This window comes from Streptococcus infantis ATCC 700779, assembly GCF_000187465.1.
GTDB classification, from domain to species: domain Bacteria; phylum Bacillota; class Bacilli; order Lactobacillales; family Streptococcaceae; genus Streptococcus; species Streptococcus infantis.
Map to the genome: position 1 here is coordinate 1,543,938 of NZ_GL732439.1, position 56,461 is coordinate 1,600,398.

The 56,461-nt window shown below is 40.7% G+C and carries 58 protein-coding genes, 2 pseudogenes and 1 riboswitch (1 of these 61 running past the window's edge); of the genes and pseudogenes, 46 read left to right on the forward strand and 14 right to left on the reverse strand.

Annotated features, from left to right (window positions below; translation table 11 throughout):
- From HMPREF9423_RS09990 to HMPREF9423_RS10010, 5 genes are all read left to right on the forward strand, one after another.
- Window positions 1–482, forward strand: a 482-nt coding sequence (locus HMPREF9423_RS09990) for a hypothetical protein (protein WP_006149200.1), incomplete at its 5' end; no start/stop codon positions are given.
- Window positions 483–592: 110 nt separating this feature from the next.
- Window positions 593–1,297 (forward strand): hypothetical protein, encoded by a 705-nt coding sequence (locus HMPREF9423_RS09995; RefSeq protein ID WP_006149201.1) that lies wholly within the window; start codon window positions 593–595, stop codon window positions 1,295–1,297.
- Window positions 1,284–2,507, forward strand: a complete 1,224-nt coding sequence (locus HMPREF9423_RS10000) for a Tle-like phospholipase domain-containing protein (RefSeq protein WP_006149202.1) — start codon at window positions 1,284–1,286, stop codon at window positions 2,505–2,507. Before HMPREF9423_RS09995 ends, HMPREF9423_RS10000 begins: the two co-directional genes overlap by 14 nt.
- Window positions 2,500–2,904: a hypothetical protein gene (locus HMPREF9423_RS10005; protein WP_006149203.1), complete on the forward strand. Its 405-nt coding sequence runs from the start codon at window positions 2,500–2,502 to the stop codon at window positions 2,902–2,904. Before HMPREF9423_RS10000 ends, HMPREF9423_RS10005 begins: the two co-directional genes overlap by 8 nt.
- A gap of 9 nt (window positions 2,905–2,913) precedes the next feature.
- Window positions 2,914–3,303, forward strand: a complete 390-nt coding sequence (locus HMPREF9423_RS10010) for a hypothetical protein (protein ID WP_006149204.1) — start codon at window positions 2,914–2,916, stop codon at window positions 3,301–3,303.
- Between the two features lie 116 nt (window positions 3,304–3,419).
- Here the strand turns inward: HMPREF9423_RS10010 and HMPREF9423_RS10015 are convergent, their stop codons facing one another.
- Together HMPREF9423_RS10015 and tyrS are read right to left on the reverse strand one after the other, a co-directional pair.
- The gene (locus HMPREF9423_RS10015) at window positions 3,420–4,268 is read right to left on the reverse strand and encodes a putative RNA methyltransferase (RefSeq protein ID WP_006149205.1); all 849 of its coding nucleotides are present in this window, start codon (window positions 4,266–4,268) and stop codon (window positions 3,420–3,422) included.
- Window positions 4,269–4,321: 53 nt separating this feature from the next.
- A complete protein-coding gene (gene tyrS / locus HMPREF9423_RS10020; RefSeq protein ID WP_006149206.1) occupies window positions 4,322–5,578 on the reverse strand; it encodes a tyrosine--tRNA ligase in 1,257 nt (418 codons plus the stop codon).
- 289 nt (window positions 5,579–5,867) lie between these two features.
- Here tyrS and mutL point away from each other — a divergent pair, with 289 nt between their 5' ends.
- The 4 genes from mutL to HMPREF9423_RS10040 all read left to right on the forward strand — a co-directional run bounded on the left by mutL (window position 5,868) and on the right by HMPREF9423_RS10040 (window position 9,779).
- Entirely contained in the window at window positions 5,868–7,817 is a 1,950-nt protein-coding gene (mutL, locus tag HMPREF9423_RS10025; RefSeq protein WP_006149207.1) for a DNA mismatch repair endonuclease MutL, read from the forward strand.
- Window positions 7,818–7,938: 121 nt separating this feature from the next.
- Window positions 7,939–8,532: a Holliday junction branch migration protein RuvA gene (gene ruvA / locus HMPREF9423_RS10030; RefSeq protein WP_006149208.1), complete on the forward strand. Its 594-nt coding sequence runs from the start codon at window positions 7,939–7,941 to the stop codon at window positions 8,530–8,532.
- Between the two features lie 9 nt (window positions 8,533–8,541).
- Window positions 8,542–9,105 carry a DNA-3-methyladenine glycosylase I gene (locus HMPREF9423_RS10035; RefSeq protein ID WP_006149209.1) on the forward strand — a complete coding sequence of 188 codons (564 nt, stop codon included), beginning with the start codon at window positions 8,542–8,544 and terminating at the stop codon, window positions 9,103–9,105.
- Window positions 9,102–9,779: a CPBP family intramembrane glutamic endopeptidase gene (locus HMPREF9423_RS10040; protein ID WP_006149210.1), complete on the forward strand. Its 678-nt coding sequence runs from the start codon at window positions 9,102–9,104 to the stop codon at window positions 9,777–9,779. The genes HMPREF9423_RS10035 and HMPREF9423_RS10040 overlap by 4 nt, the downstream gene beginning before the upstream one ends.
- A gap of 63 nt (window positions 9,780–9,842) precedes the next feature.
- On the opposite strand, the gene HMPREF9423_RS10045 is transcribed toward HMPREF9423_RS10040, so the two are convergent.
- The 3 genes from HMPREF9423_RS10045 to HMPREF9423_RS10055 form a co-directional block, all read right to left on the reverse strand.
- Entirely contained in the window at window positions 9,843–10,106 is a 264-nt protein-coding gene (locus HMPREF9423_RS10045) for a SemiSWEET family transporter (protein WP_006149211.1), read from the reverse strand.
- Window positions 10,107–10,306: 200 nt separating this feature from the next.
- Window positions 10,307–10,981 carry a DUF1129 domain-containing protein gene (locus HMPREF9423_RS10050; RefSeq protein WP_006155798.1) on the reverse strand — a complete coding sequence of 225 codons (675 nt, stop codon included), beginning with the start codon at window positions 10,979–10,981 and terminating at the stop codon, window positions 10,307–10,309.
- 11 nt (window positions 10,982–10,992) lie between these two features.
- Window positions 10,993–11,937, reverse strand: coding sequence for a magnesium transporter CorA family protein (locus HMPREF9423_RS10055; RefSeq protein WP_006149213.1), 945 nt, complete (start codon window positions 11,935–11,937; stop codon window positions 10,993–10,995).
- A gap of 142 nt (window positions 11,938–12,079) precedes the next feature.
- Here HMPREF9423_RS10055 and uvrA point away from each other — a divergent pair, with 142 nt between their 5' ends.
- From uvrA to HMPREF9423_RS10105, 10 genes are all read left to right on the forward strand, one after another.
- The gene (uvrA, locus tag HMPREF9423_RS10060) at window positions 12,080–14,911 is read left to right on the forward strand and encodes an excinuclease ABC subunit UvrA (protein WP_006155796.1); all 2,832 of its coding nucleotides are present in this window, start codon (window positions 12,080–12,082) and stop codon (window positions 14,909–14,911) included.
- The gene (locus tag HMPREF9423_RS10065) at window positions 14,904–15,965 is read left to right on the forward strand and encodes a M24 family metallopeptidase (protein ID WP_006149215.1); all 1,062 of its coding nucleotides are present in this window, start codon (window positions 14,904–14,906) and stop codon (window positions 15,963–15,965) included. The genes uvrA and HMPREF9423_RS10065 overlap by 8 nt, the downstream gene beginning before the upstream one ends.
- A 52-nt stretch (window positions 15,966–16,017) precedes the next feature.
- Window positions 16,018–16,171: riboswitch (M-box (ykoK) riboswitch) on the forward strand.
- A gap of 298 nt (window positions 16,172–16,469) precedes the next feature.
- The gene (gene mgtA / locus HMPREF9423_RS10070; protein WP_006149216.1) at window positions 16,470–19,130 is read left to right on the forward strand and encodes a magnesium-translocating P-type ATPase; all 2,661 of its coding nucleotides are present in this window, start codon (window positions 16,470–16,472) and stop codon (window positions 19,128–19,130) included.
- 135 nt (window positions 19,131–19,265) lie between these two features.
- Complete coding sequence (gene spx, locus HMPREF9423_RS10075; RefSeq protein ID WP_000591164.1) at window positions 19,266–19,664, forward strand: transcriptional regulator Spx; 399 nt, start codon at window positions 19,266–19,268, stop codon at window positions 19,662–19,664.
- 60 nt (window positions 19,665–19,724) lie between these two features.
- Window positions 19,725–20,297 carry an SP0191 family lipoprotein gene (locus HMPREF9423_RS10080; RefSeq protein WP_006149217.1) on the forward strand — a complete coding sequence of 191 codons (573 nt, stop codon included), beginning with the start codon at window positions 19,725–19,727 and terminating at the stop codon, window positions 20,295–20,297.
- A 97-nt stretch (window positions 20,298–20,394) separates the two neighbouring features.
- Entirely contained in the window at window positions 20,395–20,661 is a 267-nt protein-coding gene (locus HMPREF9423_RS10085; RefSeq protein ID WP_004250500.1) for an IreB family regulatory phosphoprotein, read from the forward strand.
- A gap of 3 nt (window positions 20,662–20,664) precedes the next feature.
- Window positions 20,665–21,084, forward strand: a complete 420-nt coding sequence (gene ruvX, locus HMPREF9423_RS10090) for a Holliday junction resolvase RuvX (protein ID WP_006152930.1) — start codon at window positions 20,665–20,667, stop codon at window positions 21,082–21,084.
- 15 nt (window positions 21,085–21,099) lie between these two features.
- Window positions 21,100–21,405, forward strand: coding sequence for a DUF1292 domain-containing protein (locus HMPREF9423_RS10095; protein ID WP_000017624.1), 306 nt, complete (start codon window positions 21,100–21,102; stop codon window positions 21,403–21,405).
- Between the two features lie 213 nt (window positions 21,406–21,618).
- Window positions 21,619–22,869, forward strand: a complete 1,251-nt coding sequence (locus HMPREF9423_RS10100; RefSeq protein ID WP_006149220.1) for a bifunctional folylpolyglutamate synthase/dihydrofolate synthase — start codon at window positions 21,619–21,621, stop codon at window positions 22,867–22,869.
- 86 nt (window positions 22,870–22,955) lie between these two features.
- Window positions 22,956–23,381 (forward strand): SP_0198 family lipoprotein, encoded by a 426-nt coding sequence (locus HMPREF9423_RS10105; protein WP_006149221.1) that lies wholly within the window; start codon window positions 22,956–22,958, stop codon window positions 23,379–23,381.
- A gap of 136 nt (window positions 23,382–23,517) precedes the next feature.
- On the opposite strand, the gene HMPREF9423_RS10110 is transcribed toward HMPREF9423_RS10105, so the two are convergent.
- Entirely contained in the window at window positions 23,518–24,330 is an 813-nt protein-coding gene (locus HMPREF9423_RS10110; RefSeq protein WP_006149222.1) for a Cof-type HAD-IIB family hydrolase, read from the reverse strand.
- A gap of 196 nt (window positions 24,331–24,526) precedes the next feature.
- Between HMPREF9423_RS10110 and HMPREF9423_RS10115 the strand changes: the two genes are divergently transcribed.
- The 6 genes from HMPREF9423_RS10115 (at window position 24,527) to recA (ending at window position 30,582) form a co-directional block, all read left to right on the forward strand.
- Entirely contained in the window at window positions 24,527–25,948 is a 1,422-nt protein-coding gene (locus HMPREF9423_RS10115) for an NCS2 family permease (protein WP_006149223.1), read from the forward strand.
- Window positions 25,949–26,037: 89 nt separating this feature from the next.
- Window positions 26,038–26,481, forward strand: a complete 444-nt coding sequence (gene tsaE / locus HMPREF9423_RS10120; protein WP_006155794.1) for a tRNA (adenosine(37)-N6)-threonylcarbamoyltransferase complex ATPase subunit type 1 TsaE — start codon at window positions 26,038–26,040, stop codon at window positions 26,479–26,481.
- Entirely contained in the window at window positions 26,471–26,992 is a 522-nt protein-coding gene (locus tag HMPREF9423_RS10125; protein WP_006149225.1) for a GNAT family N-acetyltransferase, read from the forward strand. Before tsaE ends, HMPREF9423_RS10125 begins: the two co-directional genes overlap by 11 nt.
- A gap of 4 nt (window positions 26,993–26,996) precedes the next feature.
- On the forward strand, window positions 26,997–28,046 hold the full coding sequence (gene lytR, locus HMPREF9423_RS10130) for a glycopolymer--peptidoglycan transferase LytR (protein WP_006149226.1): 1,050 nt from the start codon (window positions 26,997–26,999) through the stop codon (window positions 28,044–28,046).
- A 76-nt stretch (window positions 28,047–28,122) separates the two neighbouring features.
- Complete coding sequence (locus HMPREF9423_RS10135; protein ID WP_006149227.1) at window positions 28,123–29,379, forward strand: competence/damage-inducible protein A; 1,257 nt, start codon at window positions 28,123–28,125, stop codon at window positions 29,377–29,379.
- A 54-nt stretch (window positions 29,380–29,433) separates the two neighbouring features.
- Complete coding sequence (gene recA / locus HMPREF9423_RS10140; RefSeq protein WP_006149228.1) at window positions 29,434–30,582, forward strand: recombinase RecA; 1,149 nt, start codon at window positions 29,434–29,436, stop codon at window positions 30,580–30,582.
- 44 nt (window positions 30,583–30,626) lie between these two features.
- Here recA and HMPREF9423_RS10145 read toward each other — a convergent pair whose 3' ends face one another.
- Window positions 30,627–31,181 carry a GNAT family N-acetyltransferase gene (locus HMPREF9423_RS10145; RefSeq protein ID WP_006149229.1) on the reverse strand — a complete coding sequence of 185 codons (555 nt, stop codon included), beginning with the start codon at window positions 31,179–31,181 and terminating at the stop codon, window positions 30,627–30,629.
- Between the two features lie 108 nt (window positions 31,182–31,289).
- On the opposite strand from HMPREF9423_RS10145, the gene HMPREF9423_RS10150 reads away from it, so the two are divergent.
- Window positions 31,290–32,660: an MATE family efflux transporter gene (locus HMPREF9423_RS10150; protein WP_006149230.1), complete on the forward strand. Its 1,371-nt coding sequence runs from the start codon at window positions 31,290–31,292 to the stop codon at window positions 32,658–32,660.
- A gap of 97 nt (window positions 32,661–32,757) precedes the next feature.
- Entirely contained in the window at window positions 32,758–33,474 is a 717-nt protein-coding gene (locus HMPREF9423_RS10155; RefSeq protein ID WP_006149231.1) for a YebC/PmpR family DNA-binding transcriptional regulator, read from the forward strand.
- Window positions 33,475–33,518: 44 nt separating this feature from the next.
- Here HMPREF9423_RS10155 and HMPREF9423_RS10160 read toward each other — a convergent pair whose 3' ends face one another.
- Window positions 33,519–34,202, reverse strand: coding sequence for a CD20-like domain-containing protein (locus HMPREF9423_RS10160; protein WP_006149232.1), 684 nt, complete (start codon window positions 34,200–34,202; stop codon window positions 33,519–33,521).
- Window positions 34,203–34,381: 179 nt separating this feature from the next.
- Between HMPREF9423_RS10160 and HMPREF9423_RS10165 the strand changes: the two are divergent.
- The 16 genes and pseudogenes from HMPREF9423_RS10165 to HMPREF9423_RS10235 all read left to right on the forward strand — a co-directional run.
- Window positions 34,382–34,570: pseudogene (locus tag HMPREF9423_RS10165) on the forward strand (ABC transporter ATP-binding protein); the annotation flags it as partial.
- A pseudogene (locus HMPREF9423_RS12455) lies at window positions 34,563–34,712 on the forward strand (hypothetical protein); the annotation flags it as partial. The pseudogenes HMPREF9423_RS10165 and HMPREF9423_RS12455, both read left to right, overlap by 8 nt.
- 112 nt (window positions 34,713–34,824) lie before the next feature.
- On the forward strand, window positions 34,825–35,328 hold the full coding sequence (locus HMPREF9423_RS10175) for a phosphatase PAP2 family protein (protein WP_006155787.1): 504 nt from the start codon (window positions 34,825–34,827) through the stop codon (window positions 35,326–35,328).
- Window positions 35,329–35,446: 118 nt separating this feature from the next.
- On the forward strand, window positions 35,447–35,893 hold the full coding sequence (locus tag HMPREF9423_RS10180) for a LytTR family DNA-binding domain-containing protein (protein WP_006155797.1): 447 nt from the start codon (window positions 35,447–35,449) through the stop codon (window positions 35,891–35,893).
- A 4-nt stretch (window positions 35,894–35,897) separates the two neighbouring features.
- Window positions 35,898–36,572 carry a LiaF transmembrane domain-containing protein gene (locus HMPREF9423_RS10185; RefSeq protein WP_006149237.1) on the forward strand — a complete coding sequence of 225 codons (675 nt, stop codon included), beginning with the start codon at window positions 35,898–35,900 and terminating at the stop codon, window positions 36,570–36,572.
- Between the two features lie 106 nt (window positions 36,573–36,678).
- Entirely contained in the window at window positions 36,679–36,867 is a 189-nt protein-coding gene (gene rpmB / locus HMPREF9423_RS10190; RefSeq protein WP_006149238.1) for a 50S ribosomal protein L28, read from the forward strand.
- Window positions 36,868–37,019: 152 nt separating this feature from the next.
- A complete protein-coding gene (locus HMPREF9423_RS0102240) occupies window positions 37,020–37,385 on the forward strand; it encodes an Asp23/Gls24 family envelope stress response protein (protein WP_000216443.1) in 366 nt (121 codons plus the stop codon).
- A 2-nt stretch (window positions 37,386–37,387) separates the two neighbouring features.
- Window positions 37,388–39,052, forward strand: a complete 1,665-nt coding sequence (locus HMPREF9423_RS10195) for a DAK2 domain-containing protein (protein WP_006149240.1) — start codon at window positions 37,388–37,390, stop codon at window positions 39,050–39,052.
- A 125-nt stretch (window positions 39,053–39,177) separates the two neighbouring features.
- Entirely contained in the window at window positions 39,178–39,384 is a 207-nt protein-coding gene (locus HMPREF9423_RS10200) for a hypothetical protein (protein WP_025170070.1), read from the forward strand.
- Window positions 39,381–39,572 (forward strand): hypothetical protein, encoded by a 192-nt coding sequence (locus HMPREF9423_RS10205; RefSeq protein ID WP_006149242.1) that lies wholly within the window; start codon window positions 39,381–39,383, stop codon window positions 39,570–39,572. The genes HMPREF9423_RS10200 and HMPREF9423_RS10205 overlap by 4 nt, the downstream gene beginning before the upstream one ends.
- Window positions 39,569–39,763: a hypothetical protein gene (locus tag HMPREF9423_RS10210; protein WP_006149243.1), complete on the forward strand. Its 195-nt coding sequence runs from the start codon at window positions 39,569–39,571 to the stop codon at window positions 39,761–39,763. Before HMPREF9423_RS10205 ends, HMPREF9423_RS10210 begins: the two co-directional genes overlap by 4 nt.
- Window positions 39,750–40,634: an ABC transporter ATP-binding protein gene (locus HMPREF9423_RS10215; protein ID WP_006149244.1), complete on the forward strand. Its 885-nt coding sequence runs from the start codon at window positions 39,750–39,752 to the stop codon at window positions 40,632–40,634. The genes HMPREF9423_RS10210 and HMPREF9423_RS10215 overlap by 14 nt, the downstream gene beginning before the upstream one ends.
- 1 nt (window position 40,635) lies before the next feature.
- Window positions 40,636–41,373: an ABC transporter permease gene (locus HMPREF9423_RS10220; RefSeq protein ID WP_006155789.1), complete on the forward strand. Its 738-nt coding sequence runs from the start codon at window positions 40,636–40,638 to the stop codon at window positions 41,371–41,373.
- Window positions 41,373–42,470: a sensor histidine kinase gene (locus HMPREF9423_RS10225; RefSeq protein ID WP_006149246.1), complete on the forward strand. Its 1,098-nt coding sequence runs from the start codon at window positions 41,373–41,375 to the stop codon at window positions 42,468–42,470. Before HMPREF9423_RS10220 ends, HMPREF9423_RS10225 begins: the two co-directional genes overlap by 1 nt.
- A complete protein-coding gene (locus HMPREF9423_RS10230) occupies window positions 42,471–43,070 on the forward strand; it encodes a response regulator transcription factor (RefSeq protein ID WP_006149247.1) in 600 nt (199 codons plus the stop codon).
- Between the two features lie 32 nt (window positions 43,071–43,102).
- The gene (locus tag HMPREF9423_RS10235; RefSeq protein ID WP_006149248.1) at window positions 43,103–43,495 is read left to right on the forward strand and encodes a (deoxy)nucleoside triphosphate pyrophosphohydrolase; all 393 of its coding nucleotides are present in this window, start codon (window positions 43,103–43,105) and stop codon (window positions 43,493–43,495) included.
- Window positions 43,496–43,507: 12 nt separating this feature from the next.
- Here HMPREF9423_RS10235 and HMPREF9423_RS10240 read toward each other — a convergent pair whose 3' ends face one another.
- The 6 genes from HMPREF9423_RS10240 to HMPREF9423_RS10265 all read right to left on the reverse strand — a co-directional run bounded on the left by HMPREF9423_RS10240 (window position 43,508) and on the right by HMPREF9423_RS10265 (window position 53,992).
- Window positions 43,508–46,372 carry a DEAD/DEAH box helicase gene (locus HMPREF9423_RS10240; protein ID WP_006155800.1) on the reverse strand — a complete coding sequence of 955 codons (2,865 nt, stop codon included), beginning with the start codon at window positions 46,370–46,372 and terminating at the stop codon, window positions 43,508–43,510.
- Window positions 46,373–46,447: 75 nt separating this feature from the next.
- Complete coding sequence (locus HMPREF9423_RS10245; RefSeq protein ID WP_006149250.1) at window positions 46,448–49,099, reverse strand: valine--tRNA ligase; 2,652 nt, start codon at window positions 49,097–49,099, stop codon at window positions 46,448–46,450.
- Window positions 49,100–49,112: 13 nt separating this feature from the next.
- Window positions 49,113–52,130, reverse strand: coding sequence for a DEAD/DEAH box helicase (locus HMPREF9423_RS10250; protein WP_006155799.1), 3,018 nt, complete (start codon window positions 52,128–52,130; stop codon window positions 49,113–49,115).
- 46 nt (window positions 52,131–52,176) lie between these two features.
- Entirely contained in the window at window positions 52,177–52,737 is a 561-nt protein-coding gene (locus tag HMPREF9423_RS10255) for a GNAT family N-acetyltransferase (protein ID WP_006149252.1), read from the reverse strand.
- Window positions 52,715–53,302 (reverse strand): flavin reductase family protein, encoded by a 588-nt coding sequence (locus HMPREF9423_RS10260; protein ID WP_006149253.1) that lies wholly within the window; start codon window positions 53,300–53,302, stop codon window positions 52,715–52,717. Before HMPREF9423_RS10260 ends, HMPREF9423_RS10255 begins: the two co-directional genes overlap by 23 nt.
- Window positions 53,303–53,596: 294 nt before the next feature.
- A complete protein-coding gene (locus HMPREF9423_RS10265) occupies window positions 53,597–53,992 on the reverse strand; it encodes a helix-hairpin-helix domain-containing protein (protein ID WP_006149254.1) in 396 nt (131 codons plus the stop codon).
- 213 nt (window positions 53,993–54,205) lie between these two features.
- On the opposite strand from HMPREF9423_RS10265, the gene HMPREF9423_RS10270 reads away from it, so the two are divergent.
- The 3 genes in view from HMPREF9423_RS10270 to rseP are tightly spaced (at most 21 nt apart) and all read left to right on the forward strand, a layout consistent with a single transcriptional unit that may run on beyond the window.
- Window positions 54,206–54,958: an isoprenyl transferase gene (locus HMPREF9423_RS10270; RefSeq protein ID WP_006149255.1), complete on the forward strand. Its 753-nt coding sequence runs from the start codon at window positions 54,206–54,208 to the stop codon at window positions 54,956–54,958.
- Between the two features lie 7 nt (window positions 54,959–54,965).
- Window positions 54,966–55,769 carry a phosphatidate cytidylyltransferase gene (locus HMPREF9423_RS10275; protein ID WP_006149256.1) on the forward strand — a complete coding sequence of 268 codons (804 nt, stop codon included), beginning with the start codon at window positions 54,966–54,968 and terminating at the stop codon, window positions 55,767–55,769.
- Between the two features lie 21 nt (window positions 55,770–55,790).
- Window positions 55,791–56,461 carry the 5' portion of an RIP metalloprotease RseP gene (gene rseP / locus HMPREF9423_RS10280; RefSeq protein WP_006149257.1) on the forward strand. 586 nt of this gene lie beyond the right edge of the window, so only the first 671 of its 1,257 coding nucleotides appear in the window; its start codon is at window positions 55,791–55,793; its stop codon lies off the right edge, out of view.

Here is a 56,461-nt window from a genome sequence, read left to right on the forward strand (position 1 = left end):
AACTAGTTTTAAATGGCATTTCTGAGACCAAAGAAATAAAAGGAGAAATTATCAAAGAAAGCTCATTCGAGAATTCAGATGGGAAAATTGAAGAAGAAACATTATATAAAGGAAATGTCTACTACAAAGATGGCAGTCTTCATTTATCGGAAGGAAATTCTTCTAAAAATAAAGAAAAGGGTGATTTAAAACACTCACGACTTTTAATGCAGGAATTTTCTATTTCAAGGTCTAGTTTAAAAAGACTAGAAGTAGCTCTTAAAGGATATAGCTTTGAGACCGGTTCTGCCAGTATCACCTATAAGCTCAAAAATGAACAAGTAAATGATTATTTAGGTTTAGAAAATGATGCCCAACTTAATATGGACATCAATATTTTTGAACCAACGGTCTCAGGAAAGAATTACGGTTACTCCATCGTTTTTAGAAAAGATAGGCTCTATCATTCAGAAGGTATTGTTGGAAAATTAGAGGGAGATTAGTCGTGAACGAATCCGATGGAGATGTTTTGGGATAGTTGCCTAGATTGAAACCGCGTTCAAAAACTGATATAATAGAGTAATGATTTTAAGTCCTGAGAGAGGAGCAGTTCATGTTTAAAAAAATTGCAATGCTGATGTTAGTAGGAGGAGTAGGAATAATGGTGTTAGCTGGATGTAGTCTAAAAAGTAGCCGAAGATTTATCGAGGGGAAGGCTGCGGAATTAAGCAAGGTCTACCCAACGGAGAATCTGGAAGACTTGTTTGAAAAGTTTCCGGATGGATTTCGGATTCAAAGTGATGATCTTTATGATTATAAAGAAGGAGAGGGCTATCTGTTCCAATCTGTGAAATTGAGAGGAGATGGGGAAACTAAAAAGATAATAGGAACTATTGTTAGTGAGAAGATAACATCGAATGGAACAAAGGCTCCGACTGTAGAAAAAGTATATGAAGGTGGAGTAGTTTATAAAGATGGAATGATTCAATTGATGGATTCTCAGGCAAATGTAATGATAAGGAATCCTAAACTATTACTCCAAGAATTCACGATTAATAAAGACATCTTATCAAGATTAAAAATGGGAGGAAAAGGTTATAGTGTTGAAACAGGGAGCGCAGATATTGACTACACAATCACAGAACCAATAGTAAATAACTATATGAGAGTGGAGCAGGATAAAGAATTAAAAATGATTTTTTATATCATGTCTGGAACTGTTGAAAATAAGGCATACAGTTATACTTTTGAGATTAAAGATGGACATAACTCTCATGCGGAGATTATCAGTGGAGGTAAAACAAATGGCGTACGATGATCCGACAGTACTAGATGGGACGAATCCAACACTTGACGCTTCAGATTTATCTTATGAGTTTGAAAAAGCAAGAATTAAGGGAGCAACTGATGATGATGTAATTAAAGAGTATGATAAAACTGAAAATAAGATCAAACCCGATAATTTCCAGTATTTATCCAGCTTTCGTGATCCTGATACAGGGACGAGTGGGGTTGCCTTTAGAGATAAGACAAGTGGAAAAACGATCATTGCCTATACAGGAACCAACCCTAATAGTGACTTTTACAATGACGTGATCAAGACCGATGGTGTTAGTATTGCCTTTGGGATGGGCCATCATTATGATTCAGCTTATCAGTTTTACGAAAATGTTCTTAAAGAGAACGGTTTAAATCCAGAAGATGTTATCCTGACCGGTCACTCCTTGGGAGGGAATGTCGCTCAGCGAGTCGCTCTCAAATACAATGCTCCGGAAACCATTGTCTACAATGCGGCGCCTCTCTATATCCCTGCTGGCCTGAGCATTTTTTCTGCAAAAAATATAGCAGCGATAGATAGAGACAAGGCTAGTTTTACAGGAAACATCACACGAATTACGACACAGCAAGATCCACTGAATAATATCTCTGATCGGGTTGGTGGAGTATATGTCGGTAAAGAGTATGTTATCCCCCGTTCAGGTGGTCACATGATGTATGATTTGCGGGCAGTTGCTGATGATATCAAGTATTCGATTGCGATGGACAACATGAAAAGAAATACGGATCAAGGCCTAAAACGTGTGCAGAGCAAGAAAGATCGCTTTAAGGTCAATGATATCGGAACGGCTTCTCCAAATGGCTTGTCCAAAGCTGAACTCATCGCACTAGACTCAGAGCAGGCGCTGGTTGTTGCTAGCGGATTGTCAACCACTTCCAGTGCGGCGGTTGATTTGATTGATGCCAAAGGGACGAGTGCAGTCGATAAGGCTCTGACCGTGTATAATAGCCTCGGAGATGTACCATTCGGTTTTCTCCTATCCTCAGATGAAGTCAGAGAGACTTACAATGAATGTAATATCAACTATGGAACTATTGTTGAAGCGGTAGATAGTCATTGTCGAACTGTTAAAAAGACCGCGAAGACAGTAGCAACTTCATTTACAAATTTGGAGACAAAAATAAAAGCAGGAATTGAACAAACTGTTCAGAAAGATAAAGAATTACAAGGATTAATTGCTCATGGATAAGTGGAGTGAGATTAGGGCTAAGTTAGTGGATGCCCAAGAAGAACTCTATCAGATTGGCGATCAATACCGACAGTCAAAGGATGATTTGGATACCAAGTGGAGCTTTTTGCATGATTTTCATAAGGGATTAAATCAAAAATTTGATGAAAAACATTCCCTTGTGTTGGCAGCTTATGCAAAAATGCCGGATGCCACTGAGGACATGCTTAAGGCTACGGTGGAAACCATAAATCGGTACAGGATGGTGAGTGAAGGGGAGTATAGAACTCGGCGACGTGAGCTGGAAAGAAAATATGCCGATTTAGAAGATAGCTATAAGAGAAAGTATCGAAAACAAGAGGAAGTCATTGAGCAACTTTCTAGTGAACTAAAAGCATGTCAGGTAGATGAAAAGTAGGAGAAAAAAATGGGATTATTTGAAGATGTCGGGACTGTATCTTCTGGTATCAATAATTTTGCTAGGGAGCATATTCCAAGTGTGAGACTAGTAGAAGATGTAATGCACGGGGCTTACGACTGGGGAATAGATCAGTTACGCTCTTTTGAAGCTTATAGTAAAATTGAGAAGGAATTAGAAAAAAACATCATAAGAACCTTGTATGTGCCAGCTAAAACCCGAGCTAGAGATCGAATCATTGAAAGCTTTGATAAAGAAGTGAAGGAAATAGGTACAAAGACAAAGAAAGAGATTAATTTTGTTAATAATCAAATTGATGCAGAGATAAAAGGAGAGTTTTCAAACGCTATTCAAGATACCGTTAGTAAAGAAAATCTCAAGTGGGAAAAATTGGTTTAAAGTGAGGTAGCAAAGGCTGGCTCGCTTTTTTGGAACTCATTTTCAGTTGCCTTTTTAAACAATGAAACCCGCATCTCAAGAAGAGGTGCGGGCTTTGTAGTATCTCAAAAATTTATTTACAGTGCTTTCCCAACAAGAATCTCTGCTTCGATAGTAATCTCAGTCAACTGAGTCCAGTCAATCTTACTTTGGTCGACATGAAAGAGGAGGGGTGTCATGCTGAGTAAGGCCTGTCTTTGCTCTGCGGTGATAGGCTTGGTCAGGGAAGCTATCTGACTAGATTGGATGCTGAAATGTTCCTGGAAATGTTCCTTGATATCTTGGTTGGAATAGTCCTTCTTTGTCAGCTGCTCCTGTACGGTTTTGCGGATTTCTTTAAGGTGATTTTTGGTAGGAACGACCTTAATTAAGATACCGTTTTGAGATAAAACGCGGCGAAATTCACCGTAGTTGGCAGGCGAAAAGATATCAAGCAGGATATCCATGCTGGTATCATTTATAGGAAGACGAGCCAGGTCGCCAACGAACCAATTGACCGCCCAGTTAGGTTCACTTTTAGCAGCGATTTGGACCGAGTCTTTTGAAATGTCAAAGGCATAGAAGGTCTTATCAGAGTGACTTTCTTGGAGTTTGCGAGAGTAGAAGCCTTCGCCACAACCGATGTCCAAGACAGTTTTTGCAGATGATTTAGTCGCTAGTAGGTCCGAGATGCCTTCTAAGATAGCCTGATAAAAGCCAGCTTCTAGGATTTGCTGGCGATTTTGAAAGTTTTCTTTATCGTAGTTGGCCGATTGTTTGATTTGCGGAGCTAGATTGACATAGCCGAATTTTGCTAGGTCAAAAGAATGGCGATGATCACACTTGAGACTAGACTCTATCAAGGTCAGATTTTCTTGGCAGATGGGGCAGGAAAAGGCACTAGCGGTAGCAAAGCGCTGGAGTTTGGGTTTGAGGTTTGTATTCATAGTTTTAGTCTAGCAAAAAAAGGACTGGATAGCAAATGCCTCCAGTCTGTTTTTTAATATGTAAGGACGAAGTATTTTTTCTTACCACGTCGGATAACAGTTAGTTCGTTCTCTAACTTATCTGTGTCACTCAAGACATAGTCAAGGTCTTGGATACGGTCGCCGTTGACGTAGATAGCTCCATTTTGGACATCTTCACGGGCTTGGCGTTTTGAGTTAACCACGCCAGAAGATACAAGAAGTTCAACGATGTTGTGATTTTCGTCTGCTTGTACTTGATAGTTTGGTACGCCACGAAGTCCTTGTTTGAGTTCTTTGACAGAAAGGTTTTTGATATTTCCTGCAAAGAGTTGTTCAGTGATGTTAAGGGCTTCTTTGTAGGCTTCTTCTCCGTGGACAAGAGTCACAACTTCACGAGCGAGGACTTTTTGAGCCAAGCGTTCGTGTGGTGCTGCTTCGAATTGTTTACGGATGTCTTCAATCTCGTCTAATGACAAGAAAGTAAAGATTTTCAAGAAACGAACAGCGTCAGCGTCCATAACGTTCATCCAGAATTGGTACATTTCGTATGGAGAAGTCTTTTCAGGGTTGAGCCAAACTGCGTTTCCTTCTGATTTACCAAATTTCTTACCGGTTGCGTCTGTAATCAGTGGAACAGTAATTACATGACCAGTTTTGTCTGCCTTACGGCGCATCAACTCAGTACCAGCTGTCATGTTTCCCCATTGGTCAGATCCACCGATTTGCAGGGTAACATTGTGATCTTGGTTAAGGACAAAGAAGTCGTAACCTTGCATGATTTGGTAGGCAAACTCAGTGTAAGAAATCCCTGTTTCAATACGTTTCTTCACAGACTCCTTGCTCATCATGTAGTTGACAGTGAAGTATTTTCCGATATCACGGAGGAAGTCAATGAAGCTGATGCTGCCAAACCAGTCGTAGTTGTTGACCATGACAGCTTTATTTTCACCATTTTCAAAATCAAGAAAGCGAGAAAGTTGTCCTTGGATAGACTTGACCCAGCCATCCACTGTGTCTTTTGTTTGGAGACTACGTTCAGCATCTTTGAAGGACGGATCTCCGATGAGACCTGTAGCACCGCCAACGAGCGCATATGGTTTGTGACCTGCTAACTGCAAGCGACGACTTGTCAAGATTGCGACAAGGTGACCTAGGTGAAGGCTGTCAGCAGTTGGATCGTAGCCAGTATAATAAGAAACTTGACCTTCTTCTAGGGCTTTACGCAAAGCTTCTTCATCAGTCGTTTGAAAAATCAAACCACGCTCTTTTAGCTCATCAAAAATGTGCATGTGTCTTTTCTCCTTTTTAAAATATTGTTTCTACCTATTTTACCACAAACTTGGCAAATAACCTAGTAAAATCGGGAAGAAAGTTGCTGCTTGGACTTTTTTGGAAACGAGTGAAATATGGTATAATAGCACTAGCTTATACTCAATGAAAATCAAAGAGCAAACTAGGAAGCTAGCCGAAGGCTGTACTCGAGTACGGCAAGGCGAGACTGACGTGGTTTGAATTTGATTTTTGAAGAGTATTATTTTCAGAGAAATAGATAAAAACAGTTAAGAAAGGGGCTGAAAAATGTCTCATATTATTGAATTGCCAGAAGTATTGGCCAACCAGATTGCAGCAGGAGAAGTTATCGAGCGTCCTGCTAGTGTTGTGAAAGAGTTGGTTGAAAATGCCATTGATGCAGGCTCAAGCCAGATTATCGTTGAGATTGAAGAAGCTGGTCTAAAGAAAATCCAAATAACAGATAATGGTCACGGGATTGCCCACGATGAAGTCAAGTTAGCCCTCCGTCGTCATGCGACCAGTAAGATTAAGAGTCAAGCGGATCTTTTTCGGATTCGGACCCTCGGTTTTCGTGGTGAAGCTCTGCCTTCTATTGCTTCTGTCAGTGTTTTGACTCTTTTGACAGCGGTGGATGGTGCAAGTCACGGGACAAAGTTAGTGGCTCGTGGGGGTCAAGTTGAGGAAATCATTCCAGCGACCAGTCCTGTGGGGACTAAGGTTTGTGTGGAAGACCTCTTTTTCAATACACCGGCTCGTCTCAAGTATATGAAGAGCCAGCAGGCAGAGTTGTCTCATATCATTGACATTGTCAATCGTCTGGGACTAGCCCATCCGGAGATTTCTTTTAGCCTGATTAGCGATGGCAAGGAAATGACACGAACAGCTGGTACGGGTCAACTGCGTCAAGCCATTGCTGGAATTTATGGTTTAGCCAGTGCCAAAAAGATGGTTGAAATTGAGAATGCTGACCTAGATTTTGAAATTTCTGGTTTTGTCTCCTTGCCGGAATTGACACGGGCTAATCGTAACTATATCAGTCTCTTCATCAATGGCCGTTATATCAAAAACTTCCTGCTCAATCGTGCCATTTTAGATGGATACGGTAGCAAGCTTATGGTGGGGCGTTTTCCACTGGCTGTGATTCATATCCAGATTGACCCTTACTTAGCAGATGTCAATGTGCACCCGACCAAGCAAGAGGTGCGAATTTCCAAGGAAAGAGAACTGATGGCGCTGGTTTCAGAAGCTATCGCAAAGAGTCTCAAGGAACAGACCTTGATTCCAGATGCCTTGGAAAATCTGGCCAAATCTACGGTTCGCAATCGTGAAAAAGTAGAGCAAACGACTTTGCCACTGAGAGAAAATACGCTCTATTATGAAAAAAATGAACCGAACAGACCGACACAAGCTGAGGTGGCAGACCATCAGGTGAATCTGACGGAAGAAAGACAGGATTTGAATCTGTTTGCCAAGGAAACCTTGGACCAGATGACCAAACCAGCCAAACTCCATTTTGCAGAGAGAAAGACTGCTAACTATGACCAACTAGACCATCCAGAGTTAGACCTGGCTAGTCTGGATAAGGCTTATGACAAGTTGGAGCGGGAAGAATCTTCAAGCTTCCCAGAGTTGGAATTTTTTGGTCAGATGCACGGGACTTATCTCTTTGCACAAGGTCGAGATGGGCTCTACATCATAGATCAGCACGCGGCTCAGGAACGGGTTAAGTATGAGGAGTACCGTGAGAGCATTGGCAATGTTGACCAGAGCCAGCAGCAACTCCTAGTGCCCTATATCTTTGAATTTCCTGCGGATGATGCCCTTCGTCTCAAGGAAAGAATGCCTCTCTTAGAGGAAGTAGGCGTCTTTCTAGCAGAGTACGGGGAGAATCAATTTATCTTGCGCGAACATCCCATTTGGATGGCAGAGGAGGAAATCGAGTCTGGAATCTATGAGATGTGCGATATGCTCCTCTTGACCAAGGAAGTTTCGATCAAGAAATACCGAGCAGAGCTAGCCATTATGATGTCCTGCAAGCGGTCCATCAAGGCTAACCATCGTATTGATGACCACTCGGCTAGACAACTTCTATACCAACTCTCTCAATGTGACAACCCCTATAACTGTCCACACGGACGTCCTGTTTTGGTTCACTTTACCAAGTCGGACATGGAAAAGATGTTCCGTCGCATTCAGGAAAATCACACAAGCCTACGAGAGCTAGGAAAATACTAATACTTTTCGAAAATCAAATTCAAACTGCGTCAGCCTTACCTTGTCTAACTTAAGTTATGCCTACGGTTAGCTTCCTAGTTTATTCTTTGATTTTCATTGAGTATAAATTGAAGGGAATACTATGTACGAATATCTAAAGGGTATTATTACCAAAATTACTGCTAAATACATCGTCCTAGAAGCTAACGGTATCGGCTACATTCTGCATGTAGCTAACCCTTATGCCTACTCAGGGCAAGTCAACCAAGAAGCGCAAATCTATGTGCATCAAGTCGTTCGTGAAGATGCTCATTTGCTTTACGGTTTTCGTTCAGAAGACGAGAAAAAGCTCTTTCTCAGCTTGATCTCTGTGTCAGGTATTGGTCCTGTTTCCGCTCTTGCCATCATCGCAGCTGATGACAATGCTGGCCTCGTTCAAGCTATTGAGACCAAGAACATCACCTACTTGACTAAATTCCCTAAAATCGGGAAGAAAACAGCCCAACAGATGGTGTTGGATCTAGAAGGTAAGGTGGTTGTGGCAGGCGATGACCTCCCTGCTAAGACTGCAGCTCCATCTAGCAGTGACAACCAAGAACTGGAAGAAGCTATGGAAGCCATGTTGGCACTGGGCTACAAGGCAACTGAGCTTAAGAAAATCAAGAAATTCTTTGAAGGAACTTCAGATACTGCTGAAAACTACATCAAATCTGCCCTTAAGATGTTGGTGAAATAGGAGAACTCTATGCCAAAACGCTGTGGCTGGGTTAAAATGAACAACCCTCTATATGTAGCCTACCACGATGAGGAATGGGGTCAACCTCTCCATGACGACCAAGCCCTTTTTGAGTTGCTCTGCATGGAGATTTATCAGGCGGGCCTATCCTGGGAAACGGTGCTCAACAAACGACAAGCTTTCCGAGAAGCCTTTTATGGCTATCAAATTCAAGCAGTCGCAGAGATGACTGACACCGAATTGGAAGCTTTAATGGATAATCCAGCCATCATCCGCAATCGTGCCAAGATATTTGCGACGCGGGCCAACGCTCAGGCCTTTCTACAAGTTCAGAATGAATATGGTTCTTTTGATGCCTATCTTTGGTCTTTTGTCGGTGGGAAGACGATTGTGAATGATGTACCTGACTATGCTCAAGCACCAGCCAGAACAACCTTGTCTGAGACATTGTCTAAGGATCTCAACAAACGAGGCTTTAAGTTTACGGGTCCTGTTGCAGTTTTGTCATTTCTACAAGCTGCAGGTTTGGTTGATGACCACGAGAATGATTGTGAATGGAAAGGTCTTAAATGATGTCTAACAAAAATAAGGGAATTCTGATTTTTGTAATTCTCTATACAGTTCTCTTTGTGTTTGATGGTGATAAATTGCTGGCTTCTGTGACGCCATCTGCCATTGAGAATTATCTACAATATCTACTCTATGTAGTATTAGCTCTATATGGCTCTTTCTTGTTCAAGGATAGATTGATTCAACAATGGAATGAGATTAGAAAGACTAAAAGAAAATTCTTCTTTGGCGTCTTAACAGGCTGGCTCTTTATCATTCTGATGACGGTTGCCTTTGACTTTATATCAGGAATGTTGAGGCAGTTTTTGGCGCTAGACGGACAAGGTCTAAATCAGTCGAATATTCAAAGTACCTTTCAAGAGCAACCACTACTGATAGCCGTTTTCGCCTGCATCATAGGACCTATAGTAGAAGAACTCTTTTTCCGTCAACTCTTATTGCATCACCTGCAGAAAAAACTGTCAACTTGGCTAAGCATTTTTCTGGTAGGACTTGTCTTTGCTCTGACTCATATGCATAATGTAAGTTTATCAGAGTGGATTGGTGCAGTCGGATACCTAGGTGGTGGCCTTGCCTTTTCTATTATTTATGTGAAAGAAAAGGAGAATATTTACTATCCCCTATTTGTTCACATGTTAGGGAATAGCCTCTCCTTCATCATTTTAGCCTTGTCTTAATTTTATACATAAAAAAGCAACCGCTCGATGTGGTTGCTTTTTCTTTTTATATTAGTTGTATTCTTATAGAGCAGTAAGGAAGGTTAGTCCTCCAAGGACAACCCCGGCTGAGTTTGGAATGATTAGAATCCAGTCTTTCTTAGGCTCTTTTGTCCATCCATAAATGACCCAGATTAAGCAAGAGACTGCTGCTGATAAAGGTTGGAATGGTTGAGCTTTGTTTCCTTGTAAATTGGCAAAAATTTGAGGGATGTAGGCTATAAATACAATAATCCCGATAAAGGCACCAATTGAACCAACAACTTGATTAATTCTCTGTTTAGTCATATATATTTCTCCTTATTACTTTATTAGTATAACAGAAAAACAACTTGGATTCAAGGACAAAACCTCGGGATTCTAAGGAAAGACTTTACATTAGAACGTTTTTAGAAAATGTAGCTACTTTTCTTTGGAGAATAAAAAAAAGCTTTGGAGCCATAATAAAAGTAGTCTGTCTGTAAAACACACTACTTTTATTGTTTATCTTAATATCTAGCAGGTCCAGCACTTGCGCTCTTGATGTTGAAACGTTTTTTGAGGTAGAAACGTAGGGCAAGGAGAACTCCTCCGATAACCATCAAAACAAGAGGAGGTAGACTGACGTTGATAGAGGCTGGAATGAAGTTACTGAAGAATAGGATGATGACCCAAGCAAACATGGTTGCTAGCATGACCAAGAGTGATTTCCAGAATGGAGGGCGTTGGCTACGGTCAACATCTGGACTATAGTAGCGGTAGATGAAGTGGTAGAGAAGGTAAAAAGCAACTCCACCAAAGGCTCCAACACTGATGAGGGTCACTACACCGTAGGCTACAGGTTGGTTAGTGAAAAGACTCATCAGACCACTTACGATACCAAATAAACCTGTGATGAAAAGGGCTGAATCCATGATCATGAGTTTTGGATCTTCATTTTCCTTAGGATGCTCTTTCTCATACTCTTCTTGTTTAGTAAAGCTGTGAGCCCAGTGAGTTGGCGCTCCATAGATTGAACGAGCAGTTACTCCCTTTGGCTGTTCCTCAAGGATGTGGGGAATGACTTCTTCAAGGATAGCCTTGATTTCAGCATCTGTTTTTCCATCCTTTAGAAATTGCTGGGTAGCAATATGGATAAATTCCTGGTTTTTCTTTGTTAATTCTTTTAAATCAATCTGTGACATAATAACTCCTGTTAGAACCATTTTTTATGGATGAGATAGAGAGTGAGAGAAACACTCAGAGCGAAGGCGATGAAGACGATGAGCCAGAAAGCGTTTGGTTCCCCGTTTAGAGGGATTTCATTGTCTTTAAAGTTCATACCGTAAGCCGAGAAGATCATGGTTGGGATAGACATAACGATGGTCACAAGGGCCAAGGTTTTCATGATATTATTCTGGTTGTTTGAAATGATTGATGCAAAGGTATCTGTCATTGAGTGCAAGATATTTCCATAAATATCTGCCATCTCGATGGCCTGTTGGGTTTCAATCAAGGTATCTTCTAGCAGGTCTTCGTCCTCAAGGTATTTCTTAATATTACTAGTAGCGCTAGTCAGCTTTTTAATCACGCGCTCATTTGTCTTAAGAGAGGCTTTAAAGTAGACGATAGTCTTTTCCAACTCCATGAGTTCAATCAATTCTTCGTTTCGAGTAGATTTGTGAAGTTGGCTTTCAATTTGGTCACTCTTACGTTCAATCGAACGAAGGGCTGTTAGGTATATTTCGGCGTTGCGGTAGAGGATTTGGAAGATAAAGCGAGAACGCATAAAGGTGTAGAAATTCCGAAGTCTACGGTTGATGAAGATATCTAGAAGCGGTAGAGGTTCCAAACAAGTGGTAATAATGGCCTCTTCTGTGATGATAATCCCTAAGGGGATGGTCACATAGTAGGTGCGATTATTTCTCTCTTCAGTAATGGGAACGTCCACGATGATCAGAGTGTATTCATCTTCAATCGTGATACGAGACATTTCTTCCGCATCGAGTGGTGCACGGAGGTCCGCGATATCAATATCAAAGGCAGAAGCAATTTCCATCGATTCGCTTTGGGTAGGATTGACGAGATTGATCCAAGTGCCCGGCTGGAGCGTATCGATCTCTTTAAATTCTGTTGTTGTTGAGAGAAAGACTTGTTTCATATCCCCTATCCTTTCCTAATCTATTCTGTGTTTAAGTGATTTTTAGCACCGTACTATTATACTACAAAATCGGCTTTTTTGGTAATAGAATTTCACTTTTTTTGGTATAATGGAAAGCAACAATGGACTAGAAAGAAGTAACATGCAAGATAAGATTGTCATCCATGGGGCACGCGCCCATAATTTAAAAAATATTGACGTGGAAATTCCACGTGACAAGCTAGTTGTGGTGACGGGGCTGTCAGGTTCGGGCAAGTCCAGTCTTGCCTTTGATACCCTTTATGCAGAGGGGCAACGCCGCTACGTAGAGAGTCTATCAGCCTACGCTCGTCAGTTCTTAGGGAATATGGAGAAACCAGATGTAGACTCTATTGATGGTCTCAGCCCTGCCATTTCTATTGACCAGAAAACGACTAGTAAAAACCCTCGCTCAACGGTTGGGACAACGACGGAAATCAACGATTATCTACGTCTCCTCTATGCTCGTGTAGGAACACCCTATTGTATCAATGGGCATGGGGCTATCAAGGCTTCGTCTGTAGAGCAGATTGTCGACAAGGTTTTGGAGTTGCCAGAGCGCCAGCGTCTGCAGATTTTGGCTCCTGTTATTCGTAAGAAAAAAGGGCAACATAAGACGCTGATTGAAAAGATTCAAAAGGATGGTTACGTCCGTGTCCGTGTCGATGGAGTTGTCTACGATGTGACCGAAGTTCCTGAACTTGAAAAGAATAAACAACACACCATCGATGTGGTGGTAGATCGTATTATCATCAAGGAAGGTATCCGTAGTCGTCTCTTTGATTCCATCGAAGCAGCCCTTCGTATTGCTGAAGGTTATGTAGTTATCGATACCATGGATGATTCGGAGATGCTCTTTTCAGAACACTATGCCTGCCCAGTCTGTGGTTTTACAGTTCCAGAACTAGAACCTCGTCTTTTCTCCTTCAATGCTCCGTTTGGTTCTTGTAGTGAGTGTGATGGTTTGGGGATCAAGCTAGAGGTTGATACGGACTTAGTCGTACCAGATGCTAGCAAGACCCTTCGTGAGGGAGCCTTAGCACCTTGGAATCCTATCTCTTCTAACTATTATCCAAATATGCTGGAACAAGCTATGACAGCCTTTGGAGTGGATATGGATACTCCTTTTGAGGACTTGTCTGAGGAGGAGAAACATCTCATTTTCTATGGTTCAGATGGTAAGGAATTCCATTTCCACTATGAAAATGAATTCGGTGGAGTTCGCGACATCGACATTCCTTTTGAAGGTGTTATAGGGAATATCAAGCGACGCTATCATGAAACCAATAGCGACTATACTCGCACACAAATGCGTCTTTATATGAATGAGCTAACCTGTGGTACTTGTCACGGATATCGTCTCAATGACCAGGCCTTATCTGTTCGAGTAGGAGGAGAAAAAGGACTCCATATCGGAGAAGTTTCAGACCTCTCTATCGCAGACCATTTGGAGGTTATTGATCAACTAAGCCTATCTGAAAATGAAGCTATCATCGCTCGTCCGATTCTTAAGGAAATAAAGGACCGCTTGACCTTCCTCAATAATGTCGGACTCAACTATCTGACCCTTTCTCGTTCAGCGGGGACTTTATCAGGTGGGGAGAGCCAACGTATTCGCTTGGCAACCCAGATTGGTTCCAATCTCTCAGGAGTCCTCTATATCTTAGATGAGCCGTCTATCGGTCTTCACCAGAGGGACAATGACCGCCTGATTGCCAGTCTCAAAAAGATGCGTGACTTGGGGAACACCTTAATCGTGGTAGAACACGATGAAGACACCATGCGAGAGGCTGATTATTTGATTGACGTTGGCTCTGGTGCAGGGGTCTTTGGTGGAGAGATTGTAGCAGCAGGAACGCCTAAGCAGGTGGCTCGCAACAGTAAATCCATCACAGGACAGTATCTATCAGGAAAACGTGCCATTCCAGTGCCGTCAGAACGCCGCGTTGGAAACGGTCGCTTTATTGAGGTGACTGGAGCGCGTGAAAACAACCTACAAAATATCACTGCTCGTTTCCCACTAGGAAAATTTATCGCGGTCACAGGGGTCTCTGGCTCAGGGAAGTCGACACTTATTAACAGCATTCTCAAAAAAGCCATTGCTCAAAAACTCAATCGCAATTCAGACAAACCTGGAAAGTTTAAGGCTATCTCAGGGATTGAGCATATCGATCGTCTGATTGATATTGATCAGAGTCCTATTGGAAGAACACCAAGGTCCAATCCTGCAACCTATACAGGTGTCTTTGATGACATTCGAGACCTCTTTGCTCAGACAAATGAAGCCAAGATTCGAGGCTACAAAAAGGGTCGCTTCAGTTTCAATGTCAAGGGTGGTCGCTGTGAGGCCTGCTCAGGTGACGGGATTATCAAGATTGAGATGCACTTCTTGCCAGACGTATACGTAGCTTGTGAAGTCTGCCACGGAACCCGCTACAACAGTGAGACCCTAGAAGTTCATTATAAGGAAAAGAATATCTCGCAAGTCTTGGATATGACCGTCAACGATGCGGTGGAATTTTTCAAACACATTCCAAAAATTCAACGCAAACTCCAGACTATCAAAGATGTTGGTCTAGGCTATGTGACCTTGGGACAACCAGCTACGACACTTTCTGGCGGAGAGGCTCAACGTATGAAGCTGGCTAGTGAGCTCCATAAACGCTCGACCGGTAAATCCTTCTACATTCTAGATGAACCGACAACTGGTCTTCATACCGAGGATATCGCGCGTCTACTGAAGGTCTTGTCTCGCTTTGTAGATGATGGTAATACAGTTCTCGTGATTGAGCACAATCTAGATGTCATCAAAACAGCGGACCATATCATCGATTTAGGTCCAGAAGGCGGTGTTGGTGGTGGTACCATCATTGCAACAGGAACTCCAGAAGAAGTAGCTGCTAATGAAGCTAGCTATACAGGACAGTATTTGAAAGGAAAGTTACATCATGAATAAACGTGTGCAAGCATTTCTCGATAAAATGCAAGAAAAAGAACTAGATGGAATCATTATCAATAACCTTAAAAATGTCTACTATTTGACAGGATTTTGGGGTTCAAATGGTACGGTCTTTATCAGTCGTGACCGTCAGGTCTTGGTGACAGATGCCCGCTATATTATCGCTGCTAAGCAAGAAGTAACTGGTTTTGAGATTTTTGCAGAACGTGACGAGTTGGCTACTATTGCAAAAATTACAAAAGATACGGGTCTTTCTCGTATCGGGTTTGAAGATGAAATCTCGGTTTCTTATTACCACCGCATGCAAGCCGCTTTTGAAGGTTTGGAATTAATTCCTCAGACACAGTTTGTTGAAGCGCTTCGCATGATTAAGGATGAAACAGAGATTGCGACTATTCGTAAGGCTTGTTCCATTTCTGACCAAGCTTTCCACGATGCCCTTGACTTTATTAAGCCAGGGAAGACTGAAATTGAAATTGCCAACTTCCTTGATTTCCGTATGCGTGAGCTGGGAGCGGCAGGTTTGTCTTTTGACACAATCTTAGCGAGCGGTATCAACTCTTCTAAACCCCATGCTCACCCAATGCACAAGCCAGTAGAGCTAGGCGAAGCTATCACTATGGACTTTGGGTGCCTTTATGATCACTATGTGAGTGATATGACTCGTACCATCTACCTAGGCCATGTTAGCGACGAACAAGCAGAAATCTACAACACTGTTTTGAAGGCTAACCAAGCATTGATTGACCAAGCTAAGGCTGGCTTAGGTTTCCGTGACTTTGACAAAATCCCTCGTGATATCATTGTGGAAGCAGGCTATGGAGAATACTTTACACACGGTATCGGACACGGTATCGGACTTGATATCCACGAAGAACCATACTTTAGCCAAACTTCCAAAGAAGTTATCAAAACTGGTATGGTCTTGACTGATGAACCAGGCATTTATATCGAAGGTAAATACGGGGTTCGTATTGAAGATGATATCTTAATCACAGAGACAGGTTGCGAATTATTAACCCTTGCTCCAAAAGAATTGATTGTGATCTAAGAAAATGAGATAAATCGTTGACTTTTATTAGTTAAAGGTTTATACTGAAAGGCGAAAACGGTAGGTGAGGCTACCATAGGGATACGGATGACTACCGCAAAGCAGTGGAGACACTACTCGTTGGTCAACAGTCCTGGTCGCGAAGGTCAAGACTAAGCTCATTACATTGCCCTATGGAGTTAAAGCTTGAACGAAAACAGATCATAAGTTTTTTAGTCCTGCCATTTTATGGCAGGATTTTCTGCTGTTTTAAAACAAAGAAAGGAGACAAACGATGCAAATTGACGATCATCCAGAACCGCACATACACAGCCAATCGCTGATTTGTGTCGTTCTGTCCCTATAAAGTGATTGGTCTCTGTGTATGATACTCTTCGAAAATCAAATTCAAACCACGTCAACGTCGCCTTGCCGTACTCAAGTACAGCCTGTGGCTAGTTTCCTAGTTTGCTCTTTGATTTTCATTGAGTATGAAATCACCATTCATACAGATAGGAGAAACCAATGAAAACTACAAAAGAAAGACTAGCAGTAGCTATTCAAACTCCATTAAAAGATAGTCTAGCTTTTTACCATACAAGTCTAAAAGGCTTAGACCAAGAACAAGTTGAAGAAAACCGTGACCTATATGGTGAAAACACCATTACCAAGGGTCAAGAGGATTCCATCTTTAAAAAGATTTATGAGTCCATTATCAATCCTTTCACAATCATTTTGCTTGTGATTGCCTTTATTTCCCTCGTTACAAACGTTTGGCTTGCCAAACCTGGCCAAGAGGACCCTACGACCTCTATTATCATCGTTGTCTTGGTTTTGATTTCAGGAGGCATCCGTTTTGTCCAAGAGTTGAGGAGCGATAAGGCAACAACCAACCTTTCAAAAATGATTGTCAACACTGCAACTGTTATTCGCGATGGTCTTGAACAAGAGTTGCCAATCGATGAGTTGGTTGTGGGAGACCTCGTGAAATTGAGTGCGGGAGACATGATTCCAGCAGATGTTATCTTATTTGAATCCCGCGACTTTTTTGTTCAACAGTCAGGTTTGACTGGAGAAAGTGATGCAGTTGAAAAGCTAGCTTTAAATAAAGCCACTGGTCAAAATGTAGATAGCCTCTTAGAAGCAGAATCTTTGGCATTCATGGGGACAAACGTTATCTCAGGAAGTGCTACAGCTATGGTCCTAGCAGTTGGGGATGACACCATGATGGGAGCTATTGAGCAAACTCTTAATACTTATGATGAGCCAACTTCTTTTGAACGTGAAATGAACAGCATTTCCTGGCTCTTGATCCGCTTGATGCTTGTCATGGTCCCGATTGTGTTTTTTGCAAATGGTTTAACCGATGGAGATTGGCTAGAAGCGGGAGTTTTTGCCTTGAGCGTCGGTGTCGGCCTTACACCAGAAATGCTTCCGATGATTATCACAGCTAGCTTAGCAAAAGGTTCCATTATCATGGCCAAGGAAAAGGTAGTCATCAAAAAACTCAATGCTATCCAAGACTTAGGAGCCATCGATATCCTATGTACAGATAAAACTGGAACTCTTACGCAAGATGAGATTGTCTTAGAATACCCTTTGGATATCCATGGTGATTTGGATATGGCAGTCTTAAGAAGAGCTTATCTAAATTCACATTTTCAAACAGGTTTGAAAAACTTGATGGACCGTGCCATCATCAGTAGAACTGAAAAAGAAGCCAAGGAACACGCTATCCTACAAAATCTCGATACCAGTTTCCAAAAAATCGACGAGCTTCCATTTGATTTTGAACGTAGACGCATGAGTGTTATCGTCAAAGATGATAGCAATGTTGTTAGTATGGTGACCAAAGGCGCCTTGGAAGAAATGTTGACCATTTCGACACATGTGGAATATCGTGGAGAAATAATCCCTATTACGGAAGGTATTCGCCAAGAAGTACTGGCAGAAGTTGGTCAATTAAACCGTCAAGGTTTACGTGTATTAGGTGTTGGTTACAAGTCAGGTCTACGTGAAGATTATGCCTATGCTGTGACTGATGAAAGTGACATGATCCTTACAGGTTACCTTGCCTTTTTGGATCCACCAAAACCATCTGCAGCACCCGCTATTCAAGCTCTACTTGAGCATGGTGTCAAAACAAAAATTTTAACTGGAGATAACGAGAAAGTAACCCAAGCCATCTGTGAAAAGGTTGGATTGGACGTTGAGCATATGCTCTTAGGTGCTGACATTGATCAAATGACAGACCAAGAATTGGCAGAAGTGGTTGAAAAAGTAACAGTCTTTGCTAAATTGTCACCTGACCAAAAAGCTCGAATTATTCTACAATTGAAGAAAAATGGTCATGTCGTTGGTTATATGGGTGACGGTATTAATGATGCCCCATCTATGAAGGTGGCAGATGTTGGGATTTCCGTTGATACAGCAGTAGATATCGCCAAGGAAACAGCTGATGTTATTTTGCTGGACAAGGATCTCATGGTTCTTGAAACAGGTATCGTTGAAGGCCGGAAGGTCTACGCCAACATGACCAAATATATTAAGATGACAGTTAGTTCAAACTTTGGGAATATCTTCTCACTATTGGTTGCAAGTATCTTCTTGCCATTTTTACCAATGGCTCCTGTTCATCTCATTGTCCTAAACCTAGTCTACGATTTATCTTGTGTGGCATTGCCGTTTGATAATGTGGATCAAGACTTCCTAAAACAACCCCATACATGGGAAGCAAAATCTATTACTAGATTTATGGTTTGGATGGGTCCAATCTCATCTGTCTTTGACATTTTGACCTTTATTTTCCTCTACTTTATTATTGTTCCTTTGGTGACAGGCTATCATTATGTTCATGGGTCAGAATCTGCCCTTCAGTTTATTATCTTGTTCCAAACAGGATGGTTCATTGAATCTATGTGGTCTCAAACAATGGTTATCCATATGCTTCGTACGGCAAAAGTTCCTTTTGTACAAAGCAGACCAGCTTGGCTTGTGATTTTGACAACCTTGGTTGCAGCCTTTTTCGTAACAAGTCTACCTTATGGACCGCTAGTAAATATCCTTCGTCTAGCACCCTTAGGGCTTCCTTACTTCTTGTTCTTAATCTGTATTATTTTCTTGTATATGTTTAGCGTTACAGTTATTAAGAAATTTTACATTAAGAAGTATAAAGAATGGTTATAGTTCGGTTTTTGTCAAGAAAAAAGATAGAAAACTGGGGAAAAAGTTAAATTTTTTTAAAAATAGGTCGCAAGTCGGATGTTTTTTATGGTATAATAGAATAAACTGATAGTAACATGTAGCGAAAGGGGTAGGTACATGATCAAAATTTATACAGTCTCAAGTTGTACTAGCTGTAAAAAAGCTAAGACCTGGCTCAATGCCCACCAGTTAAGTTATAAAGAACAAAACCTCGGTAAAGAGGGGATTTCTAGAGAAGAATTATTAGATATTCTAACAAAAACAGACAATGGAATTGCGAGCATTGTATCATCAAAGAATCGCTACGCTAAAGCTCTCGGAGTTGATATCGAAGATTTGAGTGTCAATGAAGTGCTTAATTTAATCATGGAAACACCACGCATCCTAAAAAGTCCAATTCTTGTTGACGAGAAACGTTTACAAGTTGGCTATAAAGAAGATGACATTCGTGCCTTCTTGCCACGCTCTGTCCGCAATGTAGAAAATGCAGAAGCACGTTTACGTGCAGCACTATAAAACATAAAGGCTGGGAGTGACTCCTAGCCTTATTTGATAGATCAATAAGGAAAAATAAATATGAAGAAGATAGTTATCGGTACAGTTGCGCTCCTATTTTTGCTAGCTGGCTGTGGACAGAAAAAAGAGTCTGCGGAACCTTCTAAAGATACAACGACAGAAGCTCTTCAATCAACTTTGCCTGTTCTAGAAAATGCCAATAACAATACAGTTGTAACAAAGACGCTTGTTCTACCTGCTGACGAAAATGGGGTTCAACAAACCCAGACCATTACCTATAAGGGCAAACAGTTCTTGACCTTAACGATTCAGCAAAAACGACAAGTTTCAGAAGACCTCAAGAACTTTATTGCAGAGCATGGATTAGAGGAAGCAAAAAAGGCCTTGAAAGAAGGAGAAGACAAGGATGAATCGGTCCAAGAAGCACGGAAAATTCCTGGATTTAACATTGAAACCAATCTTTTAAGTGAAACCGAGATTGAAACAAAAACAAGTTATGATTTTCAAGTTCTAGACGTTAAAAAGGCAAGCGAAAGCGAATATTTAAAAAATGTGGGATTAGAAAATCTACTAAAAAACGAACCAGAAGAATATATTGAAAATCGAGTTGCAAGTGGCGCGACTGTCCAGTAAGGAAGTCACAGAAAATCAGCAAAATCAGGCTGTGTCATTTGTAGAATGGCTGTGAATGTGCTATAATAGTACTATTCTAAGGAAAGAGGGTGTTAGAATGGGATTTACTGAAGAAACCGTACGTTTTAAATTGGATGATTCCAATAAAAAAGAAATTAGTGAAACATTGACAGAAGTCTATGCTTCATTGAATGAGAAGGGGTATAACCCTATTAACCAAATTGTGGGCTATGTTCTCAGTGGAGACCCAGCTTACGTTCCTCGTTACAATAACGCAAGAAATCAAATCCGTAAATACGAACGCGACGAGATTGTTGAAGAATTGGTCCGCTACTACCTTAAGGGACAAGGAGTCGATCTATAACTAATGAGAATTATGGGGTTGGACGTTGGTTCCAAAACAGTAGGAGTAGCGATTAGCGATCCGTTAGGGTTTACAGCACAAGGGCTCGAAATCATCCAAATCAATGAAGATCAAGGAGAGTTCGGCTTTGAACGACTCAAGGAATTGGTTGACACCTATAAGGTAGAGCGCTTTGTTGTTGGTTTACCTAAAAATATGAACAATACCAGTGGACCTCGGGTGGAAGCGAGTCAAGCCTATGGAGCAAAACTGGAAGAACTCTTTGGTTTGCCAGTAGAGTACCAGGATGAGCGCCTAACCACGGTTGCTGCTGAGCGCATGTTGATTGAGCAAGCAGATATTAGTCGCAATAAGCGTAAAAAAGTTATTGATAAATTGGCAGCTCAGTTGATTTTGCAAAATTATTTAGATAGAAAATTTTAAGACAGAGGAGAAACTATGTCACACGATCACAACCACGATCACGAAGAACGTGAACTTATTACACTTGTAGATGAGCAAGGAAACGAAACTTTATTTGAAATCCTTTTGACTATTGACGGAAAAGAAGAATTTGGTAAAAACTATGTTCTTCTTGTACCAGTTAACGCAGAAGAAGATGAAAACGGTGAAGTTGAAATCCAAGCATACTCATTCATCGAAAATGAAGATGGAACTGAAGGTGAATTGCAACCAATCCCTGAAGATTCAGAAGATGAATGGAACATGATTGAAGAAGTCTTCAACAGCTTTATGGAGGAGTGATACAGTCTGGGAGACTGTATCAGCCCAGTTCCTCGAAATAAGAGAGAACTGGTAAGTTCGGGGGATGTTTTTAGCCCAACTCCTAGAAACTAGAAAGAGTTGGAACGTCCAGTGGACGTTTTTAGCCTGACGCTAAAAATAAAATTTAGCTAGTATCTAGCAAAATGAGTAAAAAGCGAAGAGAATCTTCGCTTTTTTGTTAAGGAGATAAGCATGATTAAAGTAGAAAAATGGCTTCATACTCGAATTGGCTTGAATTTCAGATCAGGTTTAGGACGGATGCAAAGAGCGGTAGATTTGCTGGGGAATCCTGAGCAAATCTATCCAATCATCCATGTGACGGGAACTAATGGAAAAGGATCAACGATTGCCTTTATGAGGGAACTTTTTATTTCCCATGGCAAGAAGGTTGGAACCTTTACTTCGCCCCACATTGTCAGCATCCATGACCGTATCTGTATTAATGGTGAGCCTATATCGGACACAGATTTCATTCGTTTAGCAGATCAAGTCAAAGCAATGGAGCAAAGACTTTTAGAAACCCACGATCAGCTATCTTTTTTTGAGTTGCTGACCTTGATTGCTTTGCTTTATTTTAAAGAGCAAAAAGTAGATTTGGTCCTACTGGAAGTTGGGATAGGTGGACTCCTTGATACTACCAATGTCGTGACAGGAGAAATTGCAATCATCACATCAATCGGCCTCGATCACCAGGAGACCTTGGGCGATAGTCTGGTATCAATTGCAGAGCAGAAAGCAGGAATTTTTAAGCCCGGAAAATCAGCTGTGATTGCAAATTTAGCACCGGAAGCCCAACTCGTTTGTCAAAAAACTGCTACTAATTTGGGTGTAAGTCTCTACCAAGCTAATAAAGATTTTTCTTTCAAAAATGGACATTTTTCTTCTTCTCTAGCTGACTTTAACCACCTAATATTGGGACTGGAGGGAGCATATCAGGAGGAAAATGCAGCTCTTGCCTTGCAGGCTTTTCTACTATTTATGGTACAAAGAAACGAGAAAGTAGATCAAGAAGCAGTATGTGCTGCCTTGCAAGCTACTAAATGGGCTGGAAGGCTAGAAGCTGTCACTGAGCACATCTATTTGGATGGGGCTCACAATTTACCAGCTCTAGAGCGTTTAGTTGAGTTTATCCAAGAAAAAATCCAGCAAGGGTATCAGCCTCACATCCTATTTGGTGCCCTAAAGCGAAAAGATTATAGTGGAATGCTTACTTATTTAACAGAGCATTTACCTGATGTAGCTCTCTATGTTACGAGTTTTGACTATCAGGGTTCCATGGAAGAACAAGACTTTGGAGATTATACAAGCATTGCTTCCTATCGAGATTTTATAGATAATTTTGAAGCTTCTGCACAAGAGAAAGACTTGCTATTTGTGACAGGCTCTCTCTATTTTATATCTGAGGTTCGAGCTTGTCTCATGGCCCTAGATTCATTTGATTGACCCTCCTATCTTTATTTGTTATAGTAAAGGTGTGGTGGCTCAGCAGGGTTATTCTGATTTTAAGCCACTAAAAGAAAGGAGCCATCATGTCACTAAAAAAATTCACACTTTCTCTTGCTTCTTTGGCAAGTCTTAGTCTCTTAGTTGCATGTTCGCCAAAAGAGCAAGCAACTCCTTCAACTCAAGCAAGTACTAGTACGGAAGTAACGACTGCTCAGCAAGTGGAAACGACTGTTTCTAGTTCTACGGCTAGCTCAGTAACGAACATTGATGGGACCTATAAAGGGCAAGATGAGGGAGATAGCATTACTCTCGTAGTTACTGGTAATACTGGAACATGGACAGAAGTAGAACCTGATGGCGATCAGGAGATTAAAAAGGTCACCTTCGAACCAGAAAGTCAGAGAGTCTTTATTGGAGATGATATCAAGGTTTATGTAGCTGATGGCAATCAAGTTATTATTGATGATATGGGTCGCGAAATTTCTGATCGTATCATTCTAAAAAAATAGATATCTTTTGTAAGGATTTGAATCTCGTTAACACGGATTCGGGTCCTTTTTTCTTTAATCGATTTTTGGCAAAAAAAAAATCCATACGATTAAGGTAGCTATTTTCTACCAAAAAAGTATGGAGGGATAGTTTTTATTAAAGGAACTGCTCTTGTAAAAAGTGAGCGACTCCGTCTTCTTCGTTGGTTAGTGGTAATTGCTCGTCTGCGAAAGAAAGTAGAGCGGGATTAGCATTTTTCATGGCATATCCTCTACCTGCAAAGGAGAGCATTTCTTGGTCATTGTGTTCGTCACCAAAGGCAATCAGGTTCTGTCTGTCTATATTCATGACATTTAGAAGGTATTCAAGGGCAAAGGCCTTGTGAACACCTTTTGGAGTACATTCGAGAATGTTCAAGGGACCGCCCCAAGTATTGATATTAAGCTGATGCTTGTAAAAGCTAGTCATCTCTTCTGCTAGTGCATATTTATCGTCTGCCCTAGTTTGTAATAAAATACAGTTAGGCCCCTTAGTCACTAAGTCAGGCTTGAATTGATTTTCAGGGCGAAAGTTTTCAACACCAAACAATTTAGGATCTGCAATTTCCTTGTCCGGGGCTGTAATGTAAAACTTTTTACGGTATTCACCTGCGATAAAGTCTGCTTCGATATCCTCTTTTCGTTTTACGATATCCAAGAGATATTTTTTGTCCACAGTAAGGCATTTTTCATGTTTCCAAGTCCTACCAGGTAGGTGAGTGAGCGAACCGTTGAAATTAATCATAGGAGTCTCAAGTTCAAGTTGGTCATAAAAATCTTTGGCCATACGATATGGGCGACCGGTTGCGATAACCACATGGTGGCCTTTCTTAGAAATTTTTTTAATGGTTTCTTTTGTAAAGTCAGAGAGTTTGCTTTCTCCATTAAGTAAGGTACCGTCTAAGTCCACGGCAATCATTTTTTTAGTCATAAAATCCTCCCGAATTTAGTTTCAGATAAGATGTTTCCTATTATATCAAAAAGCTGAAAGAAAAGCTGACTATAAGCAAAAATGAGAAGAATTATATCCTCTAAGAATTTTTAAAAATAGGAAAAACAGCTTGAAAATGTGAATGATTGATGATATAATAGTCATATTGTTCGTAAAATGACAAAGGAGATTAAAAATGGACAAATTATTTAAACTAAAAGAGCACGGGACAGATGTCCGTACAGAGGTGCTTGCTGGTTTAACAACTTTCTTTGCAATGAGTTATATTCTCTTTGTAAACCCTCAAATGCTTTCGCAAACAGGAATGCCTGTTCAGGGTGTATTCTTGGCAACAATCATCGGTTCTGTAGTAGGAACTTTGATGATGGCTTTCTATGCTAACTTGCCATACGCACAAGCTCCAGGTATGGGACTTAATGCTTTCTTTACATTTACGGTTGTATTCGGAATGGGCTATACTTGGAAAGAAGCTCTTGGGATGGTCTTCATCTGTGGGATCATTTCTCTGATTATCACATTAACCAATGTTCGTAAAATGATCATTGAGTCTATTCCTACAACTCTTCGTTCAGCAATTTCAGCTGGTATTGGTGTTTTCCTTGCCTATGTTGGTATTAAGAATGCTGGTCTCCTGAAATTCTCAATTGACCCAGGGACTTATACTGTAGCAGGTGAAGGAGCGGATAAGGCTCAAGCAGCGATTACTGCAAATGCAGCAGCTGTTCCAGGATTGGTAGATTTCAATACTCCAGCAGTATTGGTAGCTATTGCAGGTCTTGCCATTACAATCTTCTTTGTTGTCAAAGGTATTAAAGGTGGGATCATTCTTTCTATTTTGACAACTACAGTCCTTGCGATTGCGGTTGGTCTTGTTAATTTGTCAGGAATCGATTTTGCTAGCAACAATCTTTCAGCAGCAGTTAACGACCTAGGAACTTTATTTGGTGCAGCCCTTGGTTCAGAAGGTTTGGGTTCTCTGATTTCAAATACTTCACGTTTACCTGAAACCTTGATGGCCATTCTTGCCTTCTCATTGACTGATATTTTTGATACAATTGGTACTCTTATCGGTACAGGTGAAAAAGTTGGGATCATCGCATCAAGCGGTGAAAACAATGAGTCAGCTAAATTGGATAAGGCTCTATATTCTGACTTGGTGGCGACATCAGTTGGTGCCATTGCAGGTACTTCAAACGTTACAACTTATATTGAGTCAGCAGCAGGGATCGGTGCTGGTGGACGTACTGGATTGACAGCCTTAGTTGTTGCTATCTGTTTTGCTCTATCAAGCTTCTTTAGCCCACTTCTAGCTATTGTACCTTCAGCTGCGACAGCACCAATTTTGATTATCGTCGGAATTATGATGCTCTCTAACTTGAAAAACATTCCTTGGGATGATATGTCAGAAGCTATTCCAGCCTTCTTCACATCTATCTTTATGGGATTCAGTTACTCCATTACACAAGGGATTGCCGTTGGTTTCCTAACTTACACTTTAGCGAAGATTGTTAAAGGTCAAGTTAAGGAAGTGCATGTCATGATTTGGATTTTAGACGCTCTGTTCATCTTGAACTACATTAGCATGGCTCTAAACTAAAGACAAAAACTTTAAAAAAGAAGGAGGAAACTCCTCTTTTTTTATTACTAGAAATGTCGCAAAAGAAAACTTTTTGGTATAATAATAACATGCACACAAAAAATGAAGATGAACTAATCGCTCTTGGACAAGAGTTGGGTAGTCTACTTGAAAAAAATGATGTATTGATTTTAACTGGTGAATTAGGTGCTGGAAAAACCACATTAACAAAAGGTCTAGCTAAAGGACTAGGGATTCATCAAATGATCAAAAGTCCTACTTATACCATTGTTCGAGAATATGAAGGACGCCTACCCTTATATCACTTGGATGTTTACCGCATCGAAGGGGATGCAGATTCAATCGACCTTGATGAATTTCTTTTTGGTTCAGGTGTGACGGTTATTGAGTGGGGACACCTATTAGGCGAGGCTCTCCCATCAGACTATCTGGAATTAGAAATTCTTAAAGATGGTGAGGGGCGCGAGGTTGTTTTTCATGCTCATGGTCAACGAGCGACAGAACTTTTGAAGAGGCTGACGAATGGAGTATGATTTATTAATTCGTGAAGCAGAAGTTGAGGATGCTATAGAACTTATTGCACTTTTGGATCAGATTGGTCATGAATCTGATTTTACCAGTCTGGATGAAAATGGAATTGCAATGAGTGAATCTGAGATGCAGCGTTTTATTAACAAGCAGGCACAGTCGGATAATCAGATTACTTTACTAGCTTATTTGAATGAAGAATTGGCAGGAGTGATCAATATAACGGCTGATCAACGTCCGCGAGTTCGGCATATTGGGGATATCTTTTTGGGTATCAAAAAAGCCTATTGGGGAAATGGTCTCGGTAGTATCTTGATGGAAGAAGCTATTGAGTGGGCCCAATCGAGCGGAAGTATTCGACGCTTACAATTGACAGTTCAAAAACGAAATCTGGCAGCTGTTCATCTATATAAAAAGCTGGGCTTCATCATTGAAGGCCAGCAGGAACGCGGCGCTTGTATAGAAGGAGGAGAGTTTCTTGATGTTTACCTGATGGGTCGACTGATAGACAAATAAATGTATGGCAAAAAAAATAATCGGAATGTTTTTAGGCTTTGTTCTTGTGACAGTGCTTGGTGTGGGAGCTTATGCCTATACTATCTACCAACAAAGTACACAAACTTTAGCCAAAACTTATAAACAAATCGGAGAAGAAACCAAGGTTATCGAGGCAACTGAACCATTGACAATCCTTCTTATGGGGGTAGATACGGGGAATGTTGAACGTACAGACCCATGGGCAGGAAATAGTGATTCAATGATCTTGGTAACAGTGAATCCGAAAACCAAGAAAGTCGTTATGATGAGTTTGGAACGTGATATTCTGACACAAATCCAACAACCAGATGGTAGTGTTAGAGAAGCTAAACTCAACGCTGCCTATGCTGATGGTGGAGCAGAGCTTGCCATTTCGACCATTCAAAAAATGATGAATATCCATATCGACCGCTATGTGATGGTCAATATGCACGGTCTTCAAAGAATGGTTGATGCTGTCGGAGGTATCACAGTAAACAACACTCTAGGTTTCCCAATCTCTATCCAAGACCAGGAACCATTTAACACGATTTCTATCGGTGTTGGAGAACAAACCCTAAATGGTGACGAGGCGCTAGTATATTCACGCATGCGCTATCAGGATCCAGAGGGAGACTACGGTCGTCAGAAACGTCAGCGCGAAGTCATCCAAAAGATTGTTGAAAAAATTCTTAGTTTGAATAGTGTCAGCCACTATCAAGAAATTTTGAAGGCTCTTAGCGATAACATGCAGACAAATATCGAGATTACGACAACAACTATTCCTCAGTTGATGGGCTACCAAGATTCCTTTAAGAATATTGAGTCTCAGCAATTGCGTGGAGAGGATGCAATGATTGATGGGACATCTTACCAAATCGTGACATCTGAGCATATGTTAGAGATGCAAAATCTCTTACGCCGTTCATTGGATAAGCCAGAAGTTACCGAATTGGAGACAAATGTAGTCTTGTATGAAAATATTTATGGGCGTTTACCACAAACAACTGGTTCTGTCGCAGATCAAGAACAACAAGGCCAACAAGAACAATAAGAAATGAAAACTAAAATCGTAGGAATTTTCCTGCGATTTTTTCAAAGAAATCCGAATAGATAGGTAGGAGGAAAAAATGAAAGCGGAAATCATAGCTGTTGGAACAGAGATTCTAACAGGTCAAATTGTCAATACCAATGCTCAGTTTTTATCTGAAAAGTTGGCTGAAATCGGTGTTGATGTCTACTTCCAAACGGCTGTAGGAGATAATGAGGCTCGTCTGTTATCTTTGTTGGAGATTGCTAAGAATCGTAGCAATCTGCTTATCCTAACAGGAGGATTGGGACCGACAGAGGATGATTTGACCAAACAAACCTTGGCCCATTTTCTAGGGCGTGATTTAACTTTTGATGCTCAAGCGCAGGCTAAACTAGATGACTTTTTTGCTCATCGACCGGACTATGCCCGAACTCCAAATAATGAACGCCAAGCTCAAATCGTTGAGGGTTCAATCCCGCTACCTAATGAAACAGGACTAGCAGTCGGAGGCATGATTGAGGTGGCTGGCGTGGTCTATGTTGTCCTACCAGGGCCACCAAGTGAACTGAAACCTATGGTTTTAAATGAATTGCTTCCGAGATTGACAACTGGAGCTAAGTTGTACTCACGTGTGCTACGTTTCTTTGGCATTGGTGAGAGCCAGCTAGTAACGATTCTGTCGGATTTGATTGAAGAGCAGACAGATCCAACCTTAGCACCCTATGCAAAAATAGGAGAAGTGACTCTGCGCTTGTCTACAAAGGCTACTAGTCAAGAAGAAGCAAGAAAATCTTTGGATCGTCTTGAGGTTCAAATTCTTGCCCGCCAGACTTTTGAAGGTGTTGCTTTAAAGGATATTTGCTATGGTTATGGTGAGGAAGTGAGTCTAGCTAGTGTAGTTGTTGAGGAGTTGAAAAAGCAGCATAAAACCATAACGGCTGCGGAAAGTTTGACAGCAGGGCTTTTTCAAGCAACTTTGGCAGACTTTTCGGGAGTGTCAGCTATCTTTAAAGGTGGTTTTGTCACTTATAGTCTAGAAGAAAAGGCTAAGATGTTAGATATTCCACAAGTAGAGTTGGAAAAACATGGAGTTGTTTCAGCCTTTACGGCGGAAAAAATGGCAGATCAGGCACGGCTTAAAACTCAATCAGACTTTGGAGTTAGCTTGACAGGAGTGGCTGGTCCGGATAGTCTAGAAGGGCATCCTGCTGGTACAGTTTTTATCGGTTTGTCTCAAGTATCCGGCACAGAAGTTGTTCAGGTCAATATAGCTGGAAGAAGTCGAGCAGACGTTCGTAAAATTGCAGTCATGCATGCTTTTAACTTAGTTCGCAAAGCTTTATTAAGTGACTGACTTTTGATATAATAGAAGAAGGTTCTTAGAATCATTAAAATATAGGAGAACAAAATGGCGAAAAAACCAACAAAAAAATTAGATGAAATTGGGAAAAAATTTGGAGCTGATCGTGAAAAAGCTTTGAATGATGCCCTTAAATTGATTGAAAAAGACTTCGGTAAGGGCTCAATCATGCGCTTGGGTGAGCGTGCAGAGCAAAAAGTGCAAGTGATGAGTTCAGGCTCTTTGGCACTTGATATTGCACTCGGTTCAGGTGGTTATCCAAAGGGGCGTATCATCGAAATCTACGGTCCAGAGTCGTCAGGTAAGACAACAGTTGCCCTTCACGCTGTAGCGCAAGCACAAAAAGAAGGTGGGATCGCTGCCTTTATCGATGCAGAGCACGCCCTTGATCCAGCCTATGCAGCAGCTCTTGGGGTTAACATTGACGAATTGCTCTTGTCACAACCAGACTCAGGTGAGCAAGGTCTTGAAATTGCAGGGAAATTGATCGACTCAGGTGCGGTTGACCTTGTGGTTATTGACTCAGTTGCAGCTCTTGTACCTCGTGCGGAAATCGATGGAGATATCGGAGATAGCCACGTTGGTCTTCAAGCTCGTATGATGAGCCAAGCTATGCGTAAACTCGGTGCTTCTATCAACAAGACAAAGACAATTGCTATCTTCATCAACCAGTTGCGTGAAAAAGTAGGGGTTATGTTTGGAAATCCAGAAACAACTCCTGGTGGACGCGCCCTTAAATTCTATGCTTCAGTCCGTTTGGATGTGCGTGGAAGTACACAAATCAAGGGAACTGGTGATCAAAAAGATACTAACGTCGGTAAAGAAACTAAGATTAAAGTTGTGAAAAACAAGGTTGCTCCACCGTTCAAAGAAGCTCTTGTTGAAATCATGTATGGTGAAGGGATTTCTAGAACTGGTGAACTCTTGAAGATTGCTAGTGATTTGGATATTATCCAAAAAGCAGGTGCTTGGTACTCATACAAGGGTGAAAAAATCGGACAAGGTTCTGAAAATGCGAAGAAATACTTGGCAGATCACCCAGAAATCTTTGATGAAATCGACCACCAAGTTCGTGTTCAATATGGTTTAATTGAAGAGGAAGAAGGCTCTAAAGCAAGTGCAGCAGCTGATGCAGATTCTAACCAAGAAGTAACACTTGATTTGGGCGACGCTCTTGAAATCGAAATTGAAGAATAAAAAGAAAAGTAGCAGTAAAACTGCTACTTTTTGTTTCATGATGACTAGTGGTCACTAAAGCGTCGGTATTCGATACGAAAGTCGAAGTAGTTCTCTTCTTGCAATTTTTGAAAGATGTTCCGATAGGCCTCTTCATCAAAGTGGTCGCCACGATAGAGAATTTCGAAACTCATTCCCTCGTATTCCAAGAAGGCGTTGGCAGTTTTAAAGCCATTTTGTAAGTAAAAGTCCATGCGGGATTTTCTTTGTTCGAGATTGTCACAGTCTTCGTCTAATCGCTCCACTTCAAGAATCATCGTACGCTGGTAAAAATCAATGAGTTTTTCAATGATTTCTCTCCCGTACCCATGACTGCGGAGATGGGGCATAATGGCAAAGAAGCTAATGTAGAAAGCTTTTTGATTAGAAATGGCAAAAGCGAAGCCGACAAATTCTTCTTCGTTATAAAAGGCGAAAAAGTGGGCGTCATCTCTATCCTGGTAACTTAAAAATTCCTCCAAAGAGACACGTTCTTCTTCAGGGAAGGCCTCCTTGTTTAATTGTTCCACTTTCTCAAGGTCTGGGAATACATCTGTAATTAACTGACTTGTTAAGCTCATACATACCCTCCTTTTCTGTCACGATTATACCAGATTGTTTACATATAGGCAACGCTTTCTTAAGGAAACTCCCTTGTTCCTCAACTTGAAAGCTGATATAATACCCCTATGAAGAAAAAATCAACTGTTGATCTGATAAATGGTCCCATCCTTCCTGCTCTTATTAATTTTGCTTTTCCGATTCTTTTATCTAATATCTTTCAGCAACTTTACAATACGGCTGATATTTTGATTGTTGGGCGTTTTTTAGGACAAAATTCCTTGGCGGCAGTCGGAGCTACGACAGCTATTTTTGATTTGATTATTGGATTTGCCCTCGGAGTCGGAAATGGGATGGGAGTTGTTATTGCCCGTCTTTATGGTGCTCGTAATTTTACAAAGATTAAAGAGGCTGTTGCAGCGACTTGGATTTTAGGTGCAATCCTGAGTGGTCTTGTGATGCTGTTGGGTTTCTTCGGCCTTTATCCGCTCTTACAATATCTCGAGACACCTGCAGAAATCCTCCCCCAATCCTATGAATACATCTCAATGATTGTTAGCTGCGTGGGAGTTAGCCTTGCCTATAATCTCTTTGCAGGATTACTACGCTCGATTGGTGATAGCCTTGCGGCGCTTGCCTTTCTTATCTTTTCAGCCATTGTTAACGTCATTTTAGATTTGTATTTTATTACACAACTGCAATTGGGGGTTCAGTCTGCAGGTCTTGCAACTATCATCTCGCAAGGTTTGTCCGCTATTCTCTGTTATTTCTATATCCGCAAGAGTGTTCCAGAGCTTCTTCCAGAGCTTAAACATTTCAGATGGAACAAGGCTCTCTATGTCGATCTCTTGGAGCAGGGGCTAGCCATGGGGCTGATGGGTTCAATCGTCTCTGTCGGAAGTGTCATCTTACAATCCTCTGTTAATGGCTTTGGAGCAGTTATTATCAGTGCCCAAACGGCAGCACGTAGAATCATGGCCTTTGCCCTATTGCCAATGACGGCAATTTCGGCTTCTATGACGACTTTTATCTCTCAAAACTTTGGGGCAAAACGACCAGATCGTATCGTCCAAGGTCTTCGTTTAGGGAGCTATTTGAGTATGGCTTGGGCAACCTTTGCTTGTGTGTTCCTATTTTTTGCAAGTCCTAGCCTAGTTTCTTTCTTAGCGAGTTCAACAGATGGTTACTTGATTGAAAATGGAACCTTGTACCTACGTATCAGTTCTGTTTTCTATCCATTTTTGAGTCTTTTATTGATTTATAGAAATAGTTTGCAGGGGCTCGGTCAAAAACTCTTACCTCTCATATCTAGTTTTATCGAGTTTATCGGGAAAATTGTTTTCGTCGCTTGGATTATTCCTTGGGCAGGTTATACAGGTGTGATTCTATGTGAACCGCTACTTTGGCTTGTTATGACTGCACAGCTTTATATCTCACTCTCTCAACACCCTTGGATAAAAGAAGGCAAGAAAATCTTGGCTGTCGGCGGACGATCCTAGCTTCATTTATAAAAGAAAAATCCATTTCCTCTAGTGAAAATCGACTAGACTTGTGTTATAATAAGAAAGATTAAAATGTGAAAAAAGGAGATTCCTAATGGGACGTAAATGGGCCAATATCGTAGCCAAGAAAACGGCTAAAGATGGAGCTAACTCTAAAGTATATGCAAAATTTGGTGTAGAAATCTATGTAGCAGCTAAAAAAGGTGATCCAGATCCAGAATCAAACTCAGCTTTGAAATTCGTTATCGACCGTGCTAAACAAGCGCAAGTGCCAAAACACGTTATTGATAAGGCTTTGGATAAGGCTAAAGGAAATACAGACGAAACCTTTACAGAAGGACGTTACGAAGGCTTTGGGCCAAATGGTTCAATGCTCATCGTGGATACCTTGACTTCAAACGTTAACCGTACAGCTGCCAATGTCCGTGCTGCCTTTGGTAAAAATGGTGGAAACATGGGAGCTTCAGGTTCAGTATCTTACCTCTTTGACAACAAAGGTGTCATCGTATTTTCTGGTGACGACGCTGATGCTATCTTTGAACTCTTGCTTGAAGCAGATGTCGATGTAGACGATGTAGAAGCAGAAGAAGGAACAATCACTGTTTACACAGCTCCAACTGACCTTCACAAAGCTATTGTAGCTTTGCGTGAATCTGGTATCGAAGAATTCCAAGTAACAGAACTTGAGATGATTCCTCAATCAGAAGTTGAGTTGTCAGGTGAAGATTTAGAAACATTCGAAAAACTATACAGCGTACTTGAAGACGACGAAGATGTCCAAAAGATCTACACAAACGTTGATGGATTCTAATAGAAAAGCGAACAGGTTTAATAGCTGTTCGCTTTTTTGTTATGTTAAACTTTCACTCCATCATCAGTTTGCTCTTTTCTATCCAAGCCTAGGGCAAATTTACGGATAAGAAGAAACTGGCCGTTTTCCTGCTTTGCGAAAGTGAGTACGACTGTCTTGGTGTTTGAACCGAGGGATAGATAGGTGATTTTCTTAATGTCGTAGTCACCTGAGGTTGACTCAATTTCAGAATCTGGTAGTCCATGCTTGCTGATGATATCTTTGTAGTTGGAGCCGCCTTTTCCTCTGTTTGCAGTGTCTCCCTCTATCAAAGCATCAAACTGTTCCTGGGTCCAAGAGAAGGTATCAGTATCTTCGATATCCTCTTCATCATGATCTTCGTCTGGTCTATAATCTGGTAAGTTTCCAAATTCCTCATCTTCTGTTAAAGAGGTCAGACTTCTGTAGGGGTGTCGAAAGTTTTTAGCCAAGTCAGTAAAGACACCAGAAGGTAATACTTGCGTCATTAAGACAAGAAAAATGGATAGAATACCTAGGCTTGTTCCGATAATAGCCAATATTTTACGATTTTTGAGATTAAGGCCGATACCAAAAACTCCTAGGGCGATAGCAATAATGGCAAAGAAAAAGGCTAAAATGCTAATGATTGGTAGCCAGGAACCAAGAAGGGCCAGGGTTCCAAAGATGATGGCAAAGATTCCTAAAATTTTCTCTTCTTTATGTTTCATTTGTGAGTTTCTCATTTCTAATCAGGAAGTGTTCTTATAGGTGTGAGATAGTGTTTATTATAGATAAAATAAGAGCTGATGTCAATTTCTACTTAGATAGTTCTCATTGAAACTTAAATGTTCTTATGAGAACTATTTTTACTTAGAAGGGAGAAAGAATGGATAAACCGATGTTGGTCTTTAAACGTTTTTCAATCCCCAGTCTATTGACTCGGACGACTAATGATATCACGCAGGTTCAGATGCTCTTTACCATGGGACTCCAAGTGGTCACTCGTGGTCCTATCATGGCTATTTGGGCCATTGGGAAAATCCTTGGCAAGTTAGAATACTGGATTTGGGCAGTAGTGGTGGCAGTCATTGTCAATGATCCGCAATGCTGACTTGATTCTGGTTATGAAAGAAGGAAATATCATCGAGCAAGGCAATCATGATGAGCTAATGGCTCAGGGTGGTTTCTATGCAGACCTCTACAATAGTCAATTTACAGAAGACCAATCAGAAGAATAAATCTCAGAAGGCTTGACGGCCTTCTTTTTCTGCACTATACTAGAGTAGGAGATGCTAGCGGACTCGCTCTGTCAGGCTTCTTGTGTAAAATCTAGAAACAATGAGAAAACAGATGAAAAACTATCAAGAGTGGTACGAGAAGAGGAAATCAAGTCTTCTTCGACACCCACAATTATTGCAATTGATGCGAGTCTTTAATCGCATGATGACAGTTCTGATGCCCTTGGCTTACTTGACACTGTTGGGAACAAACTTTATAAGCAAGGGCTTGGGGCAAGACCTTGCTGCTTATATCTTAGTGCCAGCTTTTGGCTTTGTCTTATTGACGCTAGTTCGTAAGTGGATCAATCAACCACGTCCTTATGAAACTTGGGAAATTGTCCCGCTACTAGACAAGGACAGCTCTGGGAACTCAATGCCCAGCCGTCATGTTTTTTCAGCAACCATCATTTCCATGGCTTGCATGCATGCAAATCTTCCTGTGGGGTTGGTTTTGTTGGTCTTATCAGCTCTTTTAGGTCTTGTACGGGTCTTGGGGGGAGTACATTATCCCAAGGATGTTTTAGTTGGCTACGCCTGTGGTCTCCTCTTGGGAATTCTCTTCTTTATTTTGTAAGAAGCAAAGCAAGTGGGCTTGGCCTCGTAACCACTTACGGGTCAAAAGTGACCACTTGCTTTTTTGCCCTTGTAAAGTCTTCTGGCCTTTGGTATAGTAGATGCAGAAAGGAGATAGGATGAAGTTACGAATCGAGATTGATAGTGAATTAACTGAGACAGAGATTGTCATCAAGGCTGCAGCCCTGACAGATGAAATAGCTGACTTGCAACGACTCTTGCAAGAAACCAAGGCTCCTAGGTTGATTTTTTATAAGGGGACGGGTGAGTACTACTTAGACTTGGCAGAAATCCTCTTCTTTGAGACAGAAGGTAGCAAGATTTACGCCCACACCCAGAAAGAAGCCTACGAGGTGAGACTCAAGCTTTATGAGTTAGAGTCCATCCTGCCCCGCTATTTCAGTCGGGTATCCAAATCGACTATAGCCAATCTTCGGCAGGTCTACTCGGTGGACAAGTCCTTCTCAGGGACAGGAACTATTTCCTTTTATCAGACCCACAAGGAGGTACACGTGTCACGGCACTATCAATCCCTCCTAAAAGAAAATCTAAGAAACATGAGGTAAGAACATGAAAAAGAAAGCATTTGGTATTGTGTTGCTAGTATTGGCAGCTTTAGTATTGTTACAGGGGAATTTTGGAATCCCTTCACTTGAAGGGGAAATTTGGCCCTTGATCGGTATTGGATTTTTTGCCTATCAATCAGTTGAGGCAATCCTTCGTCGTCATTTCACTTCAGCCTCCGTTACAGCCCTAGTGGCCCTCATGATTGCTAATCATTTTTATGACATTTTACCGATTCCCAATCAATCATTGTTCTGGGCGAGTGTTCTCATCGTGCTTGGAGTAAGTATGCTGACTCATACTAACAGAACTTGGAATGGAAAAAAATGGTGGTATGACGGTGAAAAGACCATTCTGACAGACAAGGAAGTCGCTTTTGGGGCGGGTACATTTTACAAGCAAGACCAAGAATTGGTAGAAGACGAGTTTGAAGTCGGATTTGGGAATGCCAAAATCTATTATGACAATGCAGAGATGTTAGGAGATAGCGCAACCTTGAAGATAGAAGTCGGATTTGGGAATGCAGTTATCTATGTGCCCCAACACTGGAGAGTGGATCTGAAGGTGGAAACTTTTTGTGGTGCGGCCAAGGCAGATGCTCCTGTAGCCCCAACCAGCAAAACCTTGATTATCCGTGGAGACGTAGCTTTCGGGAAACTTGGTGTCGTCTACGTCAAATAAAAAAAGTCTTCCAATTCCCTTGCCAAAAATAAGAAAGTGTGATAACATAGTACGGTATGTGGTGCTAGCACATCCGCTATATTAGATCTAATAGGAGGAAAACACAATGGCTAAAGTATGTTACTTTACAGGTCGTAAGACTGTATCAGGAAACAACCGTTCACACGCGATGAACCAAACTAAACGTTCCGTAAAACCAAACCTTCAAAAAGTTACTGTTCTTATCGATGGTAAACCTAAAAAAGTTTGGGCTTCAGCTCGTGCTTTGAAATCAGGAAAAGTAGAACGCGTTTAATAAACATGAAAAGACCTACAGGGTCTTTTTCTTTTGCTCGACAGCTGAAATCATTTGAAAAATCAAGCAAATATCCGATGATACATCATTCTGCTTTTACAGTTGGGCTGAAATATGATAAAATAGAGTATCAACTATTTGAGGTAAAAAAAATGACTGTAAAAATTAATACAAAAGATGGTCAAGTCGAACTGACAGATGATGTGATCGCTACTGTCGTAGGTGGTGCAGCAACTGAAATTTTTGGTGTAGTCGGTATGGCTAGTAAAAATGCCCTCAAAGATAATTTCCAAGCCCTTCTTGGTAAGGAAAATTATTCAAAAGGTGTAGTCGTTAAAGCAGCTGAAGACGGTAGTATTGCAGTTGATGTATATACTGTATTGAGCTACGGTACAAAAATCAGTGAAGTTTCAAAAAACATCCAAGAACGTGTTCGCTTTAGCCTAGAGAACCAACTTGGAATCACTGCTCAAACTGTGAATGTCTACATTCAAAATATCAAAGTTGTAGGAGAATAATCGTGTCAAATATTACTACAAGCTTATTTCAAGAAATGGTACAGGCTGCTTCAACTCGTTTGAACAAGCAAGCCGAATATGTCAATTCATTGAACGTCTTCCCAGTTCCAGACGGAGATACAGGAACAAACATGGGAATGACAATCGAAAATGGTGCTAAAGAAGTAGCAGACAAACCAGCTTCAACTGTTGGTGAGGCTGCAAGTATCTTGGCTAAAGGTCTTTTGATGGGTGCGCGTGGGAACTCAGGAGTTATCACTTCTCAGCTTTTCCGCGGATTTTCACAAGCCATCAAGACAAAAGAAGAGCTAACAGGAAAAGACCTAGCTCTTGCTTTTCAATCAGGTGTTGAGGTTGCCTACAAGGCTGTTATGAAGCCTGTTGAAGGAACAATCTTGACTGTATCACGTGGAGCTGCTATCGGTGCTAAGAAAAAAGCAGAACAGACAGATGACGCAGTTGAAGTGATGCGTGCAGCCTTGGAAGGAGCTAAAGCAGCCCTTGCTAAAACTCCAGAAATGCTTCCAGTATTGAAGGAAGTTGGAGTTGTGGACTCAGGTGGTCAAGGTTTGGTCTTCATCTATGAAGGATTCCTTTCAGCTCTTACTGGTGAATACAGTGCATCTGAAGACTTTGTTGCTACTCCAGCCAATATGGGTGAGATGATCAATGCAGAACACCACAAATCTGTAGCCGGACATGTAGCAACTGAAGACATTACCTTTGGTTACTGTACTGAAATCATGGTTGCCCTCAAGCAAGGTCCAACTTATGCTAAAGAGTTTGACTACGAAGAATTCCGTAACTACTTGAACGAACTTGGGGATTCTCTACTTGTTGTCAATGATGACGAAATCGTTAAAGTTCACGTCCATACAGAAGATCCAGGACTTGTTATGCAAGAAGGTCTCAAGTATGGTAGCTTGGTCAAGGTTAAAGTTGATAACATGCGTAACCAACACGAAGCGCAAGTAGAAAAAGAAGCTCAAGTCAGCAAGCCAGCTGAAGAAAAAGAATATGCTCTTATCGCGGTAGTAGCTGGACAAGGATTGGCAGACATCTTCCGTGCTCAAGGTGTGGACTATGTCATCGAGGGCGGACAAACCATGAACCCTTCGACAGAAGACTTTGTCAAGGCTGTTGAGAAAGTTAATGCCCGTAACATCATCTTCTTGCCAAACAACAAAAATATCTTCATGGCAGCTCAATCTGCAGCTGAAGTATTGGAACAACCAGCTGTTGTGGTAGAAGCTCGTACAATTCCTCAAGGATTGACTAGTCTTCTTGCCTTTGACCCAAGCAAATCAATCGAAGAAAACAAAGAACGCATGACTGCAGCCCTTGGCGATGTCATCAGTGGTAGTGTAACAACAGCCGTTCGTGATACAACTATCGATGGTTTGGAAATCCATGGAAATGACAATCTTGGTATGGTTGATGGTAAAATCCTCGTATCAAACCCTGATATGCACCAAACATTGACTGAAACATTGAAACATATGTTGGACGAAGACAGTGAAATCGTAACTTTCTATGTCGGAGAAGACGGAAGTGAAGAATTGGCTAACCAAATTGCTCAAGAAATCGCAGAAGAATTCGAAGATGTCGAAGTAGAAATCCACCAAGGTCAACAACCGGTTTACCCATATCTTTTCAGTGTGGAATAAAGATTAAATAATAGAAAAAAGAAAGTTGAGAAATCAACTTTCTTTTTTTGTGACATTTGTCATATTTCCTCATGACAGAAGCTTCTAGTGACACAACCTTCAAAGAATTATAATAGATGTATCAAATGGAGGAAGAAAAAATGAAACATAAAGTAATTGTCGCAATGAGTTTAGTAGCAGCAGGAGTCATGACTTATCTCATGTTTTCAGGATTGGATGAAGGCTTCTACCATTTTCCTTGGGAGCTATTTGCAGGATTTGGCATGATGTCTTGGTTGATCCGAGAAGGTTTGAAATTGGTCTCAGATGTGAAAAAGGAGTTTGAAAAATGAAACATAAAGTAATTATCGCAATGAGTTTAGTAGCAGCAGGAGTCATGACTTATCTCATGTTCTCAGGATTGGATGAGGGTTTCTATCATTTTCCTTGGGAGTTGTTTGCAAGTTTTGGAATCATGTCTTGGTTGATCCGAGAAGGTTTGAAATTAGTCTCAGATGTGAAAAAGGAGTTTGAAAAATGAAAAAAGCGATTCTCTATCTTTTTATTGGACTATCACTAGTGGTATGGTTGGTCGAAATGTTTACAGGTTGGTTTGATCAAGCCTTCCTTCATCAATTCATCCGTGGTGCCTGGGGATTAGGATTTATGATTTTTATCGCCTTTCCGATGGGAAAGGAGTGGCTGAAAGGAGAATATCATGGACATGATTAAGGTAGAAAGCCTAAATAAAAACATCAAGGGCAAGGCTATTTTGAAGGATATATCCTTTGAGGTAGCTGAAGGTGAATGCGTCGCCTTGATTGGTCCCAATGGTGCTGGGAAGACCACACTCTTGGACTGTTTGCTTGGAGATAAACTGGTCACCAGCGGTCAAGTATCCATCCAAGGCTTGCCAGTGACGAGTTCTCAGTTAGACTATATTAGAGGCTACCTCCCTCAAGAAAATGTCATCGTTCAGAAATTAAAGGTTAAAGAGTTGATTGCTTTCTTTCAAAGCATTTACCCAAATCCCTTGAACAACCAGGAGATCGATCAACTATTGCAGTTTGACAAGCAGCAAAAAGAACAATTGGCAGAAAAATTGTCAGGTGGGCAAAAGCGTCTCTTTTCATTTGTCTTGACATTGATTGGCAGACCAAAGCTAGTCTTTTTAGATGAGCCAACTGCGGCCATGGATACCTCTACCCGCCAACGTTTTTGGGAAATTGTCCAAGACTTAAAAGCGCAGGGAGTCACCATTCTCTATTCGTCTCATTATATTGAGGAAGTAGAGCATACAGCGGACCGGATTTTGGTCTTAAATAAGGGAGAGTTGATTCGCGATACAACACCTCTAGCCATGCGCAGTGAGGAGATTGAAAAGCACTTCATCCTACCTCTAGCTTACAAGGAAGTCGTCGAACAGTCTAACTTGGTTGAAAACTGGTCACAAAAACAAGATGCCCTGCAAGTAGTTACACGCGAAGCAGATGCTTTCTGGGAACTGTTAGTCCAAGCAGGCTGTAGGATACAAGAAATTGAAGTCAATAACCGTAGCTTGCTGGATACAATCTTTGAAGAAACACAAAAGGGAGATGACTAAGATGAAACGATGGATTGCACTAAACAAGATAGAATTTCTATTGACTAAACGACAATTAGTCTATTATCTATTATCCGTAGGGATGCCGACGGCCTTCTATTTATTCTTTTCAGGCATGTACCAGGACACACCAGATGGGCCAGCAAATTTTATGCGCGACTACCTCATCTCTATGACAGCTTTTTCTATGATGTCGACAGCTATGTTTTCATTACCAGCTGTCTTACATACCGATAAAATCAACAACTGGCAGAAAACATTACGCCATACTCCAGTAAATATGGTAGAATATTATCTATCAAAGATAACAAGTATGATGGTTGATTATTTGGTCTCAATCCTGGTTGTTTTCTCAGTTGGGCACTTGGTCAGAGGTGTAGATATGCCTCTAGGAAACTGGATTGGGGCTGCGTTCTTACTGATTGCGGGAAGTATTGCCTTTGTAGCGCTTGGCTTGACCTTGACACTCTTGCCTTCTAGTCAGCTGATGTCTGTCGTGGGCAATCTTCTCTATCTAGGCTTGGCTGTTTTAGGCGGACTCTGGATGCCCATCTCTTTATTTCCAGACTGGATGCAAGCAATCGGAAAGTGCCTACCAACTTATCAGTTGATGGAGTTGCTCAAGACCTTCTTAAACGAGGGTGGCATCAATTTATCAGCCACAGTTTATCTACTTGTTTTTTCAACAGTTTTGTTTGGTTTGACCATTTACCTTCAAGGTCATAAGGAGAATGCTTAATGCTTGTAAGACTGAAAAGCATAGATTATATGTATTGGGCCAGTTTGATTTTTATGGTTTTTCCCATCGTTCCTGTAGTGACTGGGGAGCTTCCTAGCTGGCATTTGTTGATTGATATTCTATTTGTCTTGGCTTACTTAGGTGTTTTAACCACCAAGAGTCAGCGTTTATCCTGGCTCTGTTGGGTTATCATGCTAGCCTATGTAGCTGGCTATACTGCCTTTGTTGGTGTAAATTATATCTGGTTCTTCTTTTTCCTTGCCAATCTCTTAATTTATCATTTCGGCGTACGTAGTTTTAATTCTTTACATGTCCGAACTTTTCTCCTTGCTCAAGTCCTTGTTGTGGGGCAACTTTTGATTTTTCAGGAAGTTGAAGTTGAGTTTCTAGTCTATCTACTTGGAATTCTTGCTTTTGTCGATTTAATGACTTTTGGCTTGGTTCGGATTCGTATTGTGGAGGATTTGAAAGAAGCTCAGGCTAAGCAAAATGCCCAGATAAATCTATTGCTTGCTGAAAATGAACGTAGTCGTATCGGTCAGGATTTGCATGATAGTCTGGGACATACCTTTGCTATGCTGAGTGTCAAGACAGATTTAGCCTTGCAGTTATTTCAGATGCAGGCCTATCCACAGGTGGAGAAGGAATTAAAAGAAATTCACCAGATCAGCAAAGATTCCATGAATGAGGTGCGTACCATCGTGGAAAATCTGAAATCAAGGACCCTAGCTTCAGAGCTTGAAACTGTCCAAAAGATGTTAGAAATTGCTGGAATTGAGGTTGAGGTTGACAATCAATTGGACAAGGCTAGCCTGACCCAGGATGTAGAGTCGACGACTGCCATGATTTTGTTAGAACTGGCGACCAATATCATCAAACATGCCAGGGCTGAAAAAGCCTATCTAAAACTGGAACGTACAGATCAGGAATTGGTCCTGACAGTCAGAGATGATGGGAAAGGTTTTGCAACTGTAAAAGGAAATGAACTCCATACAGTCCGTGACCGTGCAGCAACCTTCTTAGGTCAAGTAGAGCTGGTCAGTTTGAAAGATCCCACAGAGGTGCGCGTGCATCTGCCTTATAAGGAGAGAAAGTAGATGAAAGTATTAGTCGCAGAAGATCAAAGTATGCTTAGAGATGCCATGTGCCAGCTCTTAAGCTTTCAACCAGATGTGGAGACTGTCTTGCAGGCAAAAAATGGAGCTGTAGCTATTGAGGTTTTGGAGAAAGAAGCAGTAGATATTGCCATCCTTGACGTCGAAATGCCAGTCAAGACGGGACTAGAAGCACTTGAGTGGATCAAAGAAGAAGTGCCTGAAACCAAAGTGGTTATCGTTACGACCTTTAAACGCCCAGGTTATTTTGAACGAGCTGTCAAAGCAGGAGTCGACGCCTATGTCTTGAAAGAGCGAAGCATCGCCGAACTCATGCAAACTCTACATACGGTGTTAGAGGGGCGCAAGGAATATTCTCCGGAGCTGATGGAAGTCATGATGACCCATCCCAATCCCTTGACCGAGCAAGAAGTTGCTGTTTTGCATGGAGTAGCCCAAGGCCTGTCCAACCAAGAAATTGCGGATAAGCTCTACCTCTCAAACGGCACCGTCCGTAATTACATGACCAATATCCTCTCCAAACTAGGCGCCAGCAACCGAACCGAAGCGGCCAAAACCGCCGAAGAAGAAGGCTGGTTGTGAGGGGAGAAAGAAAAAATTATCGGAGATAACTTATGTCAAAAAAAATAATAAATGTTGTTGCAGCAGCCATAGAACGAGATGGTAAAATATTTTGTGCACAAAGACCTGAAGGTAAAAGTTTGGGAGGTTTTTGGGAATTTCCGGGTGGGAAATTAGAAATAGGAGAATCTCCTGAACAAGCTTTAGTCCGTGAAATTAAAGAAGAACTAAATTCTGAAATTGAAATTATTTCTTATATCAATGATGCTTCATATGATTATGATTTTGGGACAGTTGTCATGAAGACCTATCATGCAAAGCTGATATCAGGGAATCTAGAGTTGCTTGAACACCAAAATTCAACTTGGTTAGCTCCCGATGAACTAGATACTCTCAACTGGGCTCCAGTTGACCGTCCAGCTGTAGAATTATTAACAAAAAAATAAGAGATTATTCTCTTATTTTTTTGTTAAATAATCATAAAGTGTGGAAGAAACCTCATTGGCTAATTCAAAATTCATTGTAACTACAGGAGTTTTTCCATCCTGCATTCGAGTTTCAGTAGCACTATATTCCAAATAACTAACTGGCCCTAAATAATAGAAATCACTTCCCTCACCGTCTTCTTTTTTTACGAAGAGATGAAGAGCCAAACCCGTTTGATTAGATTGCATAATATCAGAAACTTCTTTAGACTTAAAGCTTCGATTGCTCCGAGAATACCAATGAAAGACTTTGTTGGATAAGAATCCATCTTGATACTGGGTTGTTTCTGTAATATCGTCATCTTTATGATAAGTTACAAAGATAGGACACGTTCCATGTTTGACCTTGTATCCATATACAGTAGAACTCTCATCCTTGTCCCAGTTGAGAAGTCTCACAGCATCTTTCCGAGAGTATTTTTCACCTATGGTCAATGGTTCCTGTGGATATTTTTGAGAGCGCTCTAGACCAGTTTGAATGATGTCTAAGATAAATTTTTTGTATTCCTCTGTAAGAAATTGAGTGAAATCTGTTGCTAGTTGATAAGTGTCATCTTCAATGCTTAAGGCTGACAAACCATACTTTTCTTGATCTCTTTTAACGAAAAAGTTATAGTCTAAACAGTTTTCGATAGATTTAAATAACTGTTCGGAGGATCCTAATTGCTTCATTGTTAGGATTTGTTTAAATTCAGATCGGGAAATCTTTCCATTTTCTAGTAATATTTTTAAAAGATAGAGCTCTTCTTTTCGTTTACCATTGGATAGTTCTTTGCAGAGGAAAGTCAGAAAACCATTTAATTCAGGAATTTTAATGAACTGATCATCTTTTTCAAAGGAAGCAATAACCTCTCCATAATGATTAAAAGTATCAAAGAAAACATAGGGATCTAGACTATCTAGTTTCCAAAAATCACTGAGATTTGGAGTACGTCCCAAGCGATTCTTCGTTTCCATATAGGCCTCTTTTAGGATAGCTCGATTGGAAAGATTTGTATTAGTAATAGACTTAAAGATTTGTTCTTTAGCAACCTCTTCAAAATTAATAGTTGTTAGACCATTTAAGATATTAGGCTCTCTTAGCTCTCTTCGGTAATTATCTTTGTTCATTGATTTATCACCAAATAATGCGATTGGAATCAGATAGTTATTTTTATAATTGCCAATAAAATCAATGATCGTGACGTATTCTTTACTGTCATGTTTTCGAAGGCCACGCCCTAGTTGTTGAACAAAAACAATACTAGATTGAGTATTTCTTAACATGACTACTTGGTTGACAGAAGGAATATCAATCCCTTCATTAAAAATATCCACTGTTAAAATGTAGTCTAGTTCTCCTTTTTCAAGTTGAGAAACGACCTCATTTCGTGTTTCAATATTGTCATCGCCTGTCAAAGCTCTACAAGTTTTTCCATGTTGATTCAATTTTAAAGATAGCTCATGTGCTTCCTGTTTAGAGGAACAGAATATCAACCCTTTTACTTTTTCTCCGCTTACGCCATAAAAATCAATTTTTTGAAGAATATGTTTAACACGTTCGTTAGATGTTAAGTTTGATATATTTGTCTTTTCATCGATTAGATGTCCATTTATCTCAATATCCTTTACCCCAAAATAAATAAATGGGCAAAGCATGTCATTATCAAGAGCATCCTGTAGACGAATTTCATAGGCGATATTATAATCAAATAGTTCATAAATATTTTGCCCGTCTGTTCTCTCAGGTGTTGCAGTCATTCCTAAAAAGAATTCTGGATTGAAATGCGCCATCACTTTTTTGTATGAATCAGCTCCAGCTTTATGAACCTCATCGATTAAAATATAGTCAAAATAATTTTCTGTAAATAAATTCAAATGTGAATCACGGGATAATGTTTGAATCGTCGCAAAAATATACTTCTTATTTGTCAAATCTGCTCCAGAATGATAAATCAAACCTTCTGATTCCGGGAACTGTAAAACTTTTTGAAAATCCTTTAAAGATTTTTGGAGAATTTGTTCCCTATGAACAATAAAGAGCATTCTTTTCGGTTCAAATTGTTGAACATCAAAAGCTGATAAATATGTTTTCCCTGTCCCTGTAGCACTGATAACTAAAGCTTTCTTTTTCCCTGAATCGCGAATAGCCTGTAGACCTTTCAATGCTTCTTTTTGCATCTTGTTAGGTTCAATGCTTGATACCTGGTATTCTGCTATCTCCTCTTCTCGAATCTGCTCCACTAGAATTGTTTTCTTACGCTTTCTAGCATAAGAATCAATCTTCTCTACCGTTAATATATCGGATTTTTTCCAAATTTTTTCGAATTCTTTTTTAGTAGCTTGAATTAACTCCCCATTGTGAGTTGAAGTCAATTTTATATTCCACTCGTAATTGATCTTTAGTGCATTATGAGTTAAATTTGAGCTTCCTGAAATAAGAACTTGTTTCCCATCATGCTCAAAAAGATAAAACTTAGCATGCATTTGAAGACTCTCAGGAGTGAGTCGAACTTCAACATTTCTCAACTTTAGTAATTCTTGCATAGCAACTGGATCACTAAAATCAAGATAAGGAGATATAAGAATTTTACCTTTTATTCCTTTATCCATTAAATCGGATAATTGGGATTTAATCAGAGAAATCCCTGATTGGGTAATAAATGCTACAGAAATATAAAAGGCTTGGCATTTTGATAATTCTTCTTGAATATCCTTCAATACATAACGCTTAGACTCTGGGTCATTGATTAATATTTGAGGAGAGTATCCTCCTTCTTGAAATTTAACATTATCAATAAAACCAAACTTTAAAGATTTGATCAAGGTATCTTGAAATAATGTAACGCCTTCTGGCATAGAGCTTCTCTTTTCTATTCTTTTTAACACATTCATTATACCAAAAAAACACGGCAGAATGCCGTGTTTCTATGTTTATTTAACCAACTTCTTCATCTCATCGATACGTGCTACGGTCGCATCGTACTTGGCTTGGTAGTCGGCTTGTTTGTCGCGTTCTTTTTGGACGACTTCTGGTTTGGCATTGGCTACGAAGCGTTCGTTAGAGAGCTTCTTACCGACCATATCCAGTTCTTTTTGCCATTTAGCCAGTTCCTTGTCGAGACGAGCCAATTCTTCTTCGACATTGAGGAGGTCAGCGAGTGGCAGGTAGATTTCTGCCCCTGTGATAACGCTTGACATAGCGAGTTCAGGTGCAGGGATGGTTGAAGCGATTTCCAAGTGTTCTGGATTTGTGAAGCGTTTGATGTAGTTGACATTGCTGTTAAAGAAGGCTTCCAAGTCGCTATCGCTTGTCTTAACAAGAATGGTGATTGGCTTGCTTGGTGCTACGTTTACTTCTGCACGCGCATTACGAACAGCACGGATCAAGTCTTTGAGGCTTTCCACACCAGTGTGGGCAGCAAGGTCTTCAAAGGCTGGGTTAACACTTGGGTATTCCGCTGTAACGATAGAGCCTTCTGAGATTTGTCCAAAGATTTCCTCTGTCACAAATGGCATGATTGGGTGAAGGAGACGAAGGATCTTATCCAAAGTATAAAGGAGAACAGAACGTGTGATGACTTTCTCTTCTTCGTTATCGCTATAAAGGACTTCCTTGGTCAACTCAACGTACCAGTCCGCAAACTCGTCCCAGATGAAGTTGTAGAGGATGTGTCCAGCCACACCAAACTCAAACTTATCAAAGTTTTCAGTGACTTTTCCGATAGTTTCATTGAGGTTGTGGAGAATCCAGCGGTCAGTGACATTTCCAGCTTCCTTGTTAACAACTTTTTCCACATTAGCAGTTGCTTGCTCAAGGGTCAAGCCTTCATTGTTCATGAGGATGTAGCGAGAGATGTTCCAAATCTTGTTAATGAAGTTCCAAGAAGCATCCATTTTCTCGTAAGAGAAGCGCACGTCTTGACCTGGTGCAGAACCGTTTGAAAGGAACCAACGAAGGGCATCAGCACCGTATTTCTCAATAACATCCATTGGGTCAATCCCGTTACCGAGTGATTTAGACATCTTGCGTCCTTGCTCGTCACGAATGAGACCGTGGATCAGAACGTTTTGGAATGGTTGACGACCAGTGAATTCCAAGGATTGGAAGATCATACGAGACACCCAGAAGAAGATGATGTCGTACCCTGTTACCAAGGTTGAAGTTGGGAAGTAACGTTTGAAGTCTTCTGAGTCGACATCAGGCCAGCCCATAGTTGAGAATGGCCAAAGGGCAGAACTGAACCAAGTATCCAAGACGTCTTCGTCCTGAGTCCATCCGTCACCTTCTGGAGCTTCTTCTCCGACGTACATTTCACCCTCAGCATTGTACCAAGCAGGGATTTGGTGTCCCCACCAGAGCTGACGAGAGATGACCCAGTCGTGGACATTTTCCATCCATTGGAGGAAGGTATCGTTGAAACGAGGTGGGTAGAATTCTACCTTATCATCTGTGTCTTGGTTGGCAATGGCATTCTTAGCCAATTGGTCCATCTTGACGAACCATTGCGTTGACAAGCGTGGTTCAACCACTACACCTGTACGCTCTGAGTGACCAACACTGTGGACACGTTTTTCGATTTTAACGAGGGCACCGATTTCTTCCAACTTAGCCACAACTGCCTTACGAGCTTCAAAGCGGTCCATGCCTGCAAATTCGAAGGCCAAGTCGTTCATAGTTCCGTCATCGTTCATGACATTGACTTGTGGCAAGTTATGGCGTTGACCAACCAAGAAGTCATTTGGATCATGGGCAGGAGTGATTTTCACGACACCAGTACCAAACTCTGGATCTGCGTGCTCATCTCCAACGATTGGGATGAGTTTATTAGCGATTGGAAGGATGACGTTTTTACCAATCAAATCCTTGTAGCGTGGGTCTTCTGGGTTGACCGCAACGGCAACGTCCCCAAACATAGTCTCTGGACGAGTTGTCGCAACTTCAAGGGCGCGTGAGCCGTCTTCCAACATGTAGTTCATGTGGTAGAAGGCACCTTCCACGTCCTTGTGAATCACCTCGATATCAGAAAGGGCTGTACGAGCTGCTGGGTCCCAGTTGATGATAAATTCACCACGGTAAATCCAGCCTTTCTTGTAAAGGTCCACAAAGACCTTGCGAACGGCTTTTGACAAACCTTCATCAAGCGTGAAACGCTCGCGAGAGTAGTCTACAGAGAGCCCCATCTTGCCCCATTGTTCTTTGATAGTAGTGGCATATTCGTCTTTCCATTCCCAGACTTTCTCAAGGAATTTTTCACGACCGAGGTCATAACGGCTGATGCCCTCACCACGCAAGCGCTCCTCAACCTTAGCCTGAGTCGCAATCCCAGCGTGGTCCATCCCTGGAAGCCAAAGGGTATCAAAACCTTGCATCCGTTTTTGACGGATGATGATATCTTGCAAAGTTGTATCCCAAGCGTGACCAAGGTGAAGTTTACCAGTTACGTTTGGTGGTGGAATCACGATTGAATAAGGCTTAGCCTTTTTATCGCCTGAAGGCTTGAAAACATCTTCGTCAAGCCATTTTTGGTAACGACCAGCTTCAACCTCGGCTGGATTGTATTTAGGTGAAAGTTCTTTAGACATGTGTGTGTCCTTTCTAGTTATTTTCTAAGCTACTTTGATAAGCATCTAAAATATTAATAGTATCTCTTATAATAGGACTATGTATAGCTTTGTAGAGGGACTTATTCCCAATAATATAAAACTCTTCCTTAGCTCTAGTCACTGCAACGTTTAAGATATTTGGTTCAGAGACCGCCCAGCGAGCAGCTCCCTCACTCATATTATCTGCTCCAAGAACAAAATACACAATCTTATTTTCTTTTCCTTGGAAAGTGTGTACAGTCCCTACATTTACAGGTTTTCCATTTTCTCTCTTTGTAAAACCAATTTCATCCAGTTCTTTTGCTAGTTGATTTGATACATTTTTAAAAGGGGTTATTACATAAATATCATTAAATTCCTCATGTCGTTTCTTCAATTCTTCCTTCAAATAATCAGCTTGCTCAGAAACAAATTTATCCTTAGCAACCCCGATAACATCAAACCATGCGCCTACGCCTCGAGCTTCTTTCTTTCCTTGAACCATTAAGTTGTCGTAAGAAATTTTATTAGAAATACTGAACATAGGATCACTAGAACGTCGATGAACCCAAAGAGGAAGTCCTATCCATGTTCCATCTTGTTTTTTAAAGCCATATCTACTAGCAGAATCTATCAATTCCTGCGTTGATGATAGAAGATATTTAGATACTATCTTATGGTGCTGTGCTAAGAATCCTAAAATATTTTTATCTATAGTCTGTACTGGTTGTATTTGAGCAGGGTCTCCCACAGCCAAAACACGTTTACTTCTAAAAATCGCTCCCACACTAGCTTGAGGCAATGCCTGACCTGCTTCATCAATAAATACATTACCGATACTATTTTCAGGTAAACACCAGAACATGGAATTGAAACTTGCAAAAGTTGTACTAATAACTGGAATAGTGAAATTAACCCAATCCCACGCAGCTTTATATAAATCACTAGCATTGTCTCTCATTGAATAGCGTTGGGGGTTATTCCAAATCCATAATGCTTTTTCAAAATGCTTTTTATTGTCATATAGAAATTGCTTCCTAACAGCCAGTGCTTTTATAAACAAACGACTTTGCTCTTCTCGATAGTCATCATCAAACCAAAAATTTGATACTTGGAGATCTTCATACGGGGCAGAAAAATCCAATTTTTTTACAGGAGAGGCAGCAAGTTCAGATTGTAATATTAAAATTATTTCCTGATGACGAACTAATTTATCTTCTTGTTTAGATTTCCATTCATTATACAACTGTTGTCTATGACTCAGTTGAGCTAATTCATTTTCATACTTTTTAATCTCTTTTTGCAAAACGTGGCAATATCGACTTTCATCATGTACCTTCTTCATTTCCGCTTTTAGATTTTCATTCGCTTGATTCAAGCTCATAAAATAAGTATCTAATTTCGATGGTGTAAAAAGTCTCTTTAACCATAGAAAGCGTGGAGTTTGTAATTTTATCAACTCAACATCTTGCGCTGCTATCTGTTTGTTAACATTTAATATAGAAATAATATGCTCATGTTCAGACAACTCCGTCTCTTTTTCCTTTTTACTATTTTCTAATTGAGTCTGTTTATCCCGTATTTTAGATAGTTCTATACATCTCTTAGCATTATCCTGCTGAAATTCAAATTCAAGTTGCTGGTACACATTTTTCAGTTCACCATGCAATCGAATCTTATCCGCTATTTCTTGCATCTTTTTTCTTTTATCATTTAACTTCTGATATTGAATTTTGAACTCTTCATATAATGAGGGATTCGATTGAAATTTATCTGAATTCAACTCTTGTTCTATTGCTTCTACAACTTTTTGTAGGCGGTCTCTATTCTGTTTTTTTCCACCTTCTATCGAAAATAATCCCCAATATTTTGTATTGTTAGAAACATCCTCATCTGCTAGTAGTAAATCATTACTGATTTCAGCAAAATAATTAATTTTCTCCAACTCATCTAACCAATTTGAATTCTGATAGATTTCTTTTCTTTGGGGTAATTCATTAACAATATTTTTAACAGCACCATTATTAGAACTCGCAACAACAATTCCTTTATCTGCAATCTCCTTTGGCAATTTCGCAATAAGATAAGGATTGTCATGATAAACTAGATTCCCTTTTAGTTTAGGAGTCGGTAGTTCACTAATAATTCTCGCCTGTTCCGTTACCAAGTCTGCAAAAATATCTTTTAAAAGTGTCGTTTTACCAGTCCCTGGAGGACCATTGACACTTCTCATATCCTCGCCTGCATTTGAAGCTAGATTTACAGCTACTTGTTGCATCATGGAAAGAGCAAATTTAGGGTTACTAGGAAATCTTCCTAATGGATAATTTTTCGGCTCAAGAATAGTTTCTAAATCATTTGGATTAAAATTGGAAGATTCTTTATTACTATCCAAATTGATCCTTTCAGAGGCAGATCCTGATAAGTACCGATTAAGATTTTCATTATTAATTAATTTTGCTAATTTCAAATCCTTTAGAAAGAATGAATGTAAGTTTATTTCGTCATCAAAATTTTTAACAAAAAGATATCTACAATCACTTGGTGAAATTTTATACTTATTCAGAAGTTCATTTAAAACTGCGTTGAACTCTCCATCAAGAAATGCCTGCCCCAACTGTTCTCGAAGTTCATTTTCTGTCTTCCAGAAATCATTCGGTAACCCTTCATCTTTACAAATTTGGCCACCCATGGTTAAAAACAATTTATCTGGTAAGAAATTCAAATCATTATCAAAATAAAGAGCAAAAGTAAATTTATAAGAAGATCTTCCCAATTCTTCCTCAGTCGCCTTTAAATTGTATTTTCCTCTTAACAATTTAATTATTTTTTGAAAAGGGAAAATTCCACAATAAACAACAACCCCAGAATTAGATTTTAATTTTTGACGATTTAAAAACTCTTTTAATATCGATTGATAGTCATTCCCTTGAAAAATCTTATACTTAGAATCACTTTTTTCAATATCCCCTTCTGACAATTGTTCCACTGTAATCCAAGCGTCTAATATTTGAATCTGACTACTTCTCATCATTTCTCCTCTTAAGACTTATAGAAACAAGATATATCTTACTCATTTAAAAAACTTCCCACTCACTCTTCAGCAAGCCGTATCTCAAATCATCACAGCGGTTGCCTTGGGCATCTTTGCGATCCCTTATGCGAGATTCAAGAGTAAAGCCAAGTTTCTCAGCGACTCGTTGACTTTGGACATTGTAGCCAAAGCAAGACAATTCTACCTTGTGAAGCCCCAATTCTTTAAAAGCCAGGTCAATCAAGGCACGTGTCGCTTCGGGCACATAGCCTCGGCCCCAATAGTCGGGGTGCAAGGTATAGCCAATCTCCAGTACATCGTCTTCGTGGCGATGGTTGAAATCAACAGAGCCTATGATTTTATCAGTCCCTTTGACCACAATGCCGTAACCAGCTGGGAGATTGTCCTTTTGATTGCGCTCAGGAAGTATATGCTTCAGATAATAAATCTCATCTTCCAAGGTCTTGACAGGTGGAAAACCTGCTGGGTAAGAAACTTCTGGGAGACTAGCGTAGGCATAAATATCCTCAGCATCCGCCACTGTACGGACTCGTAAGACTAGACGCTCCGTTTCGATTCGTTCAGGTAATGTTGCTCTTGTCATTCTTTTTCCTCGCATTCTTGATAAAGCTTCCCATGGGATCGACTCGGTCATCCAGATAACGGTAAACACGCTGATGACCATCCCCCATAAAGTAAGTTGGCGCAAAGCAGTCATTTTTAAAATGGCCCTTATCATCTAAGAGCTTTGGATCAGCCAGACGGTCGATAATCTTGGCAAAGATATGGCAGATGCCATCTTCCTCGATAATCCGATCTACCTGACAGTCCAATACGACTGGACATGCCTCTAAAATCGGGGCCTGAGTCCGTACAGAAATCTCGTAGTCAAGCCCTAGGTGTTTTAACTTTTCCCGATGACTGATAAAGCCAGCCTGCTCCATCTCAAGCATGAGGTTTTCATCAGGGATGTTTACGGTAAACTGTTGATAATGCTTAATCTGGTCGGCTGTATTTTCCTCAGCACCAACACCGATGACCAGCCAATCGCCCAGACTATAAGAGGAACTGCAGGTTGTGATATTGTACCCAAAGTTCTGGTCCTGATACCCTAAGATGAAGATAGGAAAACCATAGTAGAGTTTACTTGTTTTGAAAGATTGTTTCATGACAACCTCCTTTGGCTAGGGGTGTAAAAGAAAAATCGCCCCTGTCATTAATCTGACAGGGACGAATATTTTTTTATCCGCGGTACCACCCAATTTCGGGCAGAGCCCGCATCTCTCGTCTTTTAAACAAAAAGACATTTATATTTCATTTTTTAATTTTATCCATTAGCAACTAGTTTTGACACATTTGTGGACTTCTCAGCACCGCCACTTTCTGTAAAATGTGGGATTCAAAACACCTCTAATGGCTTTATTTTAACAAGTTTTTCACGGAAATGCAAGGGACAAGAAAGATTACTTGAACTTGATGCCGTTTTCTTTTAATTTCTTGATTGTAGCTGGACCGATTCCTTTCAAAGCAAGGAGTTCTTTTTCTGTCCAGTTTTTGAAGTCAGCAGCAGACTTGATTCCTTCATCGTAGAAAGTTTTAGCACGGTCAAGTGGAAGTCCGCCTAAGTTAGCTGCGAAATCTTCAACAGAAGTTGTAACCTTTTGGGCTTGCTCTTTAGTTGCTTCTACAGCTTTTTCTACTTGCTTAGAGACAGCTTTTCCAGCCTCGCTTGCAGCTTTTTCAGCATGTTTCACAACTTTTTTTGTTTCTTCGACAACCTTGTTTACTGCGTTTGAAAGTGCGCCTGAGCGACGAAGACTGTTTCTTAATTGTTTTTTACGTTGTAGTTTTTTTGACATGATAAGATCCTTTCAATAAAAAACCCCTGTGACTGAACAAGGATAAATCTTTATGTTTTATTGTACCAACTTTCTCTGTGAAATGCAAGGCTTGTTAGTTTAGAAAGATAGGAGTTCTATAGGGAATTCCGACTTAGAATAAGAGAATATGATAGAAGAAAAGCGAAAAATATGGTATAATGAAACGATAGATTTTTGAATAGGAATACAATCATGTTTGGATTTTTAAAAAAAGATAAAGTTACAGAATCACCAGCGGTAGTGCCAGCTCACATCGGAGTTATCATGGATGGGAATGGTCGTTGGGCTAAAAAACGCATGCAGCCACGTGTCTTTGGGCATAAGGCTGGGATGGATGCTCTGAGAACGGTAGCCATTGCTGCTAGTGATATGGGTGTCAAGGCCTTGACTGTTTATGCCTTCTCGACTGAAAACTGGACTCGTCCAGACCAGGAGGTCAAGTTTATCATGAACTTGCCGGTTGAATTTTATGATAAGTATGTTCCTGAGTTGCACCAAAAGAACATGAAGATTCAAATGATTGGGGAAACGGATCGTTTACCGAATCAGACTTTTGAAGCTTTGAAAAAGGCAGAAAAGTTGACCAAGTTGAACACAGGTTTGATTCTCAATTTTGCCCTTAATTACGGTGGAAGAGCTGAAATTACACAAGCAGTCAAGTTGATTGCGCAGGATGTTTTGGATGCCAAGGTGAATCCAGGTGATATTACGGAAGAGTTGATTGGGGAATACCTCTTTACAGGACATTTGCCGAAAACCTTGCGTGACCCAGACTTAATCATCCGAACGAGTGGCGAGCTTCGTTTGAGTAATTTCTTGCCTTGGCAAGCAGCTTATAGTGAACTTTATTTCACAGATGTCTTGTGGCCTGACTTTGATGAGGAAGCCTTGAAGGAAGCTATTGCAGAGTTTAACCGCCGCAATCGTCGATTTGGAGGAGTATAGGAACATTATGAAAAAGGATTTATTAAAGAGAACCATATTTGCCGCTCTTGCCTTAGCAATCTTTATTCCGCTCTTGGTGATTGGTGGGCTTTGGTTACAGATTGCTATGGGACTTCTAGCCATGCTAGGGGTTCATGAGTTGCTTCAGATGAAAGGGTTAAACACCATGACCCCTGAGGGGGTGCTGACCTTATTAGCGACTTTCGCACTGACAATCCCCCTAGAAAACTACTTGACATTTTTGCCTGTAGATGGGAATGTTGTCGCATATGGTGTTGTGATTTTTATCATGTTAGGTTGCACTGTTTTTAGCAAGAATTACACCATTGAAGATGCTGTATACCCGATTGCCATGAGTTTCTATGTTGGTTTTGGATTCAATGCTTTAGTGGATGCTCGAATCGCAGGTTTGGATAAAGCACTCTTGGCCCTCTGTATCGTATGGGCGACTGATAGTGGTGCTTACTTGGTCGGAATGAATTTTGGTAAGAGAAGATTGGCTCCGAGAGTCTCTCCGAACAAATCAATCGAGGGAGCCTTTGGTGGAATTTTAGCTGCCATGCTTGTCACTCTTATCTTTATGTTAGTGGACAGTACGGTTGCTCTTCCTTATGGCATTTACAAAATGATGCTCTTTGCTATTTTCTTTAGTATTGCAGGGCAATTGGGTGACTTGATTGAGAGTGCCATGAAACGCCATTTTGGAGTCAAGGATTCAGGCTTCTTTATCCCAGGACATGGTGGAGTACTGGATCGCTTTGACTCTATGTTGGCTGTTTTCCCTATTATGCACCTCTTTGGCTTATTTTAAGGAAAGGTGAACAAATATTAAATGTTAGGATTATTAACCTTTATCCTTGTTTTTGGGATTATCGTGGTGGTCCACGAATTCGGCCATTTCTACTTTGCTAAGAAGTCTGGAATTCTGGTTCGTGAATTTGCCATTGGTATGGGTCCGAAAATCTTTGCCCATATCGGGAAAGATGGGACTGCTTACACGATTCGTCTCCTACCGCTTGGTGGTTATGTCCGTATGGCAGGTTGGGGTGAGGATACCACAGAGATTAAGACAGGAACTCCTGTTAGTTTGACCTTAGCCGAAGATGGTAAGGTTAAGCGCATCAATCTTTCTGGTAAGAAGGTCGACCAAACGGCTCTTCCGATGCAAGTCACTCAGTTTGACTTTGAGGACAAACTCTTTATCACAGGTCTGGTTTTGGAAGAGGAGAAGACCTTCTCTGTAGACCATGATGCAACTATCGTGGAAGCTGACGGAACGGAAGTTCGTATCGCTCCGCTAGATGTTCAATATCAGAATGCGACTGTCTGGGGCAAGTTGATTACCAACTTTGCAGGTCCTATGAATAACTTTATTCTAGGAGTTATCGTTTTTTGGATTTTGATTTTCATGCAGGGTGGCGTTCGAGATACGCAAAGCAATAACTTTAGTATCATCCCTGATAGCGCGATTTCTAAGGTCGGTGTTGAAAATACAGCACAAAT

Coding starts and splice junctions, on each gene's coding strand:
- HMPREF9423_RS09995 (WP_006149201.1), top strand. CDS start 593: ATGTTTAAAAAAATTGCAATGCTGATGTTAGTAGGAGGAGTAGGAATA.
- HMPREF9423_RS10000 (WP_006149202.1), top strand. CDS start 1,284: ATGGCGTACGATGATCCGACAGTACTAGATGGGACGAATCCAACACTT.
- HMPREF9423_RS10005 (WP_006149203.1), top strand. CDS start 2,500: ATGGATAAGTGGAGTGAGATTAGGGCTAAGTTAGTGGATGCCCAAGAA.
- HMPREF9423_RS10010 (WP_006149204.1), top strand. CDS start 2,914: ATGGGATTATTTGAAGATGTCGGGACTGTATCTTCTGGTATCAATAAT.
- HMPREF9423_RS10015 (WP_006149205.1), bottom strand. CDS start 4,268: ATGAATACAAACCTCAAACCCAAACTCCAGCGCTTTGCTACCGCTAGT.
- tyrS (WP_006149206.1), bottom strand. CDS start 5,578: ATGCACATTTTTGATGAGCTAAAAGAGCGTGGTTTGATTTTTCAAACG.
- mutL (WP_006149207.1), top strand. CDS start 5,868: ATGTCTCATATTATTGAATTGCCAGAAGTATTGGCCAACCAGATTGCA.
- ruvA (WP_006149208.1), top strand. CDS start 7,939: ATGTACGAATATCTAAAGGGTATTATTACCAAAATTACTGCTAAATAC.
- HMPREF9423_RS10035 (WP_006149209.1), top strand. CDS start 8,542: ATGCCAAAACGCTGTGGCTGGGTTAAAATGAACAACCCTCTATATGTA.
- HMPREF9423_RS10040 (WP_006149210.1), top strand. CDS start 9,102: ATGATGTCTAACAAAAATAAGGGAATTCTGATTTTTGTAATTCTCTAT.
- HMPREF9423_RS10045 (WP_006149211.1), bottom strand. CDS start 10,106: ATGACTAAACAGAGAATTAATCAAGTTGTTGGTTCAATTGGTGCCTTT.
- HMPREF9423_RS10050 (WP_006155798.1), bottom strand. CDS start 10,981: ATGTCACAGATTGATTTAAAAGAATTAACAAAGAAAAACCAGGAATTT.
- HMPREF9423_RS10055 (WP_006149213.1), bottom strand. CDS start 11,937: ATGAAACAAGTCTTTCTCTCAACAACAACAGAATTTAAAGAGATCGAT.
- uvrA (WP_006155796.1), top strand. CDS start 12,080: ATGCAAGATAAGATTGTCATCCATGGGGCACGCGCCCATAATTTAAAA.
- HMPREF9423_RS10065 (WP_006149215.1), top strand. CDS start 14,904: ATGAATAAACGTGTGCAAGCATTTCTCGATAAAATGCAAGAAAAAGAA.
- mgtA (WP_006149216.1), top strand. CDS start 16,470: ATGAAAACTACAAAAGAAAGACTAGCAGTAGCTATTCAAACTCCATTA.
- spx (WP_000591164.1), top strand. CDS start 19,266: ATGATCAAAATTTATACAGTCTCAAGTTGTACTAGCTGTAAAAAAGCT.
- HMPREF9423_RS10080 (WP_006149217.1), top strand. CDS start 19,725: ATGAAGAAGATAGTTATCGGTACAGTTGCGCTCCTATTTTTGCTAGCT.
- HMPREF9423_RS10085 (WP_004250500.1), top strand. CDS start 20,395: ATGGGATTTACTGAAGAAACCGTACGTTTTAAATTGGATGATTCCAAT.
- ruvX (WP_006152930.1), top strand. CDS start 20,665: ATGAGAATTATGGGGTTGGACGTTGGTTCCAAAACAGTAGGAGTAGCG.
- HMPREF9423_RS10095 (WP_000017624.1), top strand. CDS start 21,100: ATGTCACACGATCACAACCACGATCACGAAGAACGTGAACTTATTACA.
- HMPREF9423_RS10100 (WP_006149220.1), top strand. CDS start 21,619: ATGATTAAAGTAGAAAAATGGCTTCATACTCGAATTGGCTTGAATTTC.
- HMPREF9423_RS10105 (WP_006149221.1), top strand. CDS start 22,956: ATGTCACTAAAAAAATTCACACTTTCTCTTGCTTCTTTGGCAAGTCTT.
- HMPREF9423_RS10110 (WP_006149222.1), bottom strand. CDS start 24,330: ATGACTAAAAAAATGATTGCCGTGGACTTAGACGGTACCTTACTTAAT.
- HMPREF9423_RS10115 (WP_006149223.1), top strand. CDS start 24,527: ATGGACAAATTATTTAAACTAAAAGAGCACGGGACAGATGTCCGTACA.
- tsaE (WP_006155794.1), top strand. CDS start 26,038: ATGCACACAAAAAATGAAGATGAACTAATCGCTCTTGGACAAGAGTTG.
- HMPREF9423_RS10125 (WP_006149225.1), top strand. CDS start 26,471: ATGGAGTATGATTTATTAATTCGTGAAGCAGAAGTTGAGGATGCTATA.
- lytR (WP_006149226.1), top strand. CDS start 26,997: ATGGCAAAAAAAATAATCGGAATGTTTTTAGGCTTTGTTCTTGTGACA.
- HMPREF9423_RS10135 (WP_006149227.1), top strand. CDS start 28,123: ATGAAAGCGGAAATCATAGCTGTTGGAACAGAGATTCTAACAGGTCAA.
- recA (WP_006149228.1), top strand. CDS start 29,434: ATGGCGAAAAAACCAACAAAAAAATTAGATGAAATTGGGAAAAAATTT.
- HMPREF9423_RS10145 (WP_006149229.1), bottom strand. CDS start 31,181: ATGAGCTTAACAAGTCAGTTAATTACAGATGTATTCCCAGACCTTGAG.
- HMPREF9423_RS10150 (WP_006149230.1), top strand. CDS start 31,290: ATGAAGAAAAAATCAACTGTTGATCTGATAAATGGTCCCATCCTTCCT.
- HMPREF9423_RS10155 (WP_006149231.1), top strand. CDS start 32,758: ATGGGACGTAAATGGGCCAATATCGTAGCCAAGAAAACGGCTAAAGAT.
- HMPREF9423_RS10160 (WP_006149232.1), bottom strand. CDS start 34,202: ATGAAACATAAAGAAGAGAAAATTTTAGGAATCTTTGCCATCATCTTT.
- HMPREF9423_RS10175 (WP_006155787.1), top strand. CDS start 34,825: ATGAAAAACTATCAAGAGTGGTACGAGAAGAGGAAATCAAGTCTTCTT.
- HMPREF9423_RS10180 (WP_006155797.1), top strand. CDS start 35,447: ATGAAGTTACGAATCGAGATTGATAGTGAATTAACTGAGACAGAGATT.
- HMPREF9423_RS10185 (WP_006149237.1), top strand. CDS start 35,898: ATGAAAAAGAAAGCATTTGGTATTGTGTTGCTAGTATTGGCAGCTTTA.
- rpmB (WP_006149238.1), top strand. CDS start 36,679: ATGGCTAAAGTATGTTACTTTACAGGTCGTAAGACTGTATCAGGAAAC.
- HMPREF9423_RS0102240 (WP_000216443.1), top strand. CDS start 37,020: ATGACTGTAAAAATTAATACAAAAGATGGTCAAGTCGAACTGACAGAT.
- HMPREF9423_RS10200 (WP_025170070.1), top strand. CDS start 39,178: ATGGAGGAAGAAAAAATGAAACATAAAGTAATTGTCGCAATGAGTTTA.
- HMPREF9423_RS10205 (WP_006149242.1), top strand. CDS start 39,381: ATGAAACATAAAGTAATTATCGCAATGAGTTTAGTAGCAGCAGGAGTC.
- HMPREF9423_RS10210 (WP_006149243.1), top strand. CDS start 39,569: ATGAAAAAAGCGATTCTCTATCTTTTTATTGGACTATCACTAGTGGTA.
- HMPREF9423_RS10215 (WP_006149244.1), top strand. CDS start 39,750: ATGGACATGATTAAGGTAGAAAGCCTAAATAAAAACATCAAGGGCAAG.
- HMPREF9423_RS10220 (WP_006155789.1), top strand. CDS start 40,636: ATGAAACGATGGATTGCACTAAACAAGATAGAATTTCTATTGACTAAA.
- HMPREF9423_RS10225 (WP_006149246.1), top strand. CDS start 41,373: ATGCTTGTAAGACTGAAAAGCATAGATTATATGTATTGGGCCAGTTTG.
- HMPREF9423_RS10230 (WP_006149247.1), top strand. CDS start 42,471: ATGAAAGTATTAGTCGCAGAAGATCAAAGTATGCTTAGAGATGCCATG.
- HMPREF9423_RS10235 (WP_006149248.1), top strand. CDS start 43,103: ATGTCAAAAAAAATAATAAATGTTGTTGCAGCAGCCATAGAACGAGAT.
- HMPREF9423_RS10240 (WP_006155800.1), bottom strand. CDS start 46,372: ATGCCAGAAGGCGTTACATTATTTCAAGATACCTTGATCAAATCTTTA.
- HMPREF9423_RS10245 (WP_006149250.1), bottom strand. CDS start 49,099: ATGTCTAAAGAACTTTCACCTAAATACAATCCAGCCGAGGTTGAAGCT.
- HMPREF9423_RS10250 (WP_006155799.1), bottom strand. CDS start 52,130: ATGAGAAGTAGTCAGATTCAAATATTAGACGCTTGGATTACAGTGGAA.
- HMPREF9423_RS10255 (WP_006149252.1), bottom strand. CDS start 52,737: ATGACAAGAGCAACATTACCTGAACGAATCGAAACGGAGCGTCTAGTC.
- HMPREF9423_RS10260 (WP_006149253.1), bottom strand. CDS start 53,302: ATGAAACAATCTTTCAAAACAAGTAAACTCTACTATGGTTTTCCTATC.
- HMPREF9423_RS10265 (WP_006149254.1), bottom strand. CDS start 53,992: ATGTCAAAAAAACTACAACGTAAAAAACAATTAAGAAACAGTCTTCGT.
- HMPREF9423_RS10270 (WP_006149255.1), top strand. CDS start 54,206: ATGTTTGGATTTTTAAAAAAAGATAAAGTTACAGAATCACCAGCGGTA.
- HMPREF9423_RS10275 (WP_006149256.1), top strand. CDS start 54,966: ATGAAAAAGGATTTATTAAAGAGAACCATATTTGCCGCTCTTGCCTTA.